This window comes from Streptomyces sp. NPDC001156, assembly GCF_053598275.1.
This window is the reverse complement of record NZ_JBSFJX010000002.1, coordinates 113,860-171,240: the sequence shown is the minus strand read 5'-3', so window position 1 is coordinate 171,240 and position 57,381 is coordinate 113,860. Positions and strand designations below refer to the sequence as shown.

Genomic DNA, 57,381 nt, shown 5'->3' with positions numbered 1-57,381 from the left:
GGGTTGAGCGCCTTGCCGACGTCCTGGGCACAGGCCAGTTCGATGACCTTGACCAGGCCCAGCTCGGTGTCGACCTCGACCACGGCGCGGTGTGCGGCGAAGGAGTACTGGACGTGGCCGTTGCCCTGGCCGGTGCGCAGGTCGAAGGGCTCGGTCGGCCGGTGCCGCCACTCGCGTTCGAGTTCGACCACCTCGTCGTCGAGGACGTCCACCAGATCGGCGAGCACCTCGCCGGCGTCGGTGACCACCTTGCCGCCCTCCAGCAGCAGTTCGGCCGTGGCCCAGGCGGGGTGGTACGAGCCGAACTTGCGGCGGCCCAGCTCCAGAACCCGCTCGCGTACGAGCTCGCACGCGTTCTTCACGGCGCCGCCGGTGACGTACGTCTGACGCGAGGCGGACGTCGAACCCGCCGATCCGACCTGAGTGTCCGCCGGCTGGATCGTCACGCGGCTGATGCCGAGCTCGGTCCGGGCGATCTGGGCGTGGACGGTGACTCCGCCCTGGCCGACCTCCGCCATGGCCGTGTGCACGGTCGCCACGGGCTCGCCCGCGACGACCTCCAGACGCACCTTGGCGGTGGAGTAGTCGTCGAAGCCCTCGGAGAAGCCCACGTTCTTGATGCCGACCGCGTAGCCGACTCCCCGTACGACGCCTTCGCCGTGGGTGGTGTTGGACAGGCCGCCGGGCAACTGCCGTACGTCCACGCCCTCGGAGCTCTCCCACTGGTGTTCCGGCGGCATCGGCATCGCCTTGACGCGGCGCAGGAGTTCGGCGACCGGAGCCGGGGAGTCCACCGGCTGCCCGGTCGGCATGAGGGTGCCCTGCTCCATGGCGTTGAGCTGCCGGAACTCCACCGGGTCCAGGCCGAGTTCCTTCGCCACCTTGTCCATCTGCGCCTCGTAGGCGAAACACGCCTGCACCGCGCCGAAGCCGCGCATGGCGCCACAGGGCGGGTTGTTGGTGTAGAGGGCGATGGCCTCGATGTCGACGTTGTCCACGACATACGGCCCGATGCCCAGCGAGGAGGCGTTGCCGACGACCGCCGGGGACGCGGAGGCGTAGGCGCCGCCGTCGAGCACGATCCGGCACTTGACGTGGGTGAGCCTCCCCTCACGGGTGGCGCCGTGCTCGTAGTACAGCTTCGCGGGGTGGCGGTGGACGTGGCCGAAGAAGGACTCGAAGCGGTTGTAGACGATCTTGACCGGCTTGCCGGTGCGCAGCGCCAGCAGACAGGCGTGGATCTGCATCGACAGGTCCTCGCGTCCGCCGAACGCGCCGCCGACGCCGGACAGCGTCATCCGCACCTTCTCCGGCGGCAGTCCGAGGACGGGCGCGATCTGGCGCAGGTCGGAGTGGAGCCACTGGGTGGCGATGTACAGATCGACGCCGCCGTCCTCCGCGGGGACCGCCAGCCCGGACTCGGGCCCGAGGAAGGCCTGGTCCTGCATGCCGAAGTGGTACTCGCCCCGGACGACGACGTCGGCCCGCCGCGCGGCCGCGGTCACGTCGCCGCGGACGATCGGCTGCCGGTGGACGATGTTCGGGTGCGGGACGTGGCCGATGTGGTGGTCGGTGCGGTTCTCGTGGACCAGGACCGCGTGCGGGGCGGTCGCGGACGCCTCGTCGGTGATGACCGGGAGTTCGCGGTACTCGACCTTGATCTTGGCGGCGGCGCGGCGCGCGGTCTCCGGGTGGTCGGCGGCCACGATCGCGACCGGTTCACCGTGGTGGCGGACCTTGCCGTGGGCGAGGACCGGGGTGTCCTGGATCTCCAGGCCGTAGTTCCTCACCTCGGTGGGCAGATCGTCGTACGTCATGACGGCGTACACGCCGGGTGTGGCGAGGGCCTCGCTCGTGTCGATCGAGACGATCTCGGCGTGCGCGACCGTGGAGCGCAGGATCTGGCCCCACAGCATGTCCTCGTGCCACATGTCGGAGGAGTACGCGAACTCCCCGGTGACCTTGAGGATGCCGTCGGGACGGAGCGTGGACTCACCGATGCCGCCCTTGGTCCGGGAGCCCTGCGTGATCTTGGTGGGAGCACCGTTGGTCATGCTCAGACCCCCTCGGACTGGCGGGTGGCCGCCAGGCGGACCGCGTCCATGATCTTCTCGTAGCCGGTGCAGCGGCACAGGTTGCCCGAGAGCGCCTCGCGGATGTCCGCGTCGGTCGGGTTGGGGTTGCGCTCCAGCATCTCGTCGGCGGCGACCAGCAGACCCGGGGTGCAGAAGCCGCACTGGACCGCGCCCGCGTCGATGAACGCCTGCTGGATCGGGGAGAGTCCGATTCCCTCCCCGGTGTGGGAGTCGGTCCCCTTGACCTGCCAATGCTTGGCCTCGTCCAGGGACGTTCCGCAGGTGCCGGTCCCGCGGGACCGCTGCTCGGCGTAGTCCGCCAGCCCCTCGACCGTGACGACCTCACGGCCCTCCACCTGACCCGCGGCGACCAGACAGGAGCACACCGGCACACCGTCCAGGCGGACCGTGCAGGACCCGCACTCCCCCTGCTCGCAGGCGTTCTTGGAACCCGGGAGGCCGAGCCGCTCGCGCAGGACGTAGAGCAGGCTCTCGCCCTCCCAGACGTCGTCGGCTTCCTGCGGGCGTCCGTTGACAGTGAAGTTGACGCGCATTACGCAGCTCCCTCCGAGGTGCGGGCGGTGCCGCGGTACGACTCCCAGGTCCAGGTCAGCGTGCGGCGGGCCATCACGCCGACCGCGTGGCGGCGGTAGCTCGCGGTGCCCCGGACGTCGTCGATCGGGTTGCAGGCGGCGGAGCACAGGTCCGCGAACTGCTTGGCCACCGACGGGGTGACGATCTTTCCGTTGTCCCAGAAGCCGCCCTCTTCGAGCGCCGCGTTCAGGAACTCCTCGGCCGTCTCGGCCCGGATCGGAGTGGGGGCCGCCGAGCCGATGCCGGTGCGGACCGTGCGGGTCCCGGGATGCAGGGCGAGGCCGAAGGCGCACACCGCGATCACCATCGCGTTGCGGGTGCCGACCTTCGCGAACTGCTGCGGGCCGTCGGCCTTCTTGATGTGGACGGCGCGGATCAGTTCGTCGGGCGCCAGCGCGTTGCGCTTCACGCCGGTGTAGAACTCGTCGATCGGGATGCGCCGGGTGCCGCGCACCGACTCGGCCTCGACCTCGGCGCCGGCCGCGAGAAGGGCGGGGTGGGCGTCGCCGGCCGGGGAGGCGGTGCCGAGGTTGCCGCCGACGCCGCCGCGGTTGCGGATCTGCGGGGAGGCGACCGTGTGGGAGGCGAGGGCCAGGCCCGGCAGTTCGGTCCGCAGGTTCTCGATGATCGCGGTGTACGGGACCGAGGCCCCGAGCCGCACACTGTCCTCGCCCACCTCCCACTGGGTGAGTTCGCCGATGCGGTTGAGGTCCATGAGGTACTCGGGGCGCCGGTGGTCGAAGTTGATCTCGACCATCACATCGGTGCCACCCGCAATCGGCACAGCGGTGGGGTGCTCCGCCTTTGCGGCGAGCGCCTCCTCCCAGCTTGCGGGGCGAAGGAAGTCCATGACCGGCTCTCTTCTTCGTCTCGTGGGGCGTAGGTGTCGAGCCATCTCCGGTGCGGCGGGCCGGGCTCGTTCATGTCCTGTTCACGCGGGGTGATGTCAGTACACCGCTCCGTCCACAGCGGTGTCAGTCACCGAAACCATGAAGGAGTTGGCTGGCCAGGGCGCACATCTTGTAGATTCATATGAACGGAGGCGATCAGTAACCTCTCCGCTTTCCTCTGGAAACACGGCGCCCGGCCAGAGGGAATCGCGAGCCCTGCTTCCGAAACCCCAGGCCACGACCGTGGCCGACCGAACGTGGATTTCCCGACAAGGACGGCGGCGACGAGACATGCGGCTGCGCGCACTGCTGAACACCGACGCGCTGGGGCTGCGGCTGCTCGGCGGCGAGGACGAGCTGGACCGCGCCGTGCGCGGGGTGATGACCACGGATCTCAAGGACCCCAGCCGCTATCTCTCCGGCGGCGAACTGGTCCTCACGGGCCTGGCGTGGCGACACGACGCCGCTGACTCAGAGCCCTTCGTCCGTATTCTCGCAGCCGCGGGAGTCGCTGCGCTCGCCGCGGGCGAGGCGGAACTCGGGGACATCCCGGATGATCTGGTCGTGGCCTGCGCCCGCCACCGGCTGCCGCTGTTCGCCGTCCATGAGTCGGTGGCGTTCGCCACCATCACCGAACACGTCGTGCGGCAGGTCTCCGGCGAGCGGGCCGGGGATCTGGCGGCCGTGGTGGACCGGCACCGGCGGATGATGACCTCGGGGCCGGCCGGCGGCGGCCCCGAGGTCGTCCTCGATCTGCTCGGCTCCGACCTCGATCTGCGCGCCTGGGTGCTCTCCCCCACCGGCCGGCGGATCGCGGGCCCGGCACCGGGGCTGGCGCCGGATGTGCGCGCGGCACTGGCCGCCGAGCACCTGGCGGCCACCCGCGCCGGCCGGCGCGTCCCCCATCGGGCGACGGTGGGCGCGACGACGTATTCGCTCTTCCCGATCCGCAACTGGGGGCACCGCCCCGCGGCGGACGCGGAGGACCGGACCGACGCTGCCGCACGGGACGTGCGCGAGACGGTGCTCTCCGACTGGCTGCTCGCCGTCGAGGCGGACGCCGGTGACTGGCCCGAGGAGCGGGTGGACCTGCTGCGTGGCGTCACCCAGCTGATCGCGGTCGAGCGGGACCGGCGGGACGCGGCCCGTACGGTGCGGCGGCGTCTCGCGCAGGAGGTGCTGGAACTCGTGCAGACGGGAGCGGCGCCCGCCGAGATCGCGGCCCGGCTGCGGGTCGCCGCGCCCGTGCTGCTGCCCGGCCTCGGGGCGGCGCCGCACTGGCAGGTGGTCGTGGCCCGGGTCGAGTGGGACGGCGGCGCCGTCGAGGGCGGCCCGGTCGCCCAGTCGCTGCTGGAGGAGATCCTGGTCGCCCCCCTGTCGACGGGACCGGAACACTCCGACCGCATCGCCGTGGCGCATACCGGTGACGAGGCGATCGCGCTCGTCCCGCTCCCCGCGGTCTCCTCCGAGCACGACGGTTCCGAGCCCGGCATCGTCGCCGACGCCCTCCTGGAGGCCGTACGGAAACCGCTGTCCGCGGGGCTCGACGAGGACGGACGCATCACGCTGGGCGTCAGCGCGGCCGTGCATTCGGCCGAGGGGCTGCGGGGCGCGCTGGAGGAGGCGCGGCACGCGCGCCGGGTCGCCGCCGCCCGCACGGGCCGGGTCTGTGCGGCCGGCCACCAGGAGCTGGCCTCGCACGTGCTGCTGCTGCCGTTCGTCCCCGACGACGTGCGCCGCGCCTTCACGGCCCGTCTCCTCGACCCGCTGCGCGACTACGACCGCAGGCATCGCGCGGAGCTGATCCCGACCCTGGAGGCGTTCCTCGACTGCGACGGCTCCTGGACCCGCTGCGCGACCCGGCTGCACCTGCACGTCAACACGCTGCGCTACCGGGTCGGGCGTATCGAGCAGTTGACGGGTCGTGACCTTTCGCGCCTCGAAGACAAGCTCGACTTCTTCCTCGCCCTGCGTATGAGCTGAGGCGATGCACCGTCGGAGGGGTCGCGACGCCGCCGCCGGTGTCCCACGACTTTGTGAAATCCTTCACCCGCCCCCTTGGCCCAGCGCCGAGATTGGTGCTGGAATGCCGCCACCACTCAACAGCTCGATGGCGCGCTCGGGGAGGGCAACGTGGCGCATACCGCCATGTCTGGTACGGGAACGACCGCTGGCGACGATCCACTCCAGACCGCGGTATGGCGGCTGCGCTCGCGCGCCTGCTGGGCCGACGCGGCAGCCCTGCTGAGAGGGCAGACGGCCGCGGCCTCGCTGCAGCGGGCGTCCTTGCTCGTCGAGCGGTGCCTGTACACGGAGCAGGGCTGGGAGGAGGCCGAGGACGCACTGCGCACGGCCGAGGCGCAGGCCCACAGCGACGACGAGCGGGGCGCCGCCGCCTGTGAGCGCGGTCAACTGGCGTACGCCGCCACGCTGCACGGCGTGCGCGACCGGGCCGACGAGGCACGGGCGGCGCTCGGCCGGGCCGCCGCGCTGATCCCGCCGGGCGCCGCGGGCCGGGCACTGCTGGACTTCCGGCGCGGGCTCATCGCCGAGAACCTCGCCCTCTCCCCCCAGGCGGCCAACGCCGCCTACCGCCGGGCCCATGCGAGCGCCTCCGCGTACGGCGACACGCTGCTGCTCTCCTTCACCTGGCGCCATCTGGCCGGACTGGCCCTGCGCGACGGCGAGCTGGCGGAGGCCCGGCACGGCTTCGCCGAATCGCTGCGGATCCGCGAGGAGCTGGGCTACCTCGTCGGCACGGCGCCGGCGCTGGCCTCGCTCGCGGACACGGAGACCGAACCGGAGGCCTCCCGGCTACGGGCCGAGGCGGCCCGGCTGTTCCGCTTGCTGGGCGGCGTACCGACCTGGCTGGCGCGGCAGCTGGCGTCGGTGGAACCGGCGGCGGATCCCGCCGCTCCGTGAGGGATGGGCCGCCTCCGGGTCACGCCTGCGCTCAGAGGAACCTGAGAGACTCCTGTGCCAGGCTGGCGCGCCGTCCGGCGGACACGGACTCGGCCGTGTGCCCCCGCCCCACGACCGCCTCCTGGAGGAGCACCCGATGAGCCTCGTCAACGGCTTGCCCGCGCATGTCCTGTTCGTCCACTTCGTCGTCGTACTGATCCCGCTGAGCGCGCTGGCACTCGTGGTCGCCGCCCTCTGGCCGAAGGCGGCGCTGCGGCTGGGTCCGGTCCTGCCTCTGCTGGCGCTCGTCGCGCTGGCGTCCGTGCCACTGACGACACAGGCGGGCGAGTGGCTGGAGCGGCACGTCGACGGCGACCCGCTGGTCAGCCGGCACGCCGAACTCGGCGACGGGCTGCTGCCGTGGGCCGTGGGTCTGTTCGTCCTGGCCGGACTCGTGTGGTGGACGACCCGCCGGACGGCCGCGCCCCGTACCGGCGCCCCCACCCCGTCCGGGACACGGGGCGGCGGCCTGGTCCGGATCGCCATAGCCGTGCTGTCCGTCGCGGTCGCGGTCGGCGCCGTCGTCGACGTCTACCGCATCGGCGACTCGGGCGCCAAGGCCGCCTGGCACGACGCCTACTCGAAGACCGCCACGGGTGCCCGGCAGTGACGGCAGGCCCGCTCACAGACTCCTGACGAACGTCCAGAGGGCGCCGCGGAATTCGCCGTCGTGGACGACGAGAACCACGACGGCGACGAAGAGGACGAAGGCCAGCAGCACGCCGGCACCGTCCACCCCCGGTCGCCCCGGCTGTCCGGCCGGGCGCCCGCGGGCCTTGCCCCGGTACCCCTCGGCACGCCCGATACCCGGCCTGCCCCGGCGCCGGGCGTGCCGCAGCGGATCGGACACCATCGTCGTCCACCCCCCGTGGGACGGTCGTCCCTCACCGGGCAGCACGCCGGGGACCGCCGGCACAGTTCCCGCAGGGCCGGCCGTTGCCGGCCGGGGACACGGCCGTGACGCGGGGACGGCCAAGAGCACGCGCCACGCGCCGCGCAGGAGTCAGGACGCCCCGTCGAAGTGCCTGCTCACCAGGGCCTGCACCGCCGCCAGGTCCTGCCCGGCCAGTGCGTCCAGCAGGGCCCCGTGCTCGGCCGCGTCGGCGATCAGCTCCGCGCGGCTCCGCGGGGCGGAACCCTGGACGAGCGGCCACTGGGCACGGCGGTGCAGATCCTCCGCGATCCGCACCAGTTGCTCGTTGCCCGCGAGGGCGAGCACCGCACGGTGGAAGGCACGGTCGGATTCGGCATACGTCACCCGGCCCCCGGACGACGCGGCCCGTACGGTCGCGTCGGCGAGCGGTCGCAGCTCCGCCCAGCTTTCGGCGGGCACCGTGCGGGCGAGCCGCAGGATCACCGGGACCTCGACCAGCGCGCGGATCTCGGCGAGCTCGGCGAGTTCCCGGGCGCCGCGCACGACGACGCGGAAGCCGCGGTTGGGTACGACCTCGACGGCGCCCTCCAGGGCGAGTTGCTGCATCGCCTCGCGCACCGGGGTCGCCGACACCCCGAAGCGCTCGCCGAGCGCGGGCGCCGAGTAGACCTCGCCGGGCGCCAGCTCCCCCGCGACGAGCGCGCTGCGCAGGGCGTCGAGGATCTGCCGTCGCACCGAGGCACGCTGCACGACGGGACGCCCGTCCCGCGCCCCCTGCCCCGCCGCGGACGGCTCGCCGCTGTAGGGCCGCTCGTCCACGCGAGGTCCCGGGATCGGGGTCTCGCTGTGTGTGTGCTCACCGCGCGCGGAGCCCGGGGCGGCGCTCCGCTCGCGGGCTCCGTCCCCGGCCCCGAGCTGCGCCGGAACCCGGCAGACCGGCGCACCGTCGCTCTCGGCCGACGGCTCGGCGGAGCCCTGCGCACGGCGGGCACGTGCCTGCTCCACGGGCTCCTCCTCCGGTCATGGCGGTGCTGGACGGTGCGCGGAACGTGTACGGGGGCGGTTACCGCTCGGAAAGCACCATAGGCACCTTACGCTCCGGTTAAAACACCACTCACATTCGATAAGGTAAGGCTTACCTATCAGAGCGTGTGAAACGGCGGTCCCTTCATGCCCCTCTCCGCCCCGCCCCCGTCCGTCGTGGCGGACGCGTACGCCCGGCTCACCGAGGTGTTCCCGGGCCTGGCCGTCAAGGAACTGGGTCCGGGCGAGACCGCACCGACAGGCGACGGCTGGGTGTCGGCCGCCGGGCTCGCGGCGGGCGGGGCCGCTCTGGACGCGTTCCTCGCGTGGGACGAGGAGCAGGTGCTGCGCGACTACGGGCAGCGGGCCCGCCCGGACGTCGTGGCGAGCTTCGGCCTGCACCGCTACGCGTGGCCGGCCTGTCTGCTGATCACGGTGCCGTGGTTCCTGAGCCGCCGGGTGCCGCGCTTCCCGGTGGAGCACGTCGCGTTCCACCGCACCCTCGGGCGCCTGGCGGTACGCACCGGAACGTTCGCCTGCCTGCCGGACGATCCGGCGGCGGCCCTGCCCGGTGCCCTCGTCGTGGCGGACGAGGAGGCGCTGCGCGCCGAGGTGCGGACGGCCGTGGCCGAGCACCTGGATCCCGTGCTCGCCGGGTTCGGACCGCCCATGCGACGGCGCGGGCGCGCCCTGTGGGGCATGGCCACGGACGAGGTGGTCGAAGGGCTCTGGTACGTGGCCGGACTGCTCGGCGACGAGAGGCGGGCAAGGCACGAGCTGGAGCTGCTGCTGCCGGGCCGCACGAAGCCGTTCGCCGGCTCGGCCGCGTTCCGCGAACTCACCGGATCGAACGGCGATTCGCTGTCCACCCGGGACCGGGTGACCTGCTGCATGTTCTACACGCTGCGCCCCGAGGAGACCTGCGCGACCTGCCCGCGCACCTGCGACGCCGACCGCGTCGCCAAGCTCAGCAGTGCCGCTGCGGCTTGACGTCTCCTCAGGCCTGGCGTCCGGCCCTACGCCGCGTGCCGTAAGATCCGTCCCGAGTGAGACCCAGCACGGATCACAGGTGTTTCACAACATCCTCACCTGTCGCGGGAACTTTCCGCAGCACCACCGTCACGGGTAGGCTTAATCGAACTCAACTCCCGCCCCTCAAGCGGCAGTTCGAGCAGAACGCCGCCCTGGGCAACCCCTTGCGATGCCATGGCGGCCTCTTGCCCCGAAACCCCCTGAGGGCCGGCGGGATTGGGCCACTATGGCGGGCGTTACGCCCTATCCCAATGCAAGGGACCCAGATGAGACTGACCGAGATATCGCTGAACTGGCTGCTTCCGGGCGCCGTGTTGCTCCTGGGCGCGGTGGCAGCGGTGGCGATGCTCGCGCGCGGAAAGCGCTCCCCCGGGGAGAACGCGAGCGCGGACGACTCATGGGAGCGCGCCGAGGAGCGCCGCAGGCGCAAGGAGGCCATCTACGCCACGGCCTCCTATGTACTGCTCTTCTGCTGCGCGGCCGTCGCCGCTGCGCTCTCCTTCCACGGCCTGGTCGGCTTCGGCCAGCAGAACCTCGGCCTCACCGGCGGCTGGGAGTACCTGGTCCCCTTCGGTCTGGACGGGGCGGCCATGTTCTGCTCCGTGCTCGCGGTGCGTGAGGCCAGCCACGGTGACGCGGCGCTCGGCTCCCGGATCCTCGTGTGGACGTTCGCGGCCGCTTCCGCCTGGTTCAACTGGGTGCACGCGCCGAGGGGCGTCGAACACGCGGGCGCCCCGCAGTTCTTCGCCGGCATGTCGCTGTCGGCCGCCGTGCTCTTCGACCGGGCGCTCAAGCAGACTCGTCGCGCCGCTCTGCGGGAGCAGGGCCTGGTGCCGCGTCCGCTGCCGCAGATCCGCATCGTCCGCTGGCTGCGGGCCCCGCGCGAGACGTACAAGGCCTGGTCGCTGATGCTTCTGGAGGGTGTGCGCACCCTGGACGAGGCGGTCGAGGAGGTCCGCGAGGACCAGCGTCAGAAGGAGCACAACAAGGCGCTGCGGCGCGAGCAGCAGCGCGTCGAGCGTGTGCAGCTCAAGGCGCTCAGCCGCGGTCACCGCTCGCTGACCGGCGGAAACGGCGGACGTCAGGTCGAGATGCCGACCGTCGAACGAGCGAGCGCTCCGGTCCCCGCGGAGCCCGCCATAGCCGCGGGAGAACTGCCCACGCGCACCCGCCCCTCGCTCCAGCCCGTCCGGAAGCCCTCGGCTGACCCGATCACCGTCGACCTCACGGCCGAGGACGACACCATGGCTCTGCCCCGCCTCGACTCCCTGGAGCGCAAGCTCAAGGACCTCGAGCAGCAGTTCGGCTGAGTCCGGACGCCATCACTGGAAGGGGGCGCGGCACGCTGCCGCGCCCCCTTCAGTGCGTCAGGCGGCCTCCGCGTCCAGCTCGAACCAGACAGCCTTTCCCACACCGTGCGCCCGTACGCCCCACGCGTCCGCCAGGGACTGAACGAGGATCAGGCCCCGGCCGTGCGTGTCCTCGCCGGCCTCCGGCACCCGTGGCCTCGGCTTGCGCCCCACGAAGTCCCTTACCTCCACGCGGAGTCCGCACGGCGACACGGTGGCCGTCAGGACCGCGTCGCGGTCGGTGTGGATGAGCGCGTTGGTGACCAGCTCACTGGTGAGCAGCTCGGCTATCTCGGCTCCTCCCGGCCTTCCCCAGTGCGTCAGCAGTTCCCGCAGCGCCCTGCGCGCCTCGGGTACCGCCCGTAAGTCGGCCCGTCCCAGACGGCGCTTCAGCTGCGGGCCCCCTGACCGGTCCGTCGTCGTGTCGGTCGCTTCCTCCGCCTGCCTCACCGACGGCGACCCGATCACCACGGGACCGCCGCGTCGCGCTCGCCTCTCCATGACCCCCGCCCGTACGTGGATGCCGGATCCCCCTGCTCGAACACGTCCACGGGGATCCATGCCCCACCAGCGGGTCGCCAGTCATGCCGAATCGTCAACTACCGTACGCACTGGGTCATATGAGCCGGTCCGAGTGCGCCCTGCGCGCCCTCGGACCGGCTCCCGGTCACCCGTACGGACCGGGCCCGTCGCACGACGCGCCCGGCTCCTCAGAAACGCACAGCCGTACGTCCGTTCGCGACCGGGTGTGGCGCGGGCCACGAGACCGCTGCCGCTGGACCCTTCGGGCGACTGCGGGCTGCCGATACGGCCGTACGGCGCCTGCGGTCGCTCCCGCCCGGGTCGACATGTAGACAGGGCACGTAGGCCGGGGTGACAGGCCGTCAGTGCCTGGATTGCTCCGAACGTGTCTTTCTTCATATTGTCGGCATGTCCGACATGACGGATAAAGAGATCGTTAGTAGGTTCAATCTCGCATCGGCGCGCAGCCGATGTGTCAGAGACAGGAGAAGTGACATGGCAACGCGTTCCACCGCTGTAACGGCCGCAGCCGCGGCCGCCGCGGCCCTGGTGGCCACGGGAATCACGTACGCCTCCGCGGCATCCGAACCGCAGGCGGCTCCGGTGGCCCAGCATGCCGCCGCAGCCCCGGCCGCAGCCCCGGCCGCCGCGCCGGACGGCAGTAACGGCGGCAGTGGCAACAACAACGGCAACAACAACTACGGCAACAACAACAACAACAACAACAACGACAACTACGGCAACGGCGGCGGCGGTGGCGGCGGCGGCGGCGGCAGCAGCAGCTTCCGCAAGATCACCCGGTGCGAGTCGGACGAGGGCGAAGGCAACTTCGACGACAACGACCACGGCAACAACGGCGACAACGGCGGCCGCGGCGGCCGGGACTGCGGCCGCAACGACGACAGCTTCAGGGACGGCAGGATCTCGGTCAACGAGCGCGAGTTCTCCGGCGTGCCTGACGGCTGCATCACCGTGGTCAGTGGCCTCGGCGCCAATAGCATCAACGTCCGCAACGAGAGCAGGAACGTCGTCGAGGTCTTCAACGGTGCCACCTGCGACAACGGTGCCCCCCTCGCCACCGTCGGCCCGCACAGCTCGTCGAACGGGCTCTTCCCCCGCCACGTCAGGGGCGGTGTGAAGGTCAAGCACGGCGTGGTGGCCAGCTTCCGAGTGATCCGCCGGCACGTGGAGCGCTTCGTGGAGGAGCGCGAAGAGCACAGCGGCGGCGGCGGCGGCGGCGGCGGCGGCAACAGCTACGGGAAGGGCAACGAAGGCAACAACAACAACAACAACAACAACAACTACGGAGGCAACAGCGGAGGCAGGTGATCCTGAGGACCAAAGGTCCCTCTGAAAGTAGAAAACGAGAACCCCGGCCCGCCGGAATCGGGCCGGGGTTCCGGTCTGCGCGCGACGTGTCCGCCGGCTACGGCCGAGGCACGTTGCGCAGGTTCGAACGGGCCAACTGGACCATGCGACCGACCCCGCCGTCCAGCACGATCTTCGAGGCCGAGAGCGCGAAGCCCGTGACCATCTCCCTGCTGATCCTGGGCGGGATGGACAGGGCGTTCGGATCGGTGACGACATCGACGAGCGCGGGACCCTTGTGCCGGAAGGCGTCCTTGAGGGCGCTCGCGAGCTGCTTGGGCTTCTCCACCCGGATGCCGTACGCCCCGCACGCACGGGCCACGGCGGCGAAGTCGGGATTCTTCGCGGAAGTGCCGTACGCGGGCAGCCCGGCCACCATCATCTCCAGTTCGACCATGCCCAGCGAGGAGTTGTTGAACAGCACGACTTTCACCGGCAGGTCGTACTGCACCAGGGTCAGAAAGTCGCCCATCAGCATGGAGAAGCCGCCGTCGCCCGACATCGACACGATCTGCCGCCCGCGGTCCGTGAACTGCGCGCCGATCGCCATCGGCAGCGCGTTCGCCATCGAGCCGTGGGAGAACGAGCCGATGACACGCCGACGGCCGTTCGGAGAGATGTAACGGGCGGCCCAGACGTTGCACATCCCCGTGTCGACCGTGAAGACGGCGTCCGGATCGGCGATCTCGTCGAGTACCGAGGCCACATACTCCGGATGGATCGGAATGTGCTTCTCCACCTTTCGGGTGTACGCCTTGACCACGCCTTCCAGCGCATCCGCGTGCTTCTTCAGCATCTTGTCGAGGAAGCGCCGGTTCTGCTTCGCCGTCACCCGCGGGGTCAGACACCGCAGGGTCTCCTTCACATCGCCCCACACCGCCAGGTCCAGCTTGGAGCGGCGGCCCAGATTCTCCGGGCGCACGTCGATCTGGGCAATGGCCACGTCGTCCGGCAGGAAGGCGTTGTACGGGAAGTCGGTGCCCAGCAGAATCAGCAGGTCGCACTCGTGGGTGGCCTCGTACGCGGCGCCGTAGCCCAGAAGGCCACTCATGCCCACGTCGTACGGGTTGTCGTACTGGATCCACTCCTTGCCCCGCAGGGCATGCCCCACCGGGGACTTGATCTTCCCGGCGAGCTCCATGACCTCGGCGTGCGCGCCCGCGGTGCCGCTGCCGCAGAAGAGGGTGACCCGCTCCGCCTGGTCGATCATCCGAACGAGTTCGTCGATCTCGTGGTCACCCGGGCGGACGCTGGGCCGGGAGGTGACAAGGGCGGTCTCGGCGGGCTTGTCGGGGGCGGGCTGGTCGGCGATATCGCCGGGGAGCGCCACCACGCTGACGCCGCTGCGGCCGATCGCGTTCTGGATCGCCGTCTGCAGCAGCCGGGGCATCTGCTTCGGATTGGATATCAGCTCGCAGTAGTGGGAGCACTCCTGGAACAACCGGTCCGGGTGCGTCTCCTGGAAGTAGCCGAGGCCTATCTCGCTGGAGGGTATGTGCGAGGCGAGGGCCAGCACCGGGGCCATGGAACGGTGGGCGTCGTAGAGACCGTTGATGAGGTGGAGGTTGCCGGGGCCACAGGAGCCCGCGCAGGCGGTCAGCTTGCCGGTTATCTGTGCCTCGGCGCCGGCCGCGAAGGCGGCGGTCTCCTCGTGGCGTACATGCACCCAGTCGATGGCGGCGTTGCGACGGACGGCGTCCACGATCGGATTGAGGCTGTCGCCGACGACTCCGTACAGGCGTTTGACCCCGGCGCGGACGAGTATGTCGACGAACTGGTCGGCAACGTTCTGCTTGGCCATGGATGCATGCACCCCTTCGCTTCACTTGGGTCCATCAATCCACAGCGACCGCCATCACGCCTCCCAAACGGCGGCCGCCGTACGGTCGTCGGCATAGCCCTTCACCCGCACCGCCGTGTCGGCGAGAAACGCGGCGAGGCCCGGTGGCCCGCCCGCCGACCAGCGCTCCGTGAGGTGTTCGGCGAGAAGCGGTTCGCCGCGCAGCGGCCCGGCGAGACCACCCGAGCACAGCAGCAGGGTGTCACCCGGACGGGCGATGGACGCACGGAAGCGGAAGGGGTCATGGGGCGGCTCGGGGGCCGCCTCATAGGGGCTCGGAGACGTCGTAAGGGCCAGATCCATGGTGATCCGGTCGCCTTCGGGGGTCTCGGACGGCAGCGAACCGAACCCCATCACCACCTCGCCCGCCGCCTCGGTCCCGTGCGGCTCGATGTCCTGCCACTCGCCGTCCCGCAGCCGGAACAGACCGCCCGGTCCGACGCCGAAGAAGACGCGCGTACGGCAGGACGGGTCGGCGGGCAGCAGCAGACAGCGCAGCGTGGCCGTGTACTCCTCGGGGTCAAGGCTCCGTTCGACGGCGTCGGCGCGCAGCTTGCCGAAACTGCGGTCGGTGAGCCGCTGAAGGCCCGACTTGAGGTCGCCGCGCCGGTCGGCCCTGATGTCCTCGCTCAGGCGGAGGTGACTGCGCCCGACGGCACGCCCGATCCAGTGGCACACCTCTGCCGCGGCCAGGTGCGCACCGGGCGCGGCCCGCGCGCCGGTCGCCATGGCGACGAGGACGAGCGCCTGGTCGCCGGTGCCGAAGCGGGCGGTGAGCAGGGCGTCCCGGCGCGGCTCGCCCCGGTAGCGCGCCGAGTCCCCGCGCACCGAGACCGCACGCAGCGTGCAGGCCCCGTAGCGCGCCCCGTCCAGCACGGTGTCGGCGACGAGGTCGCCGAGATCGTCCGGATCGGCGAGCGGGAGGGCGGTGGGCTCGGGGTCGTAGGTGGGCGGCCCGGAGCCCACGTAGTCGACAGGAGGCACTGTCCCGGTTCGGGCGGGCCGGACCTCCGCATACGCGGCGGCGGCCGGAACGTCACCGTCGCCGAGGGCGCGGGCGGGGCCGGCCTCAAGGGCAGCGGGCCTGGACGGGGAGGGGAAGGTCAGGCGGCCCGGCGACCTGGCGGACGGCGGTTCCCACGGCGCCAGGCCGCGGGCGGAAGGGTCACCCCAATCGAGCGGAGCCACGAGCCGGGAGGAGCCGGTGGGCCCGGCGGGCGGTGCGGAGGTATCCGCGCGGGGTAGGGCCGGGATGGCCGTCCCGTTCCCGGGCGGTGAGGTGCCGGCGCCCGCCGGCGGGAGCGGCTCCTCGGCCCCGGCCCCGGTGCCGCGGTCTGCCACCGTCCCCACAGCGGAGGCGAAACGGTCGTCAAGGCTGTCCGCCGCGGAGGCCGGTCCCGTGTCCCCGGTGGCGTCGTCGTACAACTGCCCCCACCAGTCGTCCGCGTTCTCGATGGGGCTCTCCCCCTGCTGACTCATGCCCCCGATTGTCCACCGCGAGGGGCGCGAATAAACGGCGCATCAGGAAAATCCGGCCAGGCGACCGGTCTGCGATCCCCACGTCGGACGACACCTCGAACTGCGGTCCGAAACCGGCCACCGGGAGGCGGACCGCCGGACGATCCCACCCCCCACAGGGGAACCGTCCGGCGGCACCGCGGTGACAGAGCCCGGCACGCCTCCGGCACCCCGCCACGTTCGTGCGGCCACTGGCCTTCAGCCAGGTGAGGCCAGGTGTGAACCGCCGTCCCGAAGTGCCGGCCGGCCAAGCACACCGGACCGGCACGTGCGACGACCGGCATCAGGCCCTCCGGTACGTCCCTCCGAAGGACCCCAGACGGCATCCGCGCAGGCTGAACGCGCCGTGAGCGGGTACAGCGGTCAGTGGTCGACACCGCGATGGCGTCACCTTGGCAGACGGACAGGGGGTAAGGCGATGATGTCCCGAGGCGGGTTTATGCCGTGGCCGATTTCCGCCACAGCGCCGTACCGTGCGGCTTCTACTCGGGGAGGGACGACCGGCTAATGCTGGCAGTGATAGGCCTGGACGAGACGCACGAGTCGGCGTACCGGGCGCTGGTGTCCGTGGGCGCCGCCGACGTGCCCGATCTGGCGCGGCGGCTGACCCTCGGCGAGCAGGACACCGAGCGCGCCCTGCGCCGGCTCGAAGGGCACGGACTCGCGGCCCAGTCGTCGGCCCGGGCCGGCCGCTGGGTCGCGGCGCCCCCCGGAGTGGCGCTGGGCGCGCTGCTCACCCAGCAGCGCCACGAACTGGAGAAGGCCGAACTGGCGGCCGCACTGCTCGCCGAGGAGTACCGGGCGGCGGCCGCGGAGCCCGCCGTGCACGACCTGGTCGAGGTGGTGATCGGCGCGGCCGGGGTCGGCCGGCGCTTCCTGCAGCTTCAGCTCGCCGCGACCGAGGAGGTGTGCGCCCTGGTCACCGGCACCCCGGTCGCCGTGTCGGGCATGGAGAACGACGCGGAGGAGCAGGCGGCGCAGCGCGGAGTGCACTACCGGGTGGTGGTCGAACGGGCGGTGCTCGACCGGCCCGACGGCATCACCGAGCTGACCTCCGCGCTCGGCCGCGACGAACAGGTGCGGGTCGTCGACAAGGTGCCGACCAAGCTGGTGGTCGCCGACCGATCGCTCGCCATGGTGCCGCTCACCACGCACACCGCGGAACCCGCCGCTCTCGTCGTGCACGCGAGCGGACTGCTGGAGCTGCTGTCCGGCCTGTTCGAGTCGGTGTGGCGGGACGCGCTGCCGCTGCGGCTCGGGGCGTCCGGCGTCACCGAGCAGCCGCTGGACGGCCCCGACGGCACCGACCTCCAGGTGCTGTCCCTGCTGCTCGCCGGGCTGACGGACGCGAGCGTCGCCAAGCAGCTCGACCTGGGCCTGCGCACGGTGCAGCGCCGGGTGAAACGGCTGATGGAGCTGACCGGCGTGACGACCCGGCTGCAGCTCGGCTGGCACGCGTACGAGCGGGGCTGGGTGGCCCGGGACTGAGCCTGGACTGCGGAGCGATTCACGGGCCAGCCCCTCGAATCTCTCCCGGCTCTGCGACTTCGCTCCCTTGGATGGGGCGGCTCCCGGTCGGCATGTGCCCGCTGACCACCCGTCACCGCTCGAGGGCCGCCGCGTCGATCGCATCCGCGAGCGCCATCGCGCCCGCGTCGTTGAAGTGCAGATGGTCGCCCGGGTCGTAGTCCGGCAGGATGCGATCCGGGCGGGCGGGGTCCCGTACGGCCCTGTCGAAGTCCGCGATCCCGTCGAAGATGCCGCCGCGGATGAGGGCGTTGATCTCATGGCGCAGGCGCTCGCGTGCCGGGGTCCAACGCTGGTGGCCGCCGAACGGTGTGAGGGTGGCCCCGATGACGCGCAGGCCGTAGGCGTGCGCACGGGTCACGATCTGCCGGTACGCCCGTACGAAGGCGGCCGGATCGGTCTGACCCGGTGTGTCCTTGAGGTCGTTGACACCCTCCAGCACGATCACGGTGCGGGCTCCGGTGCGGGTGAGGACGTCGGCGTCCAGGCGGGCCAGGGCGCTCGGGCCGACGCCGTCCAGCAGGAGGCGGTTGCCGGCGATCCCGGCGTTCAGGACGCCGGGTCTGCGGATCGCCGGGAGCGCGCGCAGCCGCTCGGAGAGAAGGTCGGGCCAGCGGTGGTTGGTCCCCTGAGAGGTGCCGGTGCCATCCGTGAGGGAGTCGCCGAGGGCCACCACACTGCCGGCGAGCGCGGGACGCAGGACGTCCACACCGGTCACGTAGTACCAGTGGGAGACCGTGGTGGTGTATGCGGCTCCGCTGGTGTCGGCGGCCCGGTTGCCGTTCCTGGCCAGGTAGTTGGTCTGCATCGCGGTGCGGTGGTAGGTGGCCGGGCCGCAGTCGGCGGACGTGTGCACGGTGATGAGCAGGTCTGCGTCGGCCGGGACGCGCAGGGGAACGGCGTCGGTGACACGGTCCTCCCCCACGGGCACGGTGACGGAGGGCGCGCCGGAGAAGGTCGCGATGCGCACGGAGCCCGGGACGGCCTCGGCACCGATCCCCCGCCGCAACGCCACCGTGACGGCGTCGAGTCGGAGCGGGGCGCTGCCGAGGCGGTTGGAGACGCGGATGCGGGCGGCGCTGCCGCCGACGCTGGTGTGCACGACGTTGCGGATCGAGACGCCGGGCAGGGCGGAGGCGGTTCCTGAGGGGGCGGCCTCCCAGGTACCGGTCCACCGGGGAGCCGTCTCGGTCCCGCCGAACGCACCCGGGGCGGCGACCGCGGTCGACAGCAGGGAGAGAGCCAGGACGGCGAGGCAGCGACGCCGTGTTCCCCTTGCGCGGGCCAACCGGATCATATGGATGCGCCCTCCTTTCACCGGTGGCCCCGGGACGCGGGGCCGGGAAGCGTTCGAAGACTTCCCAGGACCCACCGGCGAGGTAACGCATCGTCACACGGTCGGGCGTACGGACCGCCCACAGAACAATTCGGTCGCCCGCGTCCGCCCCCGGAACCAAGGTCGGCCGCCATGAGCACCCTGCAGCGGATCCATGACGTCCCCGTACTGGTGTGCGCCGCCGAGGGCGAGGAGATCGCCGCCGAGCGCGACGTGCTGGATCTCATCGGCGACACCATGTACCAGGGCACCCAGTGGGTGGTCATCCCCGCCGACCGGTTCGGCGAGGGATTCTTCCGGCTGCGCACTCGGGTCGCCGGTGACATCGTCCAGAAGTTCTTGAAGGCTCCCCTGCCTGAAGGGGGATTCTCCACCCTCCAGGGCTGAGCGGGGATGTACGGCTCAGGCTGCCGCCTGGGCCAGCGGCCCCGGCGGTCTTACGCCCTCAGCACCGTCCGGGTTCCAACCTGCCCGGACCAGCATCACGCGGGCGGAGTTCTTGTCCCTGGGGGACACGGCTGCGCACACGGTGCAGGTATACGTTCTCATCGAGAGAGGGAGTGCGTGCTTGGTTCTCGCTCCGCACCGCGCACAGTCCATCGTGGTGTGCGCCGGATGCACCAGACGGACGTCTCGCGCGTGTTTGCGGCCCATCTCGACCAGGGCACGCTTGGTCGCTGCGATGGCGGCATCGGCCGCCTTGCGGGCCATCGTGGTCTTCGCCAGGAACCTCGGCCGGAAGTCCTCCACCGCAACCCCGTCATGACCGCGCATCACGGACTTGGCCCACTTGCGGCCGGTGTCCTCCCGCTGCCTCGCGATCTTCTTGTGCAGCTTCGCTGCCTGGGCCTGCGCCTGCCGATAGCCGGCGGATGCGGGCTGTCCCTTCGGCCGGCGCCGCCGGGCCATCATCCGCTGGTACCTCGCGAGCCGCTGCGCGGCCCGCTTGCCGTACTCGCCATGCGGGAGGTCGTAGGCGTCATCCGTGGTGGTAGCGGTCTCCTTCACACCCCAGTCCACCCCGAGCACGCGCCCCGTGGGGGCGAGCGGTTCGCACTGCGCGGGGGCGACGAAGGACACGTACCAGTGTCCGAGGCTGTCCTGGTACACGCGCACGCTCGACGGGTCGACCGGAAGCTCCCGCGACCACACCACGCTCACCACGATCCCGCCCGCAAGGCGGAGACGACCGTCATCAACCCGGAAGCCGCGCCGGGTGTAGTTCAGGCTCGGCCGCGCCTCCCGCTTCTTCTTCCACCGGGGCATCCCCGCCCGGCGATGCGTCGCAACCCGGTCCTTGATGTCTTTGAGGGCCTTGGCGCGGGCCTTGGCGAAGTCGCGTATCACCTGCTGCTGAGGCACGCTCGCGCCCTCAGCCAGCCACGGCATCCCCCTGCGGGCCTCGGTCAGCATCTTGTCGAGTTGCGCCGGACCACACGTCAGCTTCTCGCCGCCCGCTTTGCTCTGCACGTGGACCTGTTTGGACTTGGCCACGCATTCGTTCCAGACCCAGCGGCAGCGATCCCACTCGGCTTCGAGCCGGCGCCTGGCCGTATTCGACAGGCGCACACGGAAGGTGTACCGGGCATGCCCGGCGTCCTTCGCGGTCGCTGCAGTCGTCATACTTCCGAACCTACCCGGGAGGACTGACAGTTGAGAGTTCTCGATCATCGTGGGCGACATCACCGCCGTGCGGGGTGGACACCGGATCGCCCCGACGGCGATCCGCCTATCCCTGCCCTGCTCCGCACGAGCCCGATCCCTCCCCGGCCCGAAGGCCGGGGTATCCTCGGAGGAACCCGATGAACTACCGTTTGGACATGGCGGTGGTCGGGGACATCTCCCGTCATACGGAGTCCAGTTCGGCGCTGCGGGACTTCGTGGGGGAGTGCAACCGCGGGCGGCGGACGTGGTTTCCGGTCGACGTCGGGGAGCTGCGGGAGCGGCTGGCGCCGACGGCCTAGGCCGATGGACCGGGGGCCGGCTCGGACCGGATTCCGATGCGGGCCGGGGGCCGGGGGTGCTTGGCTGTCGGCATGGGTGAATTCAGTGATGCCGAACGCGCGTATCTGCGCTCCCAGCGACTCGGGCGGCTGGCCACCGTCGATCCGCACGGACAGCCTCAGGCCAACCCGGTCGGCTTCTTCCTCCAGGAGGACGGGACCATCCTGATCGGCGGCCATGCGATGGGCGCCACCAAGAAGTGGCGGAACCTGGAGAAGAACCCCAAGGTGGCGCTGGTCGTCGACGACATCGTGAGCACACGCCCGTGGCGGGTGCGCGGCGTGGACGTCCGAGGCGAGGCGGAACTCCTCACCGGTCCGCACGATCTGGGGCCGCACTTCAGCGACGAGGTGATCCGGATCCGTCCGCGGCGGATCCACAGCTGGGGCCTGGAGGGCGAGCAGGCCTGAACCTCGCCGGGGCGATCGTCACCTCACGGGATCCCTCACGGAGCGAGGGACGGCTCGGACCCGCTCGCCGTCCGCAGGTGCCTGAGGGCGTACGACCGCCAGGGGCGCCAGGCGTCCGGGACGGTCTCGTCCGGCGGTGCCACGTCGGGGTCGCCGAGGGCGCGGGTGCGGATGATCACGGCAGTATGCGGATCCATGCCCGGCAGCGCGAGCAGTGCCTCGTGGGCGTCGTCGCGGTCGGCGCCCGCGTCGAGGCGGAGGGTGCCGTCGGCGAGCGCGGTGGCGAGCGCGGCCGGTGTGCCGTGCAGCCCGGCCCCGGCGAGCACCGCGGGGTCCGGGAAGGTGTGGGTCAGGGTGCCGTGCGGCGCGTCGAGCGTCTTCCCGTACCGCTGGACGAGTTCCCCGGCCTGGCTCCGGCCGACGAGCGCGCGCACGGCGAACTCCTCCGGGTCTGCCGCACCCGGTGAGCGCAGTCCTGGACGGGCGGCGACCAGCGGGGCGAGGGCGGGATCGGCGGCGAGACGCTCGTCGACGGCGTACGGGTCCGCGTCGAGGTCGAACAGCCGCCGCACCCGCTGGACCGCGGTGGTGAGGTCGCGGGGGTCGGTGAGATGGATCCGGGCGTCGAGCCAGCCGCCGGGGTGACCGTCCCCGTCCGTCCGGGACGCCGGGCGGCCCGGATGCTCGCCGACGGCGACGACGGCGGTGCCGTACGGCAGCCGGAGCGTACGCCGGTAGATCCGGCGCCCGGCCCGGCCCGACACCTCCTCGATGCCCGGCACCGCTTCGGCGGCGAGCAGGTCGAAGACCGCCGCGGACTGGTACGGGCCGCGGTACGCGAGGCGCAACGCGATCCCCGCCGACGCCTCGGCCTCGCGGCCGGCGGCCCCTGCGTCCCGGGGCGCCGTGGCGCGCAGCTCGCGCGGAGTGGCCGCGTACACCGCCTTGATCGTGTCGTTGAACTGGCGCACGCTGGCGAACCCGGCCGCGAAGGCGATCTCCGTGACCGGCAGCTCGGTGGTCTGCAGCAGCAGGCGGGCGCTGTGGGCCCGCTGGGCCCGGGCGAGCGCGATGGGTCCGGCTCCGACCTCGGCGGTCAGCTGCCGTTGCACCTGACGAGCGCTGTAGCCGAGGCGCAGGGCGAGCCCGGCGACACCTTCGCGGTCGACCACGCCGTCCTTGATCAGGCGCATGGCCCGCCCCGCGACGTCCGCGCGCACGTTCCACTCGGCGGAGCCGGGCACGGCGTCCGGACGGCACCGCCGGCAGGCGCGGAACCCGGCGCTCTGCGCGGTGGCGGCCGTCGGATAGAACCGCACGTTGCGACGCTTGGGCGTCACGGCGGGGCAGCTGGGCCGGCAGTAGATCCCGGTCGTGGCGACGGCGAAGAAGAACTCGCCGTCGAACCGGGCGTCCCGGCTGCGCACCGCCTCGTACCTGGTGTCTTCCTCGGTCATGTCGTCCAGTGTGCGCCGTGGCGCGGCACTGTTCCGGCGGGTTTCGGACATGGCGTCCGGCCGCGGCACGCCGCGGGCACGACGGCCCGCGGCGTGCCGTCGCGGCTACCGCGACCTCCCCCGCTTGGCCTCCATCGCCGCCCGGCCCTCCGCCCCCTTCCGTTTCCACTCCTGGCGCCGCTCCGCCCGTACCCGCGCGTCGGTCTTGGCGACGATCCACTCGTTCTCGCGCAGCAGCTTCCGGTAGCTCTCCAGCCGCCGCTCGGACAGCTCCCCGGACTCCACCGCGTGGCGCACGGCGCACTCCGGCTCCGCCAGGTGCGCGCAGTCGTGGAACCGGCACTCCGCGGCCAGTTCCTCGATCTCGGAGAACACCTGGCTCACACCGCTCTCGGCGTCCCAGAGCCCCACTCCGCGCAGCCCCGGCGTGTCGATGAGGACTCCGCCGCCCGGCAGCACGAGGAGGTTGCGCGTGGTCGTGGTGTGCCGGCCCTTTCCGTCCATGTCCCGGGTGGCCTGCACGTCCATGACCTCCTCACCGAGCAGCACGTTCGCGAGCGTGGACTTGCCCGCTCCGGACTGTCCGAGCAGTACGGACGTGCCGCCGGAGAGGACAGCCTCGAGTACGTCGAGCCCGTCCCCGCGCTGCGCGCTGACCGGCAGCACCGGCACGCCGGGCGCTACCGCCTCCACGTCCTGGACGAGGTGCCCGAGTGTCGTCGCGTGCGGCACGACGTCGGCCTTGGTCAGCACCACGAGCGGCTGGGCTCCGGATTCCCAGGCCAGGGCCAGGAAGCGTTCGACGCGTGCGAGGTCCAGTTCGGCGGCGAGCGAGACGGCGACGACCGCGTGGTCGACGTTGGCGGCGAGGATCTGCCCCTCGGACCGCTTGGAGGAGGTGGAGCGCACAAAGGCGGTGCGGCGCGGCAGATACGCCCTGACATACCGGGGGGTGCCCCCGGGTTCGACGGCGACCCAGTCGCCGGTGCACACCACCCGCAGGGGGTCGTGCGGGGTGACGAAGGCGGTGTCGGCGCGCAGCACCCCGCCGGCGGTGACCACGTCGCACTGGCCGCGGTCGACCCGTACGACACGTCCGGGCAGGAGGCCCTGCTCGGCGTAGGGAGCGAACTGCGTCTCCCAGTCCCCGTCCCAGCCGTAGGGAGCGAGAGGGTGCGGCGCAGCCGAGGAAGACGAAAGAGAGGACAGCTTCAAGGGGGAGCCCTTCACAAAGGTGGCCCCCGGCGCGCGCCCGCAGGCGCGGAAGAGGTGGGAAGGATCAGCCGGAGACCGCGGAGGTGGATCGGACGAATTCCTGGTTGCGGGCAGCGCCCATCACAGAGACAGCCATGGGTCACACCTCCGGTTCTTCACTCGGCGGGCCGCGGCAGCCCACTGCCACCACGAGAAGCGCCCCCACCATAGAAGCGCCGCATTCAGGGCCGCCACCGATTTATTTCGAGCCCTGCGGCACGTCACGGGCCGCAGGGAATGAGGCCGTGACCACGAACCTCGGGCACGTGTGCGGACGGTGCCGTTCGTGGGCACAGGGGTTGGGCCCTGGGGCGGGTGGAGCGGACGCGTGGCCACCGGGCACGAGCGGTCCCGGCTGCGGCTCGCCGACGTGATGGGCTCGGGTCGTCTCAGCCCACCGTCGAGCAACCGACCCCGTTCACCATGAAGTCGTGCGGCACGGCGTTGCCGCCGTGCTTCGAGGCGAGGAAACCGAACGCGAAGGTGCCGTTCGCGGCGACCTTCTTGTTGTAGTCGGCGGCCTTCACGGTGACCTCGGACCCCGCCTGGGTGAAGATGCCGTCCCACATCTGGGTGATGTGCTGGCCGTCGTCGAACGTCCAGGTGATGTTCCAGTCGTCGAGCGCCGTGGTCGAGGTGACCGTGATCGCGACCTGGAACCCGGTATGCCACTCGTCGTCCAGGTGGTACTTCACCCGGCAGGGCGACGGCGTCCGCCGGGCAGGCGTGGACGCGGTCGGCGTGTCCTTCACCGGACTCGTCGACGTGCCCTGCGGTTCGGTGTCGTAGTCCCCGCTCTTGGTGCCGGTGGCCGAGCCGCCTGGGTGCGCGGTCGGGGAGGTGCCACTCGTGCTGCTGTCGGGGACGGAGCCGACGGACGGGAGGGGCGGTGCCGGTTCGGCCACGGCCTGGCTGTCGGCCGTGTCGCCCTCGGCCGTCGGCCCGCCGGAGTCGCCGAGTTGCATGAGCGAGACCGTCAGCGCCAGCGCGGACACGACGACGGCGGTGGTCAGGAGGCCCGCGCGGCCGATCCGGGGCCGCGTCACGGCGCCGACGGCGATGCCCCGGTCCGCGCCCGCGTCCGTGCGCCCGCCGGTCAGCCCGGCTTCCGCCGCCCGGCGCCGCCGCTCCAGATACGCGAGGCCGCCCCAGCCGATCACGCCGCTCGCCAGCGCGGCGGGCGTTCCTCCGCCGTGCAGCCGCAGACAGGCGGCCGCCTCCGCGCACTCCACGCAGGTGGCGAGGTGACGCGAGAGATCCTCGGGCGTCTCAGGGGCCGACGTGCGGGTGACCGCGTCGAGGAGCCGCGCGTACCTGCGGCAGTCGGCGTCCATGGGGGTGTCGAGGTGGTTGCGCTGGCAGCGGTCCCTGAACAGCGCCCGTACCTGGGCCAGTTCGGTGGCCACGGCCGCCGGGTCGATGCCGAGCCGGCGGGCCACGTCGGGCAGCGGCAGCGCCTCCACCTCCGCCAGCCACAGCAGCGCGGCGTCCGCCTCCTGCATGTCCTTGAGCCCGCGCAGGGCCAAAGGACGCTGCAGGGGTGGGCCGGTATACCGCGCGGCCTTGCCGGAGTTGAGCCACAGCCGCAGCTCGGGGTCGAGTAGATGTCCCTTGCCCTCCGCCTCCCATGCGGCCGCGGTACTGCGCACCGCCGTGAGCAGCAGGGGGATCCCGGGCAGCCGCGGGGTGCGGCGTCCGGCGGCCCTCGCCCGGGCCGCGGCGGCACGGGCCTCCTGGATGCCCTGGGTGAACGCCTCGGTGGCCAGTTGCCTGCCGGCCGTCGTACCGGACGTGCACAGGTCGGCGTACGACAGCACCGCGTCCCAGCACTCCGAGAACAGCGCGGCCTCGGCGGCGTCCTGGGGGGTGGGCAGCTCGGGCATGGAAGGCTCCTGCATCAACTGCTTCCACAGGCAGAGTCAACTCGCCTGGGGACCATGGGAGTTGAGGATGATCTCACGACTGGCCCAGAGCCTTTCACGCTTCTCACACAACTGACAAGCGGCGTATTCACTTGCCGCAGCCGCCGTCGCGCACTGTTGAGTTGTACGGATCGCGCCCCGCTTCGACTCAGCGCACCGGGGCACGTGATGCCATCGTTACGCGCGGGACGGCTCCTCGGCCTCCTCGTGCGCCGGCAGGCTGTCCATGAAGGAGCTGACGGAGAACACCGCGCGGCCGGGTCCGGGCGGGCCGTAGCCGGGGGGCGAGGAGAGCCCGAAGTCGTCCATCGTGGCCCGGTAGGCCTCGAGCAGCCGGATGTGGTACTCCAGCGGAGCGCCCTGGGGGTTGGCCTTGCCGAGGGGGGTGGTCGGCTCCGGGCACCACGTGGTGAAGCGCGGGGTGATGCCGTGCGACATGAAGAAGCGCAGGCCCTCCGTGGTGGAGGCGATCGCCTCGTCGACCGTGGTGAAGCCGAAGGGCTCGGCCATCTCGACGCCCGCGACGAAATTGGGGATGACGTTGCGCGCGCCGAAGATCTCGGCCGAGTCGAGGATGCGCCGGTGCCATTCGTCACGGCCGACGTAGCGCTCCTTGCCGGGGCAGTACAGCTCGAACAGGCGCCGGTCCCACACCTCGAAGTTGGGGTGGTAGATCTGCACGCCGTAGTCCTTGAAGCGCTGTACGTCGTCCTTCGGCAGCGCCTGTGCGACGACCTTGCCGATCCAGCGGCCCGGGAAGCGCTCCTCGATGGCCTTGGCGTAGTGCCCGTAGAAGTCGGCCTCGTCACGGCCGGCGACCGTCTTGGTGATCGCGCCGCCGGTGAGCGTGTAGGCGGTGGAGGCCTTCTGGGTGTCGTACCGGTCGATGATCTCCAGCGCCTCGAGGACCTCCTCGACGTCCTTGACACCGGTGTAGGGCCGCCCGGCCGCCTTGTGCTGCCGCCAGTTGTGATTGATGTCGCAGTACTGGCACTCCTCCTTGGCGCCGAAGTACTGGCAGACGCGGAAGACGGTGAGGTAGATCAGGTAGCCCCACTGGATGGTGGGGGCCACCTCCATCACGGACTTCCCGTTGGAGAGGGTGTGCCGGTAGTACTCGGGCATGGGCGGCACGCCCACGTCCGCGATCCTGTGCCCGTCGAGGTAGAGCCCGAGCAGCCCGTCCTCGTCCGCGGCCACGCGGTACGGCGAGGTCGGATTGACCCGTACGGACACCACGGTCCGGCGCAGGTCGTACGGGCCGCCGGTGAGGATGATCTCCTCGGGTGGGCGCCGCAGCGCCGCCTCGCCCAGCTCGGGCAGGGTGCCGTGGTCGAAGGAGAAGATGAAGTAGGACTTCGGCTTGACCTCGCCGTCCTCGTTGTCGGACAGGGCGGACGCGTCGAAGGCCACACCCCCGCGGAGCAGATCTTCTTTGAAGACGGCTTCCCGCGGAACGTGCGGGAATCGCTCCATCAGATCCTCGACCAGTGCGGTGCGGCTGCCCATCCCGTGTCTCCTCCCGGCTCAGGCGTTCGACTACTCACGGTATGCCCCCGCCCGTCCGCCGGCGGTGCCGGGTCCCCTCGTGGCGTGCGATGTGCGCCGGAACGGCGATGTCCGGGAGCGGGCGGCGGCGCCTCATAGGTGGTCGATGTAGGTTCCAGGTGACTGCATGTGCGTGGCCGCGGGCCACGGGGAGGGACGACGGGATGACCGGAACCGTGACCAACTGGGCGGGCAACATCACCTACGCCGCGAAGGAGCTGCACCGCCCGCGGTCGCTCGACGCGCTGCGGTCCCTCGTCGCGGACAGCGCGCATGTACGGGTCCTGGGCAGCGGGCACTCGTTCAACGACATCGCCGAGGCGGGTGTGGACGGGGTGCTGCTCTCGCTGGCCGATCTGCCGTCGGAGGTCGAGGTCGACACCGCGGCCCACACCGTGCGGGTCGGCGGAGGCGTCCGGTACGCCGAGCTCGCCCGCGTGGTGCACCGGCACGGGCTCGCACTGCACAACATGGCCTCGCTGCCGCATATCTCGGTCGCGGGTTCGGTCGCGACCGGCACCCATGGCTCGGGGATCGCCAACGGCTCGCTCGCCTCGGCGGTGCGCGAGGTGGAGCTGGTCACGGCCGACGGCTCCACCGTGCGCATCGCCCGGGGCGAGAGACACTTCGACGGCGCCGTGACCTCGCTCGGCGCGTTCGGTGTGGTCACCGCGCTCACCCTCGGCCTGGAGCCGGACTACGAGGTCGAGCAGCACGTGTTCACCGAGCTCCCCCTGCAAGGACTGGACTTCGAGACGGTCGCCGGAACGGCGTACAGCGTGAGCCTGTTCACCGACTGGCGGGAGCCGGGCTTCCGGCAGGTGTGGCTGAAGCGGCGCACCGACCAGCCGCTGCCGGACTTCCCGTGGGCCGCACCGGCCACCGAGGCGCTGCACCCCGTGCCGGGCATGCCCGCGGTCAACTGCACCCAGCAGTTCGGCGTGGCCGGCCCCTGGCACGAGCGGCTGCCCCACTTCCGGGCGGACTTCATGCCGAGCAGCGGCGCCGAACTGCAGTCGGAGTATCTGATGCCGCGCTCCTGCGCCCTCGACGCGCTGCACGCCCTCGACGCCGTCCGCGGCACGGTGGCCCCCGTGCTCCAGACCTGCGAGGTGCGCACGGTCGCCGCCGACACGCAGTGGCTGAGTCCGTCCTACGGGCGGGACACCGTGGCGGTGCACTTCACCTGGATCAAGGACACGGCGGCCGTCCTGCCCGTGGTGCGCCTGGTCGAACAGGCGCTGGACGACTTCGCGCCCCGGCCGCACTGGGGCAAGGTGTTCACCGTGCCCGCCCGGGTGCTCGGCGAGCGCTACCCCCGGCTCGGCGACTTCACCGCGTCGGCGGTGGAGCTGGACCCCGCGGGCAAGTTCCGCAACGCGTTCGTCCGCAGCGCCCTCGAGCTTCTGTGAGGGCGGCGCCGGTGGCGACCGGCGCTTCGTACAGCCCCTTTCCTAACCCCTTGTAGAAAGGCCGTCCCCGGCATAGGCTCGCGCCGGCCGGGGCACTGGGCCCCCGCCGGGCCCGGAGAGACCGAGGAACGTGTCCGCCAAGCGCACCTCGCGCGACATCCGCACCGCGAACCGCTACGAGGTACTGCGTCAGATCATCGCCCGTTCCCCCACCTCCCGGCAGGAGCTGGCGGCAGCCACCGGGCTCAGTCTGGCCACAGTCGCCACACTCGTCGGCGAACTGCTCGACCTCGGGATGCTGACCGAGGTCGGGTTCGAGGACTCGGCGGGCGGCCGGCCGCGCGGACTGGTCGCCGTCAACACCTCCGAGGGCGCCCTGATCGGCGTCGACATCGCCGAGACATACGTTCGTGTCGAGCTGTTCGACCTGGCCCTGAACATGCTGGCCCGCGCGGACGAGGACATGCGTCCCGGCGAGAGCCGTCCCGAGCAGGTCGTCGGCCATGTGGCGGCGGCGGTCGGCTCGGTGGTCGAACGGGCCCGGGTGGAGGGGTCCCGCGTGCTCGGCGTCGGTGTCAGCGTGCCGGGCCAGGTGGACCGGGACCGCGGGGTCTGCGAGTACGCCCACAACTGGGACTGGCACGACGTTCCGCTGCTCGACCTGCTCGCCGAACACATCTCCCACCCCCTGTACATGGACAGTCCGCTGCGCGCCTGCGCGGTCGCCGAGCTGTGGTTCGGGGCGGCCCGCGGACGCGGGGACGCCGTGGTCGTCAATCTGGGCACCGGCGTCGGAGCCGGGCTCGCACTGGGCGGCGGGCCGCACCGCGGCGTCAGCAACAGCGCCGGCGAGTGGGGACACACCACGCTGGTGCTGGACGGGCGGCTGTGCCACTGCGGCAACCACGGCTGTGTGGAGACCTACGTCGGGGCGCCCGGCATCATGCTGAACCTGCGGGAGCTCAGCCCGGGCAGCCCGTTGCTGCACCCCGAGGACCAGACCGCCACGATCGACGCGCTCGCCCGCGCGGCCGCCGCCGAGGACCCGGTCGCGCTCAAGGTCCTCCAGGACACCGGCCGCTACCTCGGCGCCGGGATCGCCGACCTCGTCAACCTTCTCAATCCGGAGGTGGTCGTGCTCAGCAGCTGGGTCGCCGCCGCGCTCGGCGAACAGCTGCTGACCGAGGTGCGCGCGGCCGTCGAGCGGCGCGCGCTGCGCCGGCCCTTCGCCGCCACCGAGATCGTCCTGTCCCCCATCCCCACCGACCCGGTGTGCCTCGGGGCCGCGACCTTCGCCCTCGAAGGGGCGCTCCAGCCGGCCGGCACATCCCGAAGAGGAACAGCGCAGTCCGCCGACCGCACCGCCCCCGCAAGGAGGCCTGCCGCATCGCCTTCGTGAGGGGGGTGCGGAGGTCGCAGCGGGCCGCCTCCCTGGTGGCTCGCGATCCGTCACCTTCGGCATTCCTGACGTCGCACAACGAACCAGGAGAACGATGTCCTTCCGCAGCTCCCCCGGACTCCCGGCTTCTTCGCCGCTCTCGGTCAACGACTACGTAGAGGACGTCTCACCGGGCAGCGGTGCCCTGCCGCCGCGCGCCCGGTACGCGTCCTCCGACGCCACATCCCTCTCGCTCAACGGCAGCTGGCGCTTTCGGCTGTCGGCCACGGCCGACGCCGAGGACGACTCGTTCGCCGCTCCCGGATTCGACGCGGCCGACTGGGCGGAGCTCTCGGTGCCCGGCCACTGGGTCCTCCAGGGCGACGGCTCGTTCGGATCCCCCATCTACACCAACCACCTCTACCCCTTCCCGGTCGACCCGCCGCGGGTGCCGACCGAGAACCCGACCGGTGACCATCTCCGCGTCTTCGACCTGCCGGACGACTGGCCGTCGGACGGCGGGGCGGTGCTGCGCTTCGACGGCGTCGAGTCGTGTGCCCGCGTGTGGCTGAACGGCACGGAACTCGGCGAGTTCAGGGGCTCCCGGCTGCCGCACGAGTTCGCCGCCGGGCATCTGCTCAAGCCGAGCGGCAATGTGCTCGCGGTCCGCGTCCACCAGTGGTCCGCGGGCTCGTACCTGGAGGACCAGGACCAGTGGTGGCTGCCGGGCATCTTCCGCGACGTCACGCTGCTGCACCGCCCGGCGGGCTGCGTCCTGGACTTCTTCGTGCACGCCTCGTACGACCACCGGTCCGGCGAGGGCACGCTGAGGGTCGACTCGGACGTGGACGGCCGGGTCGCCGTGCCCGCCCTCGGCATCGACGTCGCGACCGGCGAACCCGTGACCGTCGCCGTGGAGCCGTGGACCGCGGAGACCCCGAAGCTGTACCACGGCGAACTGGTCACCGAGGGCGAACGCGTGCCGCTGCGGATCGGTTTCCGCACGGTCGTGCTGGGGGACGGCCTGATCAAGGTCAACGGAAGGCCGGTGCTCTTCAAGGGGGTCAACCGGCACGAGTGGCACCCGGAGAAGGGCCGCGCCCTCGATCCGGAGACCATGCGCGAGGACGTCCTGCTGATGAAGCGGCACAACGTCAACGCCGTGCGCACCTCGCACTACCCACCGCACCCCGCCTTCCTGGATCTGTGCGACGAATACGGCCTCTGGGTGATCGACGAGTGCGACCTGGAGACCCACGGCTTCGTCGAGCAGGCCTGGCGCGACAACCCGGTTGACGACGACCGCTGGACCCCGGCGCTCCTGGACCGCGCCGCCCGCATGGTCGAACGGGACAAGAACCACCCCTCGGTGGTCGTCTGGTCCCTGGGCAACGAGGCCGGCACCGGCCGGGGCCTGACGGCGATGGCCGAGTGGATCCACGGCCGGGACTCCTCGCGGCTCGTCCACTACGAGGGCGACATCGACTGCCGTGACACGGACATGTACTCGCGGATGTACGCCTACCACGGCGAGGTGGAGAAGATCGGCCGAGGGCTGGACGGCGGCACCCTCAAGCGCCGTGAACTTCCCTTCATCCTCTGCGAGTACGGCCACGCGATGGGCAACGGCCCCGGCGGCATCGCCGACTACCAGCGGCTCTTCGAGAGCCACGACCGGCTCCAGGGCGGTTTCATCTGGGAGTGGATCGACCACGGCATCAAGGACGAGCGGTACGGCTTCGCATACGGGGGTGACTTCGGTGAGGAGCTGCACGACGGGAACTTCGTCTGCGACGGGCTGCTGTTCCCGGACCGCAGGCCCTCGCCGGGCCTGATCGAGTACAAGAAGGTCGTCGAACCGGTCCGGATCGAGGAATGGAGGCCGGAGGGGACCGTACGGATCCGCAACGCGTACGACTTCGCCGACCTCTCCGCTCTCACCTTCGAATGGTCCTATCAACTCGACGGGGAGACGGTCGAGTCGGGCACGCTGCCGGTGCCCCCGCTCGCGCCGGGCGAGTGGGCGGACGTGAAACTCCCCGAGCCGCCCGAGACCGGTGCCGGTGAGACGCAGTGGACGGTACGGGCACTGCTGGCGTCCGGCACCGTATGGGGACCGAAGGGCCACGAGGTGGCCTGGGGCCAGTTCCCCGTGACCGCCCGCCCGGCGGTACGGGTCGCCCAGAGTGCGGGCCCGGTCCCCGGCGACGGCCGCATCACCCTCGGCCCGGCCACCTTCGACGCCCGCACGGGCGCGCTGACGTCCGTCGGCGCGGTGGACGTGACCGGTCTGCGCCTGGATGTGTGGCGGGCGCCCACCGACAACGACGACGGCGCGGCGTGGCAGAGCGACACCCGCAACGGACTGCTGTGGCGCAAGCTCGGTCTGCACCGTATGCGGCACCGCCTGGACGGGGTGGAACGAAGCGGCGACGCGCTGACCGTGCGCACCCGGGTCGCGCCCGCCGCCCGGGAGCTGGGCTTCGCCACGGTGTACCGCTGGACGTCGGACGGGGACCGGCTGCGGCTGACCGTGTCCGTCGCCCCGGAGGGCGACTGGACGGTGCCGCTGCCGCGGCTCGGGATCCGTTTCGGGCTGGCCGGCTCGGCGGACCGTGTGCGGTGGTTCGGCGGCGGCCCCGGCGAGGGGTACCCGGACACCAAGGCCGCCTCGCTGCTCGGCCGTTGGGAGTCCACGGTCGACGGGCTGCAGACGCCGTACGTACGGCCGCAGGAGAACGGCGCCCGTGCCGACGTCCGCTGGGCGGAGATCGGCGGCCTCAGGATCGAGGGCGACCCGGAGTTCTGGTTCAGCGCCCGGCGCTGGACCAGCGAACAACTGGACGCCGCCCGTCACCTCACCGACCTCGTCGCGGGTGACACAGTGTGGGTGAACCTCGACCACGGTCAGCACGGCATCGGCTCGCAGTCGTGCGGTCCGGGCCCACTCCCGCAGTACTTCCTGCGGGCCGAGCCCACCGAGTTCTCCTTCGTCTTCTCCGAGATCGGCTGACCGGCACGGTCATGGGCGTCCGCGGCCGGCCGGCGCTTCAGCCGTCCGGCCCCGGGCCCGTCGTAAGCCGCGGGATTCGTGGCCTTGGCCGTCCGGCTTCCCGTCGCCGACCAGGGCGCTCGCCCAGACCGGGAGGGCCGGTGCCCGGGTCGCGTACGGGGAAACGAGTGACGGCCGACCCGGTCCTCAGGCGGCCTCGGCGGCCACCTCCGGGTGGCGAGCGCTCACCGGGGTGAACAGGCCCAGTGCCGCGATACCCACGCACGCCGCGCCGGCCACCGCGCCCACCGGCGCCGTGCCATGGTGCTGGGCCGCCCAGGTGACCACAGCCGCGCCGATCGGGGCCGCGGAGTAGTGGATGGTCCAGAACGCCGAGGTGACCCGGCCGAGCAGATGCTCGGGGGTCACCTGCTGGCGCAGGGACATGGAGCACGTCCCCGCGATGCTGCCGCCGCCGACGAACGCCGCCGTCAGGATGGCGACGGCCGGCACGTCGCGCGCCCAGCCGATGCCGGCCATCGCACAGCCGCAGACGGTGACCGCGCCGATCCAGGTGGGGCCGAAACCGAGCCCGCGCCGGATCCGGGCGACCAGCAGAGCCCCGGTGATCGAGCCGAACGCACCGACGGCGAGGACGGTGCCGACGGTGCCGTCGCTCTGTCCGAGGTCGTGCTTGAGGTGGTAGATGAGCAGGTCGTTCAGGCCCAGCTCCAGAAAGCTGAACAGGGACAGCAGCACCGTCAGGGCCCGCAGCACCCGGTGACTGCGCAGGAAGGACACCCCGGCGAGCAGATCACGCCACAGCCGCCGTCCGGCCGCCGCCGGTTCGGGCGGTACGGCCCGCCCGAACCGCACGAAACAGAGGCACAGCGCCGACACCCCGAAACTCGCCGCGTCCACCGCGACCGCGGCGGCCGGACCCGCCCATGCGGCCACGACGCCCGCGCCCAGCGGACCGGCCACCCCCGCCGCCGCGGCGGTCGCGTTCAGCCGGCCGTTGGCGGCGGTGATCCGCTCCGGGTCGACCAGTTGGCGTACGACGGTGACGTACCCGACCGAGAACAGCATGCCGACGGCCTCGCACACGGGCAGCACCGCGTACAGCAGCCAGATGCGCGGCCCGGCGAGCCACAGCAGCGGAATCAGCGCGTACAGCACCATCCTGACCAGGTCGCAGGCGATCAGCAGCTTCCTGCGGTCCACCCGGTCCACCACCACGCCGGCGAAGACGCCCGCCAGCACCGACGCGGCCCCGCCGACCGCGGTCAGCAGCCCCATCCGGGCGACGGACCCCGTGGCCTCCAGCACCAGCAGGGGCAGCGCGATCAGGGCGAAGGAGTCCCCGAGGAACGACAGGGTCTGCGCGGCCCAGAAGATCCGGAAGTCACGGCTGCGCCCCGGCCCTCGCCTGTCCTGCGCCGACCGTTTCGCCCGCACCTCTGGGTCACCCGACATCCCTGGCCCCGTCCCGCCGAACGATCAAGACGCACCACCGTACGCCGACCGGACCGGCGCGCCCCACGGGTTTTTCGGGCTCACGCGACCCTCACCTCCGCCCAGACCAGTTTGTACGCACAGCCGACCCGTGGCTGCACGCCCCACCGCTCGGCGACCGCGGAGACGAGCATCAGACCGTACCCGCCCTCCTCGCCGCGCGACTCCCGCAGCACGGGCAGCCGTTCTGTCCGCCCGTCGGCCACCTCGACGCGTACGACCCCGTCGCGCAGGACCAGCCGGAGACGGAAGTCCCGCCCGGGCACACGCCCGTGCCGCACGGCGTTGGCCGCGAGTTCGGCCACGACCAGGGTCACGATCTCGCCCGCGTCCCCGTCGTACGGGAACCCCCACACGTCCATGCGATGGGCGACCAGCCGCCGCGCGAGCCGGGCACCCCTCGGTGTACTGCTGAAGAGCTGGGTGAACGTACGTACGGTGACGGGCTCATGGAGTCGTGGTTCTGCGCACATGACCCAAAAGTCCCCGAGATCACCCGTGTCCAACCAGGTACGGCACTCGTACGCTGCGACCCGTACGAGTTCACGCGGTGGACAGTATGCGTAACGGTGCGTGACCATAAGGGACTTGGCGGGGTTGGCACCACTGCATTCGGGGGTTCCCGGCATGACCGACAGCACCATCGGCACCACGAACGAGCCGGAAGCGTCCGACAGTCTGAAAGGCTTCGGCGCGGTCCACAAGGCATTCCGCAGGCGCGCGGGCCTCACGCAGGAGGAGTACGCGCCGCTTGTGCGGTACCAGCCCTCGACGGTCGCGTCCATCGAACAGGGACGCCGCTTCCCACCCCGTGTGCTCGTCGAACGGGCCGAACAGGTACTGGACGCCTTCGGCGCGCTGAAGGGTGCGTACAAGCACGTGGGACGGGAGAAGGGGCTGGCGTCCTGGTTCCGGCAGTGGGCGGAACTGGAGGAGCAGGCGATCAGCCTCTACACGTTCGAAAGCCGGTTGGTGCCGGGCCTGTTGCAGACGGAGGCGTATGCGCGCACCCTCTTCGACGAACAGGTGCCCGTGCTCACCGACTCACAGATCGAAGCTCAGCTCGCCGCCCGCGAGGAACGTCAACGTCTGCTCGTCGAAAGGCCCAACACCGCGTTCAGTTTCATCGTGGAGGAGTACGTCGTCCAACGGGAGACCGGCGGGCGGAACATCACTCGTGAACTGATCGACCACATCCTGGATGTGACGAAACCTCGCAACGTGGAACTGCAGTTGCTTCCCATGGCGCTCGGCGCCCATGCTGGGCTTGCAGGTCCCATCCAGTTGCTGGAGACCCCGGAAAACGAATGGTTCGGCTACTGCGAAGGGCAGCGGAGCGGCCAGTTCATCGGCGATCCGAAATCGATCAGTGTCCTTCACATGCGCTATGCCAAACTGCGCTCACAGGCTCTTTCCCCAGGCGACTCCAGGAGCCTGCTGGAACGGATGCGAGGAGTGCTATGAGCAGCACCGAACTGGCTTGGTTCAAGAGCAGCTACAGCAGCAGCGGGGACGGCGACTGCGTAGAAGTAGCCCTCTGCCCCACCACCGTCCACGTCCGCGACTCCAAGGACACCGCCGGTGCGCGGCTCACCCTCGCCCCCACCGCCTGGGCCGAGTTCTGCCGGCACATCGGCGCGGACTACGCAGGCTAGCCTCGGGCACGCCGCGGACCCGGCTTGGCAGTGCTTCGAGGTTGTGAAACGCTGACTTATGGGACATATGTCCGGCGTCCGCACATCGATCTCGGCCGGGTGAGCCCGGCTGCCTCTCGACGGTCCCCGGGTTCCAGGCTCCCGTTCGGGAGAAGGAACAGCCATGACGACGACCGATCAGCCCCAGGACCGCGACGAGCACAGGGATCCCACCTTGTACCGCTCTCCGGCGGACGCCATCGCCGCGCCCCCGGAGACGCTCGCCTATGTCGTCGGTTTCGACCCGACCGCACAGCGCGCGGACGCGTTGTTCACCGTCGTCACGGACCCCGGATCCCCGGAATACGGCCGCGTGACCTCCCACGCCGCATTGCCCGACCCGGGCAACGAACTGCACCACTTCGGCTGGAACGCTTGCTCGAGCGCGCTGGCACACGCCGGTCATCATCACGCGGCGCGGCGCTACCTCATCGTCCCAGGCCTGCGCTCCTCCCGGTTGCACGTCTTCGACACCGGTCCTGATCCCGCCCGCCCCCGCCTGGTCAAGGTGGTCGAGCCCGAGGAGTTGGCGGCCAAGGCCGGATATTCCCGAGCGCACACCCTCCACTGCGGCCCCGACGGAGTGTTCCTGTCCTGCCTGGGCGGCGCGGACGGTGCGGACGGGCCCGGCGGCGTCGCCCTGCTGGACCACGAGAGCTTCGACGTACTGCGGGCCTGGGAGAGCGACCGCGGACCGCAGTGGTTCGCCTACGACGTCTGGTGGCATCTGCGCCAGAACATCGCCGTGACCAGCGAGTGGGGGACTCCCTCGATGATCGAGGACGGCCTTGTCCCCGAACTGCTGCTGGGTCGCCGGTACGGCCACTCGCTGCACTTCTGGGAGCTGGACTCCGGCCGGCACCTGCAGCGCGTCGATCTGGGGGACGAGAACCAGATGGTGCTGGAGCTGCGTCCCGCGCATGACCCCGAGGCGACGTGGGGGTTCGCGAACACCGTGGTCAACGTGGAGGACCTGTCGGCGTCGGTGTGGTTGTGGAACCGGGAGGGCGAGGACTACGTGGTCCACAAGGTGATCACCGTCCCTGCCGAGCCGGCGCAGACGGAGGACCTGCCCCCGGCGCTGCGGCCGTTCGGCGCCGTGCTCCCGTGCATCACCGACATCGACCTGTCGGTGGACGACCGGTGGCTGTACGTATCCGCGTGGGGAACCGGCGATCTGCTCCAGTACGACGTGAGCGATCCGTTCCATCCGCGGCAGACCTCGTCCGTGCGGCTGGGCGGCGTCGTCAGCCGGCAGCCGCATCCCGCCGAGCCGGACGTTCCGCTCACCGGCGGCGCGCAGATGGTCGAGCTCAGCCGCGACGGGCGGCGCGTGTACCTGACGAACTCCCTGTACTCCGCCTGGGACGCGCAGTTCTATCCCGCGGGCATCGACCCGTGGATGGTCAAACTCGACGCCGACACCTCGCCCGGCGGGCTCTCGGTCGACAGCCGCTTCTTCCCGCACGGCCCGGACTTCCTCGGCTTGCGCGTGCACCAGACGCGCCTGCAAGGCGGCGACGCCTCCTCGGATTCGTACTGCTACCGCCGCTGAAGCCACCGCTCGAACGCCCGTTTCCGTTCTCATCCCGACGCGACCAGCCGTATTCGGCCGAGGCTAGGCTTCCGCCTGGGAACGCTAGGTAAGGAGCCACACCTATGCCCCGTGCCGGGCTCACGGTCGAGCGGGTCGTCGAGGCGGCGGCCCACCTCGCGGACGAAGTCGGATTCGAGCAGGTCACGCTCTCCGCACTGGCGCGGCACTTCGGGGTGAAGGACGCGAGCCTCTACTCGCACGTCAGGAACCTGCAGGACCTGCGCACCAGGCTGGCGCTGCTGGCCGGTGGCGAGATGATCGACCGGATCGCCGCGGCGGTCGCCGGGCGCGCGGGCAAGCAGGCGCTGGCCGCCTTCGCCGACGCCTACCGGGCCTACGCGCTGGAACGTCCGGGCAGGTACGCGGCCACCCAGATCCGTGTCGACCAGGCCCTCGTCGCCGACTCCCCCGCCCTGCGCCGCACCGCCGAGATCACCTACGGCATGCTCCGCGCCTACGGCCTCGAGGAACCCGACCTCACGGATGCCGTGCGCCTGCTGCGCAGCACCTTCCACGGCTACTGCGCGCTGGAGGCCGCGGGCGGCTTCGGTGCGCCCCGTGACATCCAGGCGTCCTGGGACAAGGCCGTCGACGCCCTGCATGTGGCATTGGAGCACTGGCCCCGTGGGACCACGGCGTCAGCCCCGGGCCTCCGGGCGTGACGGGACCAGGGCCTGCACCTCGCCGTACGACGGGGCCGTACCTTCGGGCCGGTGGCCGGAGCGGACGGTCCTCGCCGCTGCCACCGCGGCGCCCAGGGCCTGGCGGTAGAGGAGGGACCCGAGGCTGACCCTGTGCACGCCCAGGTCGGCGAGCTGCGGAAGGGACGGTCCGCTGGGCGAGTACAGGATGTTGAGCGGGACCTCCACGTACCGAACCAGTTCCGCGATGTGTTGCGGTTCGGCGAGACCCGGGACGAACACGCCGTCCGCCCCCGCCTGCCGGTACACGTCGAGGCGGCTGCGCGTGTCCCTCGGATCCCCGTCGCCGAGCCAGTACGTGTCGGTGCGGGCGTTCACGAAGAGGTCGGGCACGGCGGACTTGACGGCGGCGATCTTGGCGGCGTGCACCGCGGCGGGACCGAGCCCGTCCTCCAGGTTGATGCCGACGGCCCCGGCCGAGCGCAACTCGCGAGCCAGCTCCGCCACCTGCTCCGGGTCCTCGCTGAAGCCGCCCTCGGCGTCGACGGACAGGAGGAAGTGGCCGGTACCCAGCCCGCGTGCCAGCCGCAGGGTCGCCTCGCGGGTCGCCGCGGCCCCGTCCGGCAGTCCGGCGGCAGCCGCGACGCCGAGGCTCGTCGTGCCGATCGCCCCGAACCCCGCGTCGGCGAGGACGGCCGCGGAGGCGTGGTCCCAGGCATTGGGCAGCAGGAGCGGCTCGTCGGCGTGGTGGAGATCGGCGAAGGCGGTCACGACGGATCACCCACCACGGCGGGGTACGAGGGCCGCCTGCGGGCCGCGAGTGCGCGGACGTGGCCGATCACGGCGGTGCCGGCATCGGCGGGCCGGGGCGGTGCGGACTCGGTCATGTGCCCCACCGTAGGGGCCCCTTGGTTCGGTGCCCGCCGAAGTGTCGCGGCGGTCGCGGGCGACGCGAACCTGGGACGCCCCGGTTCCGGTCGGGACGCCCCAGGGGCTGTGGACGGACTCGTACGCCCGGAGGCACGGCCTCCGCCGGAGGGGCCGCCGTCAACGTGAAACACCCTCCGGTATCAGATCTTGCGCCACCGGCGCCTCGCGCACCAGACCCACGTACCCCGTCGCCCGGGGAAGAACGTACGCGCCATCTGCCGCTTCTCGTCCGGGAGATGGCCGGCCGGCGCGTCCGGCGGGGCTCCGGTCCCGGCGCAGGACCGGTCGGCGGGAGGTGGTCAGCGGCCGTCGCCGCATCGCTGTCGGCCGGACGGGTGACGCGCGGCCCCGGGCGAAATCTGGCCGTGTACCCCATACTCCGCGTGGGCATGCACCTCGCGGCCATACTGACTCGGCGAGCCGGCATCTTTGCCAGCTGCTTTGGTTGTCACACGACAACTGAGCTAATCTGCGATCGATTTTCTCATCTGGCATATCCGTGATCTGCGGAAATGTACGGGCGATGAGCGGGCCGTTCGCGGACCCGGCGCGGTTCCGAGTCCTCGGCGCGAGGGCTCTTGGGGAGCGGAACGAGGGTGCTGATGAGCAGCAAGACGATCGACACCGTGGAACGGGCGCCGGGTGAGCAGGAGCTACGCCAGCTGCTGGCAGGGCTGACCGCCGTACGGGACGGCGACTTCGGCACGAGGTTGCCGTCCGACGGCGAAGGCCTGCTCGGCGACATCGCCACCGTCTTCAACGGCATGGTGGACCAGTTGTCCGTCTTCACCTCGGAAGTGACACGTGTTGCCCGCGAGGTGGGCACCGAAGGCACCCTGGGCGGTCAGGCGGAGGTGCCGGGGGTCTCGGGCACCTGGGCCGATCTCACCGACTCGGTCAACGCCATGGCCGGCAATCTCACCACCCAGGTCCGTGACATCGCCCAGGTGGCCACGGCGGTGGCCAAGGGCGATCTGTCACAGAAGATCGACGTACCGGCGCGCGGCGAGATCCTTCAGCTGAAGGAGACCGTCAACACGATGGTCGACCAGCTCTCCGCCTTCGCCGACGAGGTCACCCGCGTCGCCCGCGAGGTCGGCAGCGAGGGCCGGCTCGGCGGTCAGGCCCAGGTGCCCGGCGTCGGCGGTGTCTGGCGCGACCTGACCGACTCCGTCAACTTCATGGCGGGCAACCTCACCGCCCAGGTCCGCAACGTCGCCCAGGTGACGACCGCGGTCGCCCAGGGCGACCTCTCCCAGAAGATCACCGTCGACGCCCGCGGCGAGATCCTCGAACTCAAGAACACCATCAACACGATGGTCGACCAGCTCTCCGCCTTCGCCGACGAGGTCACCCGCGTCGCCCGCGAGGTCGGCACCGAGGGACGCCTCGGCGGACAGGCGGACGTCAAGGGCGTGAAGGGCACCTGGCGCGACCTGACCGACTCCGTCAACTTCATGGCGGGCAACCTCACCGCCCAGGTCCGCAACGTCGCCCAGGTGGCCACCGCGGTCGCCCAGGGCGACCTCTCCCAGAAGATCACCGTCGACGCCCGCGGCGAGATCCTCGAACTCAAGAACACCATCAACACGATGGTCGACCAGCTCTCCGCCTTCGCCGACGAGGTCACCCGCGTCGCCCGCGAGGTCGGCACCGAGGGCAATCTCGGCGGGCAGGCCATCGTCCGGGGCGTCTCGGGCACCTGGAAGGACCTGACGGACAACGTCAACGTGATGGCGTCGAACCTGACCGGGCAGGTCCGCTCCATCGCCCAGGTCGCCACCGCCGTGGCGCGCGGCGACCTGTCGCAGAAGATCACGGTCGAGGCCAAGGGCGAGGTCGCCGCGCTCGCCGACGTCATCAACACGATGGTCGACACGCTGTCCGCCTTCGCCGACGAGGTCACCCGCGTGGCCCGCGAGGTCGGCACCGAGGGACGGCTCGGCGGACAGGCGCACGTGCCGAACGTGGCGGGTACGTGGAAGGACCTCACCGACAACGTCAACTCGATGGCCAACAACCTCACCGGCCAGGTGCGCAACATCGCGCTGGTGACGACCGCGGTGGCCAACGGCGACCTGTCGAAGAAGATCGACGTCGACGCCCGGGGCGAGATCCTCGAACTCAAGACCACCATCAACACGATGGTGGACCAGCTCTCGTCGTTCGCCGCCGAGGTCACCCGCGTCGCCCGCGAGGTGGGCAGTGAGGGCAGGCTCGGCGGACAGGCCGAGGTCGAGGGCGTCGAGGGCACCTGGAAGCGGCTGACGGAGAACGTCAACGAACTGGCCGGGAACCTCACCCGGCAGGTCCGCGCGATCGCCGAGGTCGCGAGCGCCGTCGCCGAGGGCGACCTGACCCGCTCGATCACCGTGGAAGCATCCGGCGAGGTCGCCGAGCTCAAGGACAACATCAACTCCATGGTGGGGTCCCTGCGCGAGACCACGCGGGCCAACCAGGAGCAGGACTGGCTGAAGACCAACCTCGCCCGGATCTCCGGCCTGATGCAGGGCCACCGCGAACTGCCCGTCGTCGCCGAGCTGATCATGGACGAGCTGGCACCCCTGGTGTCGGCCCAGTACGGCGCCTTCTATCTCGCGGAGGAGACCGACCGCGGGGCCGAACTCCGCTTCGTTGGCTCCTACGGATACCCCGACGACGCCGAACGGCCCGTCCGCATCCCGGTGGGCCGCTCGCTGGTCGGGCAGGCCGCGCGCAACCACCGCGCCATCAGCGTGGAAGAGCTGCCGCCGGGTTACGTGACCATCTCCTCGGGGCTCGGCCAGGTCGTGCCGACCGCCCTGACGGTGCTGCCGATCGTGGTCGAGGACCAGGTGCTCGGCGTCATCGAACTGGCCTCCGTGACCCGGTTCACCCAGATCCACCAGGACTTCCTGGGCCAGCTGATGCCGAGCATCGGCGTCAACCTCAACACCATCGTGGCCAACGCCCGTACCGACGAGCTGCTGGAGGAGTCCCAGCGGCTGACCGCCGAACTCCAGGCACGCTCGGAGGAGTTGCAGGTCCAGCAGGACGAACTGCAGCGCTCCAACGCCGAGCTCGAGGAGAAGGCGTCCCTGCTGGCCTCGCAGAACCGCGACATCGAGGCCAAGAACCTGCAGATCGAGCAGGCCAGGCAGGAACTGGAGACCCGCGCCCAGGAACTGGCGCTGGCCTCCAAGTACAAGTCCGAGTTCCTGGCGAACATGAGCCACGAGCTGCGCACCCCGCTCAACAGCCTGCTGATCCTGGCGCAGCTGCTGGCGCAGAACCCGTCGCGCAACCTCACCCCGAAGCAGGTCGAGTACGCGGGCATCATCCACTCCGCCGGATCGGACCTGCTGCAGCTGATCAACGACATCCTCGACCTGTCGAAGGTCGAGGCCGGCAAGATGGACGTCTCCCCCGAGCGGGTCTCGCTGCGGCAGCTGCTCGAGTACGTCGAGGCGACGTTCCGGCCGATGACCACGCAGAAGAGCCTGGAGTTCACGGTGACCACCGCGCCGGGCGCCCCGGCCGACCTGCTCACCGACGACTCCCGGTTGCGGCAGATCCTGCGCAACCTGCTCTCGAACGCGGTGAAGTTCACCGAGCAGGGAAGCGTGGAGCTGCGCATCGAACCGGCCGCCGACCCGGAGGTGCCCGCGGGCGTCCACCGCGGCAGCACCATCGTGGCGTTCAGAGTGAAGGACACCGGGATCGGCATCCCCCGGCAGCAGCTGGAGACGATCTTCGGGGCGTTCCAGCAGGCGGACGGGACGACCAGCCGCAAGTACGGGGGCACCGGCCTCGGCCTGTCGATCACCCGGGAGATCGCCCATCTGCTGGGCGGTGCCGTCACGGTCGAGAGCACACCCGGTCAGGGCAGCACGTTCACGCTGTATCTACCCGTGGCGCGCGCCGACTTCGAGGAGCAGGTGGACGGCGGCGGCCGGCCCGCCGAGCAGCCCGAGTCCGCGGTCCCCTCCGAGGTGGTGCCGGTACCGCGGGCGGAGTACGCCCCGGCGGGCGCGGCCGGGCAGCGGCGGCGCCGCCTGCTGGTCGTCGAGGAGCGCCCGCGCGGTCTGCTGACCCTGGTCGCGGAGAGCGCGGTCACCGACATAGCGCACGATCGCGAAAGCGGTGACCCGCGCGGGTCGATCGACATCATCACCGTCGTGGGCGCGCAGGAGGCGGCGAGCGCACTGGCCGCCGAGCCCTGCCACTGCGTCGTCCTGGAACTCAGCATGCCGGACGACGAGGGCGCGCGGTTCCTGGAGGCCATGCAGGGCGACTCCGCGCTGGCCAGCGTTCCCGTGCTCGTCCACAGCGGGCACCGGGTGGACCCGGCCCAGGAACACGACCTGCGCTCCCGTTCGGGGGGCCGGCCGCTGGACTTCCTGTCCAGTCTGGACGAGCTGCGCGAGCACATCACGCTGCATCTGTCGGCCGAGGAGCCGGGAGACGTCCTGTCCCTGGTCCGCGCCGACGAGCCGCAGCACGCGGCCGCGCAGCCGGTGGACGACGCGTTCCTCGGCCGTACGGTGCTCGTCGTCGACGACGACGCGCGCAACCTCTTCGCGCTCAGCGGGATCCTGGAGCTCCACGGCTTCCAGGTGCTGCACGCGGACAACGGCCGCAAGGGCATCGAGACGCTGCTCGCCCACCCGGACATCGCGGTGGTCCTGATGGACGTGATGATGCCGGAGATGGACGGCTACGCCGCCACCTCCGAGATCCGCAAGATGCCCCAGTACGCGGACCTGCCCATCATCGCCGTGACCGCGAAGGCGATGCCGGGCGACCAGGAGAAGAGCCTCGCGTCGGGTGCGAACGACTACGTCACCAAACCCGTCGACACGAACGACCTCATCGCCTGTGTCCGACGCTGGCTGCGCGTCTGAGGGGGACACCCGCCGTGCGCAGCAGCCGACCGGGCGCCGACCGGCGCCCTCCGCGTGGCGTCCCCGTACGCCCGAGCCGAGGAACGGGCCGACCGTGACCAATCCCGAACAACCGCCCGAGCAGACGGGGCCGCACCCGGCGGACACCGAGCAGGCCACGGCCGGCTCGGCGGGCTCCGAGGCACCCGCGGCCACCGAGGCGGGCGGCGACCACGGGGCGCCGACCGGGCGAGGAGGCCTGGCCCCGGCAGACACGGAACAGGAAGCCCTCGGCCCGGCCGAGGGCGATCCGGGCATGCCGGCCCCGCCAGGCACATGGCCCGGTCTCGTCGCCCCGGCCGAGACCGGATACACCACGGGCACCGCACTGATCGGCGTCGAGTCCGTCGCCGTGGCCTCCGTCGACGCGGAGTCGGTACGTGCCGACGGGGTGGGCGGGGCCGGGGTCGTCGATGAGGACGGGCACCGGTCGGCCACTCCCGTGGGCAGGCTCGCCGCGACCGTGGAGCGGCTGCGCCGCGAGGTGCGGGCGGCGCAGGCCGAGGCGGACGGTCGGGCCCTGATCGAACTCGCCAAGGGCATCCTGGTCGAACGGCTGCGCTGCGGACCGGCACAAGCGGCCCGGCAGCTCGCCGAGTTGACCGAACAGGCGGGTGTGCCCCCCCTCGAATTCGCGGTCGACGTCATCAACCAGGCCTCGCGGGATCGTCTGTCGGAGGTCGCCGCCGCCTTCCTGGCCGTCGCCACCGAGGCCCGCGACGAAGAGGGATCCGAAGCGGGCGACGGGCCGACGGGCGAGTCCTCCGCCGTACGGCTGCGGGCCGCCGAGAGCGGGGCGCTCGCCGCGCACGACACACAGGCCGTCGCCGACTCCCTGCTGGAGCACGCCCTGACTCCGCTCGGTGCGGTGGCCGTCGCCATTTGGGCCGCGGGGTCCGACGGCTCGCTCACGCTGGCCGGCAGTGCCGGCTTCTCCTCGGCGGAGGCCGCACGGTGGCGGTACGTGCCGCCGGGCGTGACGACCGTGGCGCGTCGCGGTCTCGCCGAGCGCGCAGGGCAGTGGATCGGCTCCCTGTCCCGGACCGGTATGCCCTCCATCGGCCAACACCACCACCCCGACGGGGGCAGGGTCGCCCTGCCGGCCGGCACCGGCGGGCGGATCCACGGCGTGCTGGAGATCGCCTGGCCGTTCCCGCTTGATCCGCAGCCCCCGCAGATAGTGCGTCAGGTCGAGGCGCTGGCCGAGCTGTGCGCCCACACCCTGGAGACCTACGCCCTCCAGCACCCCGACGACACACCGAGACCCCGCGTCCTGCCCGACGTCGCGGAGCTGATGGACCTGGCGGACGGGCTGCACGACCCCGCCCTTGTGCTGGTGCCGCACCTCGACGCCGACGGCGAGCTCGTCGACTTCCGGATCCAGCATGTCAACAGCAGGTTCCTCGACCCCGCGGGCCGGCCGCGCGGCGTCGTCAACGGTGCGTTGCTGCTCGAGGCCTATCCGATGGCCGCCGGGGAGTGCGAGCTCTTCGACCGGGTCGAGCGCGTATACGCCACGGGCGAGCCCTTCCGCGCCCACCGCATGCGGCTCACCGCACTGGTGGACGATGTGCCGCTGGCGGCGGTGGCCGACATCAACGTCAGCCGGCACGGCGGCAGCGTCCTGCTCATCTGGCGCATCGAGGACGAGACGGCACGTCTCGCGAGTCTGCTCCAGCACGCCCAGCGCCTCGGCCGCATCGGCGGTTTCGAGGAGAACCTGCTCACCGGCGAGATCACCTGGAACGGCCAGCTCTTCAGCCTCTACGGCAAGCCCACGTCCGGCTCCCCGGTGCCGCTGGAGGACCTGCCCGCCCACGCGCACCCCGACGACGCCGTCGCCATCGGCAGGTTCCTGCGCACCCTGCTCCACCAGCGGCGGCCCGCGTCCACCGCCTTCCGGCTGCAGCGTCCCGACGGGGTGACCCGTCATATGCGCGTGGTGGCCGAGCCCGTACTCGACTCCGCCGGCCGCCTGTTCGTGGTGCGCGGCGCCTACCAGGACATCTCCGCCCAGCACTGGACCGAGGTCGCGCTCGCCGCCACCCGTGACCAGCTCGCGCACACCGAGCAGCAGGCGAGCGAACGCAACCGGCTCACCCTCCAGCTGCAGCAGGCCATCATGCCTCCGGAGCAGGCGCCGCTGGAGGCTCCCGGCCTCCAGGTGGCGGTGCGCTACCGGCCCGCGGAGACAGAGCAACTGGTCGGCGGTGACTGGTACGACGCGGTCCTCCTGCCGTCCGGACTGGTGCTGGTGAGCGTGGGCGACGTGGCGGGACACGGCATCGAGGCGGCGACCAGCATGGTCGTGCTGCGCAACGCGCTGCGCGGACTCGCCGTGACGGGTGCGGGACCCGGCCAGTTGCTGTCCTGGCTCAACATGGTGGCCCACCATCTGACCGGCGCCGTCACCGCCACGGCGGTCTGCGGCCTGTACGACCCGGACCGCCACACCCTGCGGTGGGCCAGGGCGGGCCATCTGCCGCCCGTCCTGGTACGCGGCAGCGAGGCGGCCACGCTGCCCCTGGTCAAGGGGCTGCTGCTCGGGGCCGTGGCCGAGGCGGCGTACGCGGAGCACGAGGTCCAGCTCGCCGTCGACGACACCCTGCTGATGTACACGGACGGCCTGATCGAGCGCCGTGACAGGTCCGTGGAGGAGTCGCTCGCCCAGCTGCTGACCGCCGCGCGTACGGTGCCCCCGACGCTGGACCAGCAGCTGGACCGGCTGCTCACCTACAGCAAGTCGGACACGGACGACGACACCTGCATCGTGGGCATCCGGGTCGCCTGACCGGCCAGGCCGCACGCCCACCTGCTGGACATCCCCGGGGCGGCCGCCCGTGCATCGACTAGCGTCGTGACATGACCGGCAACACCACTCCCGCCCTCGCCGACGCCCTGGCCGGCGGGACCCTCGTCCTCGACGGCGGCATGTCGAACCAGCTGGAGTCCGCCGGGCACGACCTGAGCGACGAACTGTGGTCGGCCCGGCTGCTCGCGGAGCGGCCGGAGGCGATCACCGCGGCGCACCTCGCGTACTTCGAGGCGGGCGCGGACGTGGCGATCACGGCCAGCTACCAGGCGACGTTCGAGGGCTTCGCACGGCGGGGCATCGGCCGCGAGCAGGCGGCGGGTCTTCTGGCCCTGAGCGTGGACCTGGCCCGGGAAGCGGCGGATCGGGCGCGCGCCAAGGGCGCCGGCCGGCCACTGTGGGTGGCCGCCTCCGCGGGACCGTACGGTGCGATGCTCGCGGACGGCTCCGAGTACCGGGGCCGATACGGCCGCACGGTCGCCGAGCTGGAGGCCTTCCACCGCACCCGACTGGAGGTGCTGGCCGCGGCCGGCCCGGACGTACTGGCGCTGGAGACGGTCCCGGACACGGACGAGGCCGAAGCGCTGCTGCGGGCGGTACGCGGGCTCGGCGTGCCGGCCTGGCTGTCCTACACCGTCTCCGGCGACCGCACGCGCGCGGGACAGCCGCTTCAGGAGGCGTTCGCCCTGGCCGCCGACGCGGACGAGGTGATCGCGGTGGGCGTCAACTGCTGCGCGCCCGGGGACGTGGACGCCGCTGTCGAGACGGCCGCGCTGGTGACGGGCAAGCCGGTGGTGGTCTACCCGAACAGCGGCGAGACCTGGGACGCCCAGGCACGCGCCTGGGACGGCCGCACCACCTTCGCCGCGACCCGGGTCACGGGCTGGCGCGACGCGGGGGCGCGGCTGATCGGGGGGTGCTGCCGGGTGGGCCCGCAGGAGATCGCCTCGATCACCGAAACGCTTCGGCCGATCCCGGCCTGAGCCACCCGACGGCACTTCGGACCACCCCGACCCCGGCCTGAGCCGCCCGCCGGCGGAACGCCGCCGCTCGTGTCACTCCGCATCGCTGCGTCGCACACCCCCGGGCCGCCGCAGGCGGCGTACCGCCGACAGCGGAACCGCGCCCCGCAGCATCGAACCGTTTCCCGCACCCGGCGCGGAGGCCGGCACCGGAGGTGTGGACGCGGTCTCCCACAGCTCCATCTCGCCGTCGCGGGGGCCGTGTACGACCGGGTCGCCGTCGCCGCCGAAGATTCGCACCGGGTGGCTGTCGTCCCATGCGGGCCAGCCCGGGTCGCCGTCCGTCGCGAAGCGCACCCATGCGGAGTGCATCTCGTGTGCGAGCGCGCGGGGCGCGTCGGGGCCGGCGAGCTTCGCCGCTTCCGGCACATCCGCGCTGTCGAAGACGAAGCCCAGCTCCAGCGCGTGGCAGGCGCCGAGGCCGGGGAGCCCCGAGCGCCAGGCGAACTCGTAGACATGGCACGGCGCGTCGCCCTCGCCCGCGCGGGAACCGGCCAGGCGGTGCAGGGGATGGCGGAGCAGAAAGTCCGTGACCATCTGGCCCACCAGGTCTGAGATGGGGGCGTCCGGGTGGGCGTTGCGGTAGCCGCGCGGGACGTCGGGGCCGCAGTGGCAGCGGGCCATCGCGCCGGCCATGGCGACCGCGCCGAGCCTGTCGATGCGCTCGATCAGCCCGGTGGGCGCGAGCCACAGCCGGTGCTCCTCACTGGTCCAGCCCATGAGCAGGGGGATGTCCCGGGCGGCACCGTCGAGCAGCGCTTCGAGCGGGTCGCGCGGCACCAGGTCGCCGTCCACGATGATCCCGAAGGCGGGTCCGCCGAGGATCGGGCTGGCCCGGCGGCCCACCTCCGCCTGAGTGTCGGCCAGCACGGTGCGGTCCACCTGGGCGAAGGCGGCCGCCGTCGCCGGTACCTTCAACTTCGTGGCCATGCGGCGCACCAGGCGCCGGACCCGGTCCCGGTCGGTCGACTCCGGCGGCCCGCTCTGCAGCACGGCCCGGTGGAACAGCCCCCGGGTGCGCGGACTCGCCAGCAAGGCGCCGATGCTGATGGCGCCCGCCGACTCGCCGAACACGGTCACCCGGTCCGGATCGCCGCCGAACGCGACGATGGCGTCGTGCACCCACTCCAGCGCGGCGAGCTGGTCACGCAGCCCGGAGTTGGGTGGGGCGTCCGGGAAGAGTCCGTAACCCTCCACGCCCAGCCGGTAGTTGAAGGAGACGAAGACGACACCGTCGCGGGCGAAGGCGCTGCCGTCGTAGACGGGCACGGCGGAGGAGCCGCGGGTCAGGGCGCCGCCGTGGATCCAGACCATCACCGGGAGCCGGGCGCCGGGGCTCGGGTCCGGTGTCCAGACGTTGAGGTTGAGGCAGTCGTCCCCGGCCACCACGGGGTCGCTCAGATAGCGGGCGAAGGCCTCCGAGTACGGCGGCTTGGGCGGAGTCGGCCCGTACGCGCCCGCGTCCCGCACCCCGTCCCACGGTTCGGGCGGGACGGGCGGGCGAAAGCGGTGCGCGCCGAAGGGCGGGGCGGCGAAGGGGATGCCGCGGAAGACGGCGACCCCCTGTTCGTAGCGGCCGCGCACGGCTCCGTGGGGGGTGCGGACCACGGGGCCCGATGCACTCGCCGGATTGCCGGCCACCTCGTCCGCGCGCTCCATACGGCTCTCCTCACACGCCGGGGACTGCCCGTTTCACCGCATCACATCACTTTCCCGGATCGCCGAGCCGCACAGAAGGCGTCCGCGTGTCCCGACAAGAGTGCGACCACATCCGCATCGGCACGACGGTCTCCTTCGTCGCACGGGACACAGGAGACCGGCGGCGGCGAGGTGGCCGGCCGGTGAAGCGCACCGGCGGACGGCGCCTACTCCGCCCGCGCCGCCCAGCGGATGCCACCGAGGAGATGGGCGCGGAAGTCCGGGTCCTCGTACGCCTCGGCGGCGTGTCCCAGCGCGGTGTAGAACACCCGGCCGGCACCCTGCTCACGGCACCACACCAGCGGGTGGTCCGCGCCCATCCCGGCGCCCTCGTACGAGGATTCGTCCGCCGAGGCGAGGACGCGCACCGAACCCCGCGGGCTGGTACGGAAGTCGTACCACTCGTCCGTGAAATCCCACACGGCGGGCAGGTGCCGGGTCGCCGGATGGTCTCGGTCCTCGACGACCGCCCTGCCCGGCTGGAGGTCGGGGTGCCGGGCGAACCGGGCGCCCAGCAGTTCGCCGTAGTACGGCCAGTCGTCCTCGGCGCAGGCGGCCGCGTGCACACCGACGAACCCGCCGCCATCCCGCATGTACGCCTCCAGCCCGGCGCGTCCCCGCGGGGTCAGGACCTCGCCGGTGGTGGAGAGGAAGACGACCGCCGCGAATGCGCCGAGGCCCGATGCGAAGACGCCCGGGTCCTCGGTGGCGTCGGCCGTGAAGCCGTGCCCGGCCCCGAGGGCACCCACGGCGGCGACGGCGTCCGGGATGGAGTCATGCCGGTAGTCGGTGGTACGGGTGTACACGAGGACACGGAAGGCCATGGCCTGAGCCTAGGACGTGTGCTGTCCGATTCGTTCAAGACCCGTCCCCCGCCGGCTGCCTACGGTGGCCGCATGACTCCACGATTCGATGTGATCGGCCTGGTCGTCTCCGACCTGGCCGCTTCCCTCGCCTTCTACCGCCGCCTCGGGCTCGTCTTCCCCGAGGGCGCCGAGAGCCTGCCCCATGTCGAGGCGGAGCTGCCCGGTGGGCTGCGGCTCGCCCTGGACACCGAGGAGACCGTCCGTTCCTTCCACACCGGCTGGCAGCCGCCGAGCGGGGGCGGCCGGGTCTCCCTCGCCTTCCGGTGCGACTCCCCCGTCGAGGTGGACCATCTCTACGAGGAACTGGTGAGTGCCGGTCACCACGGCGAGCTCAAGCCGTGGGACGCCGTGTGGGGGATGCGGTACGCGGTCGTGCACGACCCGGACGGCAACGGCGTCGACCTGTTCGCGACCCTGCACTGAGCGGTTCCAAGGACAAGCGACCTCGGCATCGACGGGGATACCGAGGTCGCCGCGGCAGCGGCTTCGCCCACTACGGCTGTTGCGGGCTCTGTGAGAGGGGCGCGATCTCGAGGTGCTGCGTCTCCTGGGGGCCTGCGTTTGCTCCCGGGTCAAGGAACCGGTCCGTTCTCCGCCTCAGTGACCGCGGGCCAGTAGCTCACCCAGCGGCATCCCCGCCAACTCGCGTACGTCCCGGGCCAGATGAGCCTGGTCCGCGAAACCCGCGCGAGCCGCGGTCTCGGCGTAGGACACCCCGGACCGAGCCAGCGCCAGCGCCAGCTGCAACCGCAGCACACGGGCCAGGGTCTTCGGCCCGTACCCGAACGCGGCGAGTGAGCGGCGGTGCAACTGGCGTGCACCCAGACCCAGCTCATCGGCGGTGGCGGCGACCGAGCGGCCCGCTTCGAGGGCCGCGACCACCGCGCTGAGCAGCGGGTCGGGGCCCGGCGAGAGCGCGGCCCGGTCCAGCGCGATCTCCTCCAGCGCGGTCGCGGGATCGGCGGCGGCGTTCACGCGCGCGGTCAGCCGGCGCACGTCGGCGGCTGGCCACAGATCGGCCAGCTCGACGCGCCGGTCACGGAGTTCGTACGCCGGAACGCCCAGGAGGGCCGGGGCGGTGCCGGGGTGGAAGCGGACGCCCGCCCAGCGCGCGGCCGGACCCCCGGGCTGGTGGGCGTGCGTGTCCGGGCCGGCGACCAGCAGCCTGCCCTCGGTCCACAACAGGTCCATGCAGCCGTCGGGCAGCACCGGCCGGACCACGGCGGGCTCAAGCGTGCGGTGCCACACCACCGCTCCGGTGAACCGTGACGGCCTCTCCGCGTACACGACCGCCACGCTACGCCCCGGGCGAGCGGGGCTTGCGGGGAACGGCCCCGCGCCAGGAGGGCGAGGGGCGGGGCGTCCGTCTCACTCCTGCGGCCCGACGTCGCCCTTCCGCGGCGGGTGGGGGGCGCTGCGGACCTGTGTCCGCAGGCGGGAGGTGACGTCCTCCGGGGGCAGGAAGCGCGACCAGCGCTCCGGGAACTCGGACGGCATGTCCGGGTCGTCCGCGTCGTCGAGGTCGTCGAGGTCGTCGGGGTCGTCCGGGCGGGCCGCCGCGGCGCGGGCCACGTACTCCGCGGCCTGCTCCTGACGCAGTCGCTCGTTGGCCTCGCGGGCCGCCGCGGTGGCCGCGGCCGGCCAGACCCGGTCGATGGCCGCGTTCACGGCGGCGCCCACCAGCACCGCGAAGGCGGACACACCGATCCACAGCAGCACGGCGACGGGCGCGGCCAGCGATCCGTAGATCGTCGGGCCCTCGATGGTGTGGGTCAGGTAGATGCGCAGCAGGAAGGAGCCGAGCACCCACATCGCGAGGGCCACCAGGGCCCCGGGCACGTCCTCCACCCACGGTGACCGCACGGGCACGGACACGTGGTACAGCGTCGTCAGGAACACGATCGACAGGACGATGACCACCGGCCAGTACAGGACCTGCACCACCGTCGTCGACCACGGCACGACGTTCACGACCGCGTCCGGCCCCGCCACCATCAGCGGCAGCGCGACCGAGCCGATCAGCAGCGCCACGATGAAGAGGACGAACGCGAGCAGCCGGGTCTTCACGATGCCCCGGGTGCCGTCGAGCCCGTACATCACCGTGATCGTGTCGATGAAGACGTTCACCGCCCGCGACCCCGACCACAGCGCGAACAGGAACCCGATGGAGATCACGTCGGGCCGTCCGCCCTTCATCACATCGTGCAGGATCGGCTGGGCGATCTGCGCGACGCCCTTGTCGGACAGGACCGTGCGAGACGCCTCCAGGAGGTTGTTCTCCAGGCTCTGGATGGTGTCGGCGCCGGTCCAGTCGTCGACGTAGCCCAGCAGTCCGATGAGGCTCAGCAGCAGCGGCGGCACGGACAGCAGCGTGAAGAACGCCGCCTCGGCCGCCAGGCCGAGGATGCGGTACTCCAGGCACGAGTCGACCGTGTCCTTCAGCAGCAGCCAGGCGGTCCTGCGTTTGGAGACATTCCGGTAGAGGGCACGTGCCCGGTGGAGGCGGCCGGACGGCGGCTCGGGGTTCTCTTTTGCTGCTGACTGCACGCCCCAACGGTATCCGCCGCCGGTGTCCGGGCTCATCTCCCGGTGGGACGGGCTCGACGGGTGTGGCGCACGGCCCGCGCGATACGGGTGACCGATGGCGTACTGAAGGGTAGGTTCGGCCCATGGCAGCCACCACGCACACTGTCACCAACCAGGCTCCGCCCCTGGTGGGACATGACGTCTTCACCGCCGACCGCGCCCTCGTGGAGGCCGTCGAGCGGCATCTGGACCCCGCGCTTCTCGATGAGGCCCGCGACGACCTGTCGGGGCTCGGGCGGAGTGTCGGCTCCGCCCAGGTGCAGGAATGGGGCGCGCAGGCCAATGAGAACCCACCGAAGCTGCGGACCCACGACCGCTACGGCAACCGCATCGACGAGGTCGAGTTCCATCCGGCCTGGCACCGGCTGCTCGGCAAGGGTGTGGCCGCGGGCCTGACCTCGGCCTGGCCGCGCCCGGGCGGGCATGTCCGCCGCGCTGCCGCGTTCGTGCTCTGGACGCAGGCCGAGGCCGGCAACGGCTGCCCCCTGTCGATGACCCACGCGGCGGTGCCCGCGCTGCGCACGGACCCGGCGCTGGCCGCCGAGTGGGAGCCTCGGCTGACGTCCATGGTCTACGACCGGGGTCTGCGTCCCGCCGCGGAGAAGGCCGGTGTCCTCTTCGGTATGGGCATGACGGAGAAGCAGGGCGGCAGCGATGTGCGCGCCAACACGACGGCGGCCCGGCCGCTCGCCGAGGACGGCACGTACGAGCTGACGGGCCACAAGTGGTTCTGCTCAGCGCCCATGTCCGACGCGTTCCTGGTGCTGGCCCAGGCACCGGATGGGCTGACCTGCTTCCTCGTCCCGCGCGTGCTGGAGGATGGCACCCGGAACGTCTTCATGATCCAGCGGCTCAAGGACAAGCTCGGCAACCGGTCCAACGCGTCCAGCGAGGTCGAGTTCGACGGCACCTGGGCGCGCCGGGTCGGTGAGGAGGGGCGCGGGGTGCGCACCATCATCGAGATGGTGGCGGCCACGAGGCTCGACTGCGTCCTCGGCTCGGCGGCGCTCATGCGGCAGGCCGTGGCGCAGGCGATCCATCACTGCACCTACCGGGAGGCGTTCGGTGGCACGCTCGTCGACAAGCCCCTGATGCGCAACGTACTGGCCGACCTGGCCCTGGAGTCGGAGGCGGCGACGACCCTCGGGCTGCGGCTCGCGGCGGCCTACGACGACGGCAGCGAGCAGGAGCGGGCGTTCCTCAGGCTCGCGGTGCCGGCCGCCAAGTACTGGGTGACCAAGCGGTGCACTCCGCTGGTGGCGGAGGCGTCGGAGTGCTTCGGCGGGAACGGCTATGTCGAGGAGTGGGGCATGCCCCGGCTGCTGCGGGAGTCCCCGCTCAACTCCATCTGGGAGGGCGCGGGCAACGTCCAGGCGCTCGACGTGCTGCGCGCGCTCCAGCGCGAACCGCAGGCCCTGAACGCCTATCTGCAGGAGGTCGGCCTGGCGCGTGGCGCCGACCACCGCCTGGACGGCGCGATCAAGAACCTGCTCGCCGAACTCGCCGACCTGGACGGCATCGAGGGGCGGGCCCGCCGCGTGGTCGAGCGGATCGCGCTGGTGCTCCAGGGATCGCTGCTGGTCCGCTACGCGCCGCCGGAGGTCGCCGACGCCTTCTGCGCCTCCCGGCTCGGCGGCGACTGGGGCTCGGCCTTCGGCACGCTGCCGCACAGCCTGGATCTGGCCACGGTGGTGGAGCGGGCACGGCCCGTCGTCTGACGCTCGCCGCGGTCTCTCACGGCCCCTTGGGCGCGCACGTCACGGGCTCCCCCAAGCCCGTGACGCAACGCGCGTCCCCCGCGGGGCGCGTGTGGCGGGGGTGATGCTGCGCCGACACGGCACCACCCCCGCTCCTGGCCCCGTTTCAAGGACCACGGCCGCCGCGTGAGCGGCGTTGAACAAGTTTCAATGACCGCCGGACCGTTCGCCAGGGTTGCAAGAGGTTGCAACTTGCTGCTCACTGTTGCCGGAGTGCACCCCTCCGTAGCGGGCAGGCGGCAAGATGAGACCCAGCGTCAACACGGGTTCCGTGGCTCATGCCCGGAATCCGCCGGCGGTCACGCACGGCGAGTGAGCCGAGGGGTGTGCGGCATCCGCTGAGCTGCTCACGGCGAACGAGCCAGGAACAGGGGGAAGTTCAGTGACGCACTCGACCAGGAAAGACGTCACCCGGCTCGTCGCGCCGGATGCCACGCAGGCGGCGCGTGTGCCCAACGAAGTACGCAGCGCAACGCTCTCGGGACAGCGCGCCCCCGTCGCGCCGCGCCCGGTGATCGAGGCGTCGTGGGGACGGATGCTGCGCAGCGGTGTGGACCCCGACCACGACTTCCGGGCCGGCCTTCTGAGCCGTGAGGAGATCGAGCGGCGCCGCCAGGACTCGCCGCTGCGGCACGTGCTTCCGGTGCTGCGCGAGGGCCTGCTGTCGGTCGCCGACGTGGCGCAGCACATCATGGTCATCGCGGACGCGGAGGGGCGGGTGCTGTGGCGCGAGGGCAGCTCGTCGGTGCTGCGCAAGGCGGACGGAATGGGCTTCGAGCCCGGTGCGGACTGGGGTGAGAGGATCGTCGGCACGAACGGCGTGGGCACTCCGACGGTGACCCGGCGCCCTGTGCAGGTGTTCGCCTCGGAGCACTTCGTACGGTCCCACGCTTCGTGGACGTGCACGGGTGCCCCGATCACCGATCCGCGCGACGGCCGGCTGATCGGGGTCGTGGACGTCAGTGGTCCGCTGGAGACGATGCATCCGGCGACGCTCGCCTGGGTGGACGCGGTGGCGAAACTCGCGGAGGCACGGCTGCGGGAGGTGCATCTCACGTCCTTGGAGGGGCTGCGTGCGGTGGCGGCACCGCTGCTGGCGAAACTGGGCGGCCGGGCGCTGGCGGTGGACACGGACGGCTGGACGGCCGCGGTGACCGGGATTCCGTACACCGGTCGTGTCGCCCTGCCCACGTCTCTGTCGCCCGGCCACTGCCTGCTGCCGGCATGGGGACCCTGCACGGTGGAGCCGCTGCCGGGCGGCTGGCTGATCCGGATCGCGGACGCACCCGCACCCGTACCCACCACACGTGTCGTCCTGGACGTGACGCACCCGCGCCGCTGGTCGGTGACCGTGTCGGGCGACGCGGGCTCCTGGACCCATGAACTCAGCCCCCGGCACACGGAGTTGCTCTACCTGCTGGCCATCAGCCGCACCGGTCGCACGGCCGCGGCCCTGGCCTCCGACGTGTTCGGCGACCCGGCCCGCACGGTCACGGTCCGCGCGGAGATGTCCCGGGTGCGCCGATACCTGGGGGCGTTCCTGGAACACCGGCCGTATCGTTTCTGCGAGTCCGCGGAAGTGGAGTTGCTGGCCCCTGCCGACCCCCGTGACCTGCTGCCGCACTCGATGGCGCCGGGGGTGGTACGGGCGCGGGGCAGCCTGCTGGACCCCACCGGCGCACAACTGGCCCTGCCCGGCCCGGAGACCGGCTGTCAGCTCGCCCCACCGCTCGTCCCCCGCCCCGGCGTTTAGCCCTCATGGTGGGGACAACCCTCCATTTTCCCCGGTCTTCGACCGGCTCCGCACCCTTCTGCCGTAGCATCCCTCCCACAGGCCACCCCACCCGCACCTCACGTCAATGTCCGGACACCGAGGAGCAGTTGGCCTACGTCGGGAGGTTGTATGACGCACCGTGGCCGACATCGCCGCAGGCGCAGGGGTCGTGCGCTGCGGGCCACGCTGGCCGGGACCGCGCTCGCGCTGACCGCCGCCGCCACGCTGATCAGCACCTCACAGGCCGCCGGCGGAGACGACCCCGGCAGCCTCACCCGGGT

45 protein-coding genes (2 of these 45 cut by a window edge) are annotated in these 57,381 nt (G+C 71.7%); 24 read left to right on the top strand and 21 right to left on the bottom strand.

Annotated features, from left to right (window positions below):
* The 3 genes in view from ACWDA7_RS02075 to ACWDA7_RS02065 are tightly spaced (at most 2 nt apart) and all read right to left on the bottom strand, a layout consistent with a single transcriptional unit that may run on beyond the window.
* A protein-coding gene (locus ACWDA7_RS02075) for a xanthine dehydrogenase family protein molybdopterin-binding subunit (RefSeq protein ID WP_450602306.1) crosses the window boundary here: on the bottom strand, positions 1-2,054 show its 5' portion. Its footprint begins 325 nt before the window's first position; the window shows 2,054 of its 2,379 coding nt (coding positions 1-2,054); its start codon is at positions 2,052-2,054; the stop codon falls past the left edge of the window.
* A 2-nt stretch (positions 2,055-2,056) separates the two neighbouring features.
* Positions 2,057-2,629, bottom strand: a complete 573-nt coding sequence (locus tag ACWDA7_RS02070; RefSeq protein ID WP_450602305.1) for a (2Fe-2S)-binding protein — start codon at positions 2,627-2,629, stop codon at positions 2,057-2,059.
* Positions 2,629-3,519, bottom strand: coding sequence for an FAD binding domain-containing protein (locus ACWDA7_RS02065; protein WP_450602303.1), 891 nt, complete (start codon positions 3,517-3,519; stop codon positions 2,629-2,631). Before ACWDA7_RS02065 ends, ACWDA7_RS02070 begins: the two co-directional genes overlap by 1 nt.
* A gap of 331 nt (positions 3,520-3,850) precedes the next feature.
* Between ACWDA7_RS02065 and ACWDA7_RS02060 the strand changes: the two genes are divergently transcribed.
* From ACWDA7_RS02060 to ACWDA7_RS02050, 3 genes are all read left to right on the top strand, one after another.
* Positions 3,851-5,542, top strand: a complete 1,692-nt coding sequence (locus ACWDA7_RS02060; protein WP_450602302.1) for a PucR family transcriptional regulator — start codon at positions 3,851-3,853, stop codon at positions 5,540-5,542.
* 150 nt (positions 5,543-5,692) lie between these two features.
* Positions 5,693-6,481 carry a hypothetical protein gene (locus ACWDA7_RS02055; protein WP_450602301.1) on the top strand — a complete coding sequence of 263 codons (789 nt, stop codon included), beginning with the start codon at positions 5,693-5,695 and terminating at the stop codon, positions 6,479-6,481.
* Between the two features lie 136 nt (positions 6,482-6,617).
* Positions 6,618-7,130: a DUF2231 domain-containing protein gene (locus ACWDA7_RS02050; RefSeq protein ID WP_450602300.1), complete on the top strand. Its 513-nt coding sequence runs from the start codon at positions 6,618-6,620 to the stop codon at positions 7,128-7,130.
* Between the two features lie 12 nt (positions 7,131-7,142).
* Here the strand turns inward: ACWDA7_RS02050 and ACWDA7_RS02045 are convergent, their stop codons facing one another.
* Positions 7,143-7,373 carry a hypothetical protein gene (locus ACWDA7_RS02045; protein ID WP_450602299.1) on the bottom strand — a complete coding sequence of 77 codons (231 nt, stop codon included), beginning with the start codon at positions 7,371-7,373 and terminating at the stop codon, positions 7,143-7,145.
* A gap of 150 nt (positions 7,374-7,523) precedes the next feature.
* Positions 7,524-8,399, bottom strand: a complete 876-nt coding sequence (locus tag ACWDA7_RS02040; RefSeq protein WP_450602298.1) for a GntR family transcriptional regulator — start codon at positions 8,397-8,399, stop codon at positions 7,524-7,526.
* A 165-nt stretch (positions 8,400-8,564) separates the two neighbouring features.
* On the opposite strand from ACWDA7_RS02040, the gene ACWDA7_RS02035 reads away from it, so the two are divergent.
* Complete coding sequence (locus ACWDA7_RS02035) at positions 8,565-9,407, top strand: (2Fe-2S)-binding protein (RefSeq protein ID WP_450602297.1); 843 nt, start codon at positions 8,565-8,567, stop codon at positions 9,405-9,407.
* Between the two features lie 308 nt (positions 9,408-9,715).
* A complete protein-coding gene (locus tag ACWDA7_RS02030) occupies positions 9,716-10,759 on the top strand; it encodes a DUF2637 domain-containing protein (protein WP_450602296.1) in 1,044 nt (347 codons plus the stop codon).
* A gap of 57 nt (positions 10,760-10,816) precedes the next feature.
* On the opposite strand, the gene ACWDA7_RS02025 is transcribed toward ACWDA7_RS02030, so the two are convergent.
* Positions 10,817-11,299: an ATP-binding protein gene (locus ACWDA7_RS02025; protein ID WP_450602295.1), complete on the bottom strand. Its 483-nt coding sequence runs from the start codon at positions 11,297-11,299 to the stop codon at positions 10,817-10,819.
* 516 nt (positions 11,300-11,815) lie between these two features.
* Here ACWDA7_RS02025 and ACWDA7_RS02020 point away from each other — a divergent pair.
* A complete protein-coding gene (locus tag ACWDA7_RS02020; protein WP_450602294.1) occupies positions 11,816-12,649 on the top strand; it encodes a hypothetical protein in 834 nt (277 codons plus the stop codon).
* Between the two features lie 97 nt (positions 12,650-12,746).
* Here the strand turns inward: ACWDA7_RS02020 and ACWDA7_RS02015 are convergent, their stop codons facing one another.
* Positions 12,747-14,489: a pyruvate dehydrogenase gene (locus tag ACWDA7_RS02015; protein ID WP_450602293.1), complete on the bottom strand. Its 1,743-nt coding sequence runs from the start codon at positions 14,487-14,489 to the stop codon at positions 12,747-12,749.
* Positions 14,490-14,543: 54 nt separating this feature from the next.
* On the bottom strand, positions 14,544-16,007 hold the full coding sequence (locus ACWDA7_RS02010; RefSeq protein ID WP_450602292.1) for a protein phosphatase 2C domain-containing protein: 1,464 nt from the start codon (positions 16,005-16,007) through the stop codon (positions 14,544-14,546).
* A 546-nt stretch (positions 16,008-16,553) separates the two neighbouring features.
* Between ACWDA7_RS02010 and ACWDA7_RS02005 the strand changes: the two genes are divergently transcribed.
* Positions 16,554-17,534 carry a helix-turn-helix transcriptional regulator gene (locus ACWDA7_RS02005; RefSeq protein ID WP_450602291.1) on the top strand — a complete coding sequence of 327 codons (981 nt, stop codon included), beginning with the start codon at positions 16,554-16,556 and terminating at the stop codon, positions 17,532-17,534.
* A gap of 112 nt (positions 17,535-17,646) precedes the next feature.
* On the opposite strand, the gene ACWDA7_RS02000 is transcribed toward ACWDA7_RS02005, so the two are convergent.
* Positions 17,647-18,870, bottom strand: coding sequence for an SGNH/GDSL hydrolase family protein (locus ACWDA7_RS02000; RefSeq protein ID WP_450602290.1), 1,224 nt, complete (start codon positions 18,868-18,870; stop codon positions 17,647-17,649).
* Between the two features lie 171 nt (positions 18,871-19,041).
* On the opposite strand from ACWDA7_RS02000, the gene ACWDA7_RS01995 reads away from it, so the two are divergent.
* Positions 19,042-19,296, top strand: a complete 255-nt coding sequence (locus ACWDA7_RS01995) for a DUF4180 domain-containing protein (protein ID WP_450602289.1) — start codon at positions 19,042-19,044, stop codon at positions 19,294-19,296.
* A 15-nt stretch (positions 19,297-19,311) separates the two neighbouring features.
* Here the strand turns inward: ACWDA7_RS01995 and ACWDA7_RS01990 are convergent, their stop codons facing one another.
* Complete coding sequence (locus tag ACWDA7_RS01990; protein ID WP_450602288.1) at positions 19,312-20,532, bottom strand: RNA-guided endonuclease InsQ/TnpB family protein; 1,221 nt, start codon at positions 20,530-20,532, stop codon at positions 19,312-19,314.
* Positions 20,533-20,711: 179 nt separating this feature from the next.
* Here ACWDA7_RS01990 and ACWDA7_RS01985 point away from each other — a divergent pair, with 179 nt between their 5' ends.
* Positions 20,712-20,873, top strand: a complete 162-nt coding sequence (locus tag ACWDA7_RS01985) for a DUF4180 domain-containing protein (protein WP_450602287.1) — start codon at positions 20,712-20,714, stop codon at positions 20,871-20,873.
* A gap of 72 nt (positions 20,874-20,945) precedes the next feature.
* Positions 20,946-21,323 carry a PPOX class F420-dependent oxidoreductase gene (locus ACWDA7_RS01980; RefSeq protein WP_450602285.1) on the top strand — a complete coding sequence of 126 codons (378 nt, stop codon included), beginning with the start codon at positions 20,946-20,948 and terminating at the stop codon, positions 21,321-21,323.
* A 35-nt stretch (positions 21,324-21,358) separates the two neighbouring features.
* On the opposite strand, the gene ACWDA7_RS01975 is transcribed toward ACWDA7_RS01980, so the two are convergent.
* The 4 genes from ACWDA7_RS01975 to ACWDA7_RS01960 form a co-directional block, all read right to left on the bottom strand.
* Positions 21,359-22,780, bottom strand: coding sequence for a DNA-3-methyladenine glycosylase 2 family protein (locus ACWDA7_RS01975; protein WP_450602284.1), 1,422 nt, complete (start codon positions 22,778-22,780; stop codon positions 21,359-21,361).
* A 105-nt stretch (positions 22,781-22,885) separates the two neighbouring features.
* On the bottom strand, positions 22,886-23,995 hold the full coding sequence (rsgA, locus tag ACWDA7_RS01970) for a ribosome small subunit-dependent GTPase A (protein ID WP_450602283.1): 1,110 nt from the start codon (positions 23,993-23,995) through the stop codon (positions 22,886-22,888).
* A gap of 428 nt (positions 23,996-24,423) precedes the next feature.
* Positions 24,424-25,917 carry a cellulose binding domain-containing protein gene (locus ACWDA7_RS01965; RefSeq protein ID WP_450602282.1) on the bottom strand — a complete coding sequence of 498 codons (1,494 nt, stop codon included), beginning with the start codon at positions 25,915-25,917 and terminating at the stop codon, positions 24,424-24,426.
* 216 nt (positions 25,918-26,133) lie between these two features.
* Positions 26,134-27,465, bottom strand: coding sequence for a radical SAM protein (locus tag ACWDA7_RS01960; RefSeq protein WP_450602281.1), 1,332 nt, complete (start codon positions 27,463-27,465; stop codon positions 26,134-26,136).
* Between the two features lie 203 nt (positions 27,466-27,668).
* Here ACWDA7_RS01960 and ACWDA7_RS01955 point away from each other — a divergent pair, with 203 nt between their 5' ends.
* The 3 genes from ACWDA7_RS01955 (at position 27,669) to ACWDA7_RS01945 (ending at position 33,307) form a co-directional block, all read left to right on the top strand.
* Entirely contained in the window at positions 27,669-28,916 is a 1,248-nt protein-coding gene (locus ACWDA7_RS01955) for an FAD-binding protein (RefSeq protein ID WP_450602280.1), read from the top strand.
* Positions 28,917-29,046: 130 nt separating this feature from the next.
* On the top strand, positions 29,047-30,315 hold the full coding sequence (locus ACWDA7_RS01950) for an ROK family transcriptional regulator (RefSeq protein WP_450602279.1): 1,269 nt from the start codon (positions 29,047-29,049) through the stop codon (positions 30,313-30,315).
* 94 nt (positions 30,316-30,409) lie between these two features.
* Positions 30,410-33,307, top strand: coding sequence for a glycoside hydrolase family 2 TIM barrel-domain containing protein (locus ACWDA7_RS01945; protein ID WP_450602278.1), 2,898 nt, complete (start codon positions 30,410-30,412; stop codon positions 33,305-33,307).
* Between the two features lie 186 nt (positions 33,308-33,493).
* Here the strand turns inward: ACWDA7_RS01945 and ACWDA7_RS01940 are convergent, their stop codons facing one another.
* Together ACWDA7_RS01940 and ACWDA7_RS01935 are read right to left on the bottom strand one after the other, a co-directional pair.
* Positions 33,494-34,762, bottom strand: coding sequence for an MFS transporter (locus tag ACWDA7_RS01940; protein ID WP_450602277.1), 1,269 nt, complete (start codon positions 34,760-34,762; stop codon positions 33,494-33,496).
* A gap of 80 nt (positions 34,763-34,842) precedes the next feature.
* Positions 34,843-35,274 (bottom strand): ATP-binding protein, encoded by a 432-nt coding sequence (locus ACWDA7_RS01935; protein ID WP_450602276.1) that lies wholly within the window; start codon positions 35,272-35,274, stop codon positions 34,843-34,845.
* A 154-nt stretch (positions 35,275-35,428) separates the two neighbouring features.
* Between ACWDA7_RS01935 and ACWDA7_RS01930 the strand changes: the two genes are divergently transcribed.
* From ACWDA7_RS01930 to ACWDA7_RS01915, 4 genes are all read left to right on the top strand, one after another.
* On the top strand, positions 35,429-36,265 hold the full coding sequence (locus tag ACWDA7_RS01930; protein WP_450602275.1) for a helix-turn-helix domain-containing protein: 837 nt from the start codon (positions 35,429-35,431) through the stop codon (positions 36,263-36,265).
* Positions 36,262-36,456: a DUF397 domain-containing protein gene (locus ACWDA7_RS01925; RefSeq protein ID WP_450602274.1), complete on the top strand. Its 195-nt coding sequence runs from the start codon at positions 36,262-36,264 to the stop codon at positions 36,454-36,456. Before ACWDA7_RS01930 ends, ACWDA7_RS01925 begins: the two co-directional genes overlap by 4 nt.
* Before the next feature lie 163 nt (positions 36,457-36,619).
* Entirely contained in the window at positions 36,620-38,050 is a 1,431-nt protein-coding gene (locus tag ACWDA7_RS01920; RefSeq protein ID WP_450602273.1) for a selenium-binding protein SBP56-related protein, read from the top strand.
* A 104-nt stretch (positions 38,051-38,154) separates the two neighbouring features.
* Entirely contained in the window at positions 38,155-38,754 is a 600-nt protein-coding gene (locus ACWDA7_RS01915) for a TetR/AcrR family transcriptional regulator (protein ID WP_450602272.1), read from the top strand.
* Here the strand turns inward: ACWDA7_RS01915 and ACWDA7_RS01910 are convergent.
* Positions 38,731-39,504: an isocitrate lyase/PEP mutase family protein gene (locus tag ACWDA7_RS01910; protein WP_450602271.1), complete on the bottom strand. Its 774-nt coding sequence runs from the start codon at positions 39,502-39,504 to the stop codon at positions 38,731-38,733. The genes ACWDA7_RS01915 and ACWDA7_RS01910 overlap by 24 nt on opposite strands.
* A gap of 761 nt (positions 39,505-40,265) precedes the next feature.
* Here ACWDA7_RS01910 and ACWDA7_RS01905 point away from each other — a divergent pair.
* The 3 genes from ACWDA7_RS01905 to mmuM all read left to right on the top strand — a co-directional run bounded on the left by ACWDA7_RS01905 (position 40,266) and on the right by mmuM (position 48,380).
* On the top strand, positions 40,266-44,546 hold the full coding sequence (locus tag ACWDA7_RS01905) for a HAMP domain-containing protein (protein WP_450602270.1): 4,281 nt from the start codon (positions 40,266-40,268) through the stop codon (positions 44,544-44,546).
* A gap of 295 nt (positions 44,547-44,841) precedes the next feature.
* On the top strand, positions 44,842-47,376 hold the full coding sequence (locus tag ACWDA7_RS01900; protein WP_450602342.1) for a SpoIIE family protein phosphatase: 2,535 nt from the start codon (positions 44,842-44,844) through the stop codon (positions 47,374-47,376).
* A 71-nt stretch (positions 47,377-47,447) separates the two neighbouring features.
* Positions 47,448-48,380 carry a homocysteine S-methyltransferase gene (gene mmuM / locus ACWDA7_RS01895; protein ID WP_450602269.1) on the top strand — a complete coding sequence of 311 codons (933 nt, stop codon included), beginning with the start codon at positions 47,448-47,450 and terminating at the stop codon, positions 48,378-48,380.
* A gap of 72 nt (positions 48,381-48,452) precedes the next feature.
* Here mmuM and ACWDA7_RS01890 read toward each other — a convergent pair whose 3' ends face one another.
* Positions 48,453-50,078 carry a carboxylesterase/lipase family protein gene (locus ACWDA7_RS01890; protein ID WP_450602267.1) on the bottom strand — a complete coding sequence of 542 codons (1,626 nt, stop codon included), beginning with the start codon at positions 50,076-50,078 and terminating at the stop codon, positions 48,453-48,455.
* Between the two features lie 206 nt (positions 50,079-50,284).
* Positions 50,285-50,941 carry a ThuA domain-containing protein gene (locus ACWDA7_RS01885; RefSeq protein ID WP_450602266.1) on the bottom strand — a complete coding sequence of 219 codons (657 nt, stop codon included), beginning with the start codon at positions 50,939-50,941 and terminating at the stop codon, positions 50,285-50,287.
* Positions 50,942-51,013: 72 nt separating this feature from the next.
* Here ACWDA7_RS01885 and ACWDA7_RS01880 point away from each other — a divergent pair, with 72 nt between their 5' ends.
* Positions 51,014-51,406 carry a VOC family protein gene (locus tag ACWDA7_RS01880; protein WP_450602265.1) on the top strand — a complete coding sequence of 131 codons (393 nt, stop codon included), beginning with the start codon at positions 51,014-51,016 and terminating at the stop codon, positions 51,404-51,406.
* Positions 51,407-51,580: 174 nt separating this feature from the next.
* Here ACWDA7_RS01880 and ACWDA7_RS01875 read toward each other — a convergent pair whose 3' ends face one another.
* Both ACWDA7_RS01875 and ACWDA7_RS01870 read right to left on the bottom strand, forming a co-directional pair.
* Positions 51,581-52,270: a helix-turn-helix domain-containing protein gene (locus tag ACWDA7_RS01875; RefSeq protein ID WP_450602263.1), complete on the bottom strand. Its 690-nt coding sequence runs from the start codon at positions 52,268-52,270 to the stop codon at positions 51,581-51,583.
* An 81-nt stretch (positions 52,271-52,351) separates the two neighbouring features.
* Positions 52,352-53,530 carry a YihY/virulence factor BrkB family protein gene (locus tag ACWDA7_RS01870; RefSeq protein ID WP_450602262.1) on the bottom strand — a complete coding sequence of 393 codons (1,179 nt, stop codon included), beginning with the start codon at positions 53,528-53,530 and terminating at the stop codon, positions 52,352-52,354.
* 122 nt (positions 53,531-53,652) lie between these two features.
* On the opposite strand from ACWDA7_RS01870, the gene ACWDA7_RS01865 reads away from it, so the two are divergent.
* From ACWDA7_RS01865 to ACWDA7_RS01855, 3 genes are all read left to right on the top strand, one after another.
* A complete protein-coding gene (locus ACWDA7_RS01865) occupies positions 53,653-55,287 on the top strand; it encodes an acyl-CoA dehydrogenase family protein (protein ID WP_450602260.1) in 1,635 nt (544 codons plus the stop codon).
* 421 nt (positions 55,288-55,708) lie between these two features.
* The gene (locus ACWDA7_RS01860; RefSeq protein WP_450602258.1) at positions 55,709-57,079 is read left to right on the top strand and encodes a GAF domain-containing protein; all 1,371 of its coding nucleotides are present in this window, start codon (positions 55,709-55,711) and stop codon (positions 57,077-57,079) included.
* A gap of 150 nt (positions 57,080-57,229) precedes the next feature.
* Positions 57,230-57,381, top strand: the start of a protein-coding gene (locus tag ACWDA7_RS01855) for a hypothetical protein (RefSeq protein ID WP_450602257.1). The gene runs 1,237 nt beyond the window's last position; the window shows 152 of its 1,389 coding nt (coding positions 1-152); the start codon lies at positions 57,230-57,232; its stop codon lies beyond the right edge, outside the window.

Excerpts from the sequence above, each read along its gene's own strand:
- ACWDA7_RS01940 (WP_450602277.1), bottom strand. The coding sequence starts at position 34,762 with ATGTCGGGTGACCCAGAGGTGCGGGCGAAACGGTCGGCGCAGGACAGG.
- ACWDA7_RS02005 (WP_450602291.1), top strand. The coding sequence starts at position 16,554 with ATGCTGGCAGTGATAGGCCTGGACGAGACGCACGAGTCGGCGTACCGG.
- ACWDA7_RS01865 (WP_450602260.1), top strand. The coding sequence starts at position 53,653 with ATGGCAGCCACCACGCACACTGTCACCAACCAGGCTCCGCCCCTGGTG.
- ACWDA7_RS01900 (WP_450602342.1), top strand. The coding sequence starts at position 44,842 with ATGCCGGCCCCGCCAGGCACATGGCCCGGTCTCGTCGCCCCGGCCGAG.
- ACWDA7_RS01960 (WP_450602281.1), bottom strand. The coding sequence starts at position 27,465 with ATGGGCAGCCGCACCGCACTGGTCGAGGATCTGATGGAGCGATTCCCG.
- ACWDA7_RS02065 (WP_450602303.1), bottom strand. The coding sequence starts at position 3,519 with ATGGACTTCCTTCGCCCCGCAAGCTGGGAGGAGGCGCTCGCCGCAAAG.
- ACWDA7_RS02050 (WP_450602300.1), top strand. The coding sequence starts at position 6,618 with ATGAGCCTCGTCAACGGCTTGCCCGCGCATGTCCTGTTCGTCCACTTC.
- ACWDA7_RS01920 (WP_450602273.1), top strand. The coding sequence starts at position 36,620 with ATGACGACGACCGATCAGCCCCAGGACCGCGACGAGCACAGGGATCCC.
- mmuM (WP_450602269.1), top strand. The coding sequence starts at position 47,448 with ATGACCGGCAACACCACTCCCGCCCTCGCCGACGCCCTGGCCGGCGGG.
- ACWDA7_RS02030 (WP_450602296.1), top strand. The coding sequence starts at position 9,716 with ATGAGACTGACCGAGATATCGCTGAACTGGCTGCTTCCGGGCGCCGTG.
- ACWDA7_RS02045 (WP_450602299.1), bottom strand. The coding sequence starts at position 7,373 with ATGGTGTCCGATCCGCTGCGGCACGCCCGGCGCCGGGGCAGGCCGGGT.
- ACWDA7_RS01905 (WP_450602270.1), top strand. The coding sequence starts at position 40,266 with ATGAGCAGCAAGACGATCGACACCGTGGAACGGGCGCCGGGTGAGCAG.
- ACWDA7_RS01915 (WP_450602272.1), top strand. The coding sequence starts at position 38,155 with ATGCCCCGTGCCGGGCTCACGGTCGAGCGGGTCGTCGAGGCGGCGGCC.
- ACWDA7_RS02035 (WP_450602297.1), top strand. The coding sequence starts at position 8,565 with ATGCCCCTCTCCGCCCCGCCCCCGTCCGTCGTGGCGGACGCGTACGCC.
- ACWDA7_RS01975 (WP_450602284.1), bottom strand. The coding sequence starts at position 22,780 with ATGACCGAGGAAGACACCAGGTACGAGGCGGTGCGCAGCCGGGACGCC.
- ACWDA7_RS01980 (WP_450602285.1), top strand. The coding sequence starts at position 20,946 with ATGGGTGAATTCAGTGATGCCGAACGCGCGTATCTGCGCTCCCAGCGA.
- ACWDA7_RS01945 (WP_450602278.1), top strand. The coding sequence starts at position 30,410 with ATGTCCTTCCGCAGCTCCCCCGGACTCCCGGCTTCTTCGCCGCTCTCG.
- ACWDA7_RS02020 (WP_450602294.1), top strand. The coding sequence starts at position 11,816 with ATGGCAACGCGTTCCACCGCTGTAACGGCCGCAGCCGCGGCCGCCGCG.
- ACWDA7_RS01935 (WP_450602276.1), bottom strand. The coding sequence starts at position 35,274 with ATGTGCGCAGAACCACGACTCCATGAGCCCGTCACCGTACGTACGTTC.
- ACWDA7_RS02010 (WP_450602292.1), bottom strand. The coding sequence starts at position 16,007 with ATGAGTCAGCAGGGGGAGAGCCCCATCGAGAACGCGGACGACTGGTGG.
- ACWDA7_RS01955 (WP_450602280.1), top strand. The coding sequence starts at position 27,669 with ATGACCGGAACCGTGACCAACTGGGCGGGCAACATCACCTACGCCGCG.
- ACWDA7_RS02000 (WP_450602290.1), bottom strand. The coding sequence starts at position 18,870 with ATGATCCGGTTGGCCCGCGCAAGGGGAACACGGCGTCGCTGCCTCGCC.
- ACWDA7_RS01990 (WP_450602288.1), bottom strand. The coding sequence starts at position 20,532 with ATGACGACTGCAGCGACCGCGAAGGACGCCGGGCATGCCCGGTACACC.
- ACWDA7_RS01925 (WP_450602274.1), top strand. The coding sequence starts at position 36,262 with ATGAGCAGCACCGAACTGGCTTGGTTCAAGAGCAGCTACAGCAGCAGC.
- ACWDA7_RS01985 (WP_450602287.1), top strand. The coding sequence starts at position 20,712 with ATGAACTACCGTTTGGACATGGCGGTGGTCGGGGACATCTCCCGTCAT.
- ACWDA7_RS02060 (WP_450602302.1), top strand. The coding sequence starts at position 3,851 with ATGCGGCTGCGCGCACTGCTGAACACCGACGCGCTGGGGCTGCGGCTG.
- ACWDA7_RS01965 (WP_450602282.1), bottom strand. The coding sequence starts at position 25,917 with ATGCCCGAGCTGCCCACCCCCCAGGACGCCGCCGAGGCCGCGCTGTTC.
- ACWDA7_RS02070 (WP_450602305.1), bottom strand. The coding sequence starts at position 2,629 with ATGCGCGTCAACTTCACTGTCAACGGACGCCCGCAGGAAGCCGACGAC.
- ACWDA7_RS02025 (WP_450602295.1), bottom strand. The coding sequence starts at position 11,299 with ATGGAGAGGCGAGCGCGACGCGGCGGTCCCGTGGTGATCGGGTCGCCG.
- ACWDA7_RS01930 (WP_450602275.1), top strand. The coding sequence starts at position 35,429 with ATGACCGACAGCACCATCGGCACCACGAACGAGCCGGAAGCGTCCGAC.
- ACWDA7_RS01890 (WP_450602267.1), bottom strand. The coding sequence starts at position 50,078 with ATGGAGCGCGCGGACGAGGTGGCCGGCAATCCGGCGAGTGCATCGGGC.
- ACWDA7_RS01995 (WP_450602289.1), top strand. The coding sequence starts at position 19,042 with ATGAGCACCCTGCAGCGGATCCATGACGTCCCCGTACTGGTGTGCGCC.
- ACWDA7_RS01880 (WP_450602265.1), top strand. The coding sequence starts at position 51,014 with ATGACTCCACGATTCGATGTGATCGGCCTGGTCGTCTCCGACCTGGCC.
- ACWDA7_RS02015 (WP_450602293.1), bottom strand. The coding sequence starts at position 14,489 with ATGGCCAAGCAGAACGTTGCCGACCAGTTCGTCGACATACTCGTCCGC.
- ACWDA7_RS01885 (WP_450602266.1), bottom strand. The coding sequence starts at position 50,941 with ATGGCCTTCCGTGTCCTCGTGTACACCCGTACCACCGACTACCGGCAT.